48 protein-coding genes (1 of these 48 only partly in view) are annotated in these 57,671 nt (G+C 69.2%); 31 read left to right on the forward strand and 17 right to left on the reverse strand.

Annotated features, from left to right (window positions below):
- The 17 genes from ABD332_RS50290 to ABD332_RS50370 all read left to right on the forward strand — a co-directional run.
- Positions 1-1,065, forward strand: the 3' portion of a protein-coding gene (locus ABD332_RS50290) for an ABC transporter substrate-binding protein (RefSeq protein WP_344512533.1). It extends 99 nt beyond the left edge of the window; 1,065 of the gene's 1,164 nt are visible here — the last part of the coding sequence; the start codon falls outside the window, past its left edge; it ends in the stop codon at positions 1,063-1,065.
- Between the two features lie 30 nt (positions 1,066-1,095).
- Entirely contained in the window at positions 1,096-1,914 is an 819-nt protein-coding gene (locus tag ABD332_RS50295; protein ID WP_344512535.1) for a class I SAM-dependent methyltransferase, read from the forward strand.
- An 83-nt stretch (positions 1,915-1,997) separates the two neighbouring features.
- On the forward strand, positions 1,998-3,014 hold the full coding sequence (locus ABD332_RS50300; protein ID WP_344512537.1) for a branched-chain amino acid ABC transporter permease: 1,017 nt from the start codon (positions 1,998-2,000) through the stop codon (positions 3,012-3,014).
- The gene (locus tag ABD332_RS50305) at positions 3,011-4,012 is read left to right on the forward strand and encodes a branched-chain amino acid ABC transporter permease (protein ID WP_344512539.1); all 1,002 of its coding nucleotides are present in this window, start codon (positions 3,011-3,013) and stop codon (positions 4,010-4,012) included. The genes ABD332_RS50300 and ABD332_RS50305 overlap by 4 nt, the downstream gene beginning before the upstream one ends.
- Positions 4,009-5,538: an ATP-binding cassette domain-containing protein gene (locus ABD332_RS50310; RefSeq protein WP_344512541.1), complete on the forward strand. Its 1,530-nt coding sequence runs from the start codon at positions 4,009-4,011 to the stop codon at positions 5,536-5,538. The genes ABD332_RS50305 and ABD332_RS50310 overlap by 4 nt, the downstream gene beginning before the upstream one ends.
- Entirely contained in the window at positions 5,535-6,524 is a 990-nt protein-coding gene (locus ABD332_RS50315) for an SAM-dependent methyltransferase (RefSeq protein WP_344512543.1), read from the forward strand. The genes ABD332_RS50310 and ABD332_RS50315 overlap by 4 nt, the downstream gene beginning before the upstream one ends.
- A gap of 65 nt (positions 6,525-6,589) precedes the next feature.
- Positions 6,590-7,378, forward strand: a complete 789-nt coding sequence (locus ABD332_RS50320; protein WP_344512544.1) for a hypothetical protein — start codon at positions 6,590-6,592, stop codon at positions 7,376-7,378.
- A 727-nt stretch (positions 7,379-8,105) separates the two neighbouring features.
- On the forward strand, positions 8,106-8,678 hold the full coding sequence (locus ABD332_RS50325) for a hypothetical protein (protein ID WP_344512546.1): 573 nt from the start codon (positions 8,106-8,108) through the stop codon (positions 8,676-8,678).
- Positions 8,675-9,307, forward strand: a complete 633-nt coding sequence (locus ABD332_RS50330; RefSeq protein ID WP_344512547.1) for a hypothetical protein — start codon at positions 8,675-8,677, stop codon at positions 9,305-9,307. The genes ABD332_RS50325 and ABD332_RS50330 overlap by 4 nt, the downstream gene beginning before the upstream one ends.
- Complete coding sequence (locus tag ABD332_RS50335; RefSeq protein ID WP_344512549.1) at positions 9,304-10,428, forward strand: hypothetical protein; 1,125 nt, start codon at positions 9,304-9,306, stop codon at positions 10,426-10,428. The genes ABD332_RS50330 and ABD332_RS50335 overlap by 4 nt, the downstream gene beginning before the upstream one ends.
- Positions 10,425-11,405 carry an aminoglycoside phosphotransferase family protein gene (locus ABD332_RS50340; protein WP_344512551.1) on the forward strand — a complete coding sequence of 327 codons (981 nt, stop codon included), beginning with the start codon at positions 10,425-10,427 and terminating at the stop codon, positions 11,403-11,405. Before ABD332_RS50335 ends, ABD332_RS50340 begins: the two co-directional genes overlap by 4 nt.
- A 123-nt stretch (positions 11,406-11,528) precedes the next feature.
- Positions 11,529-12,419: a hypothetical protein gene (locus ABD332_RS50345; protein WP_344512553.1), complete on the forward strand. Its 891-nt coding sequence runs from the start codon at positions 11,529-11,531 to the stop codon at positions 12,417-12,419.
- 136 nt (positions 12,420-12,555) lie between these two features.
- The gene (locus ABD332_RS50350; RefSeq protein WP_344512554.1) at positions 12,556-13,542 is read left to right on the forward strand and encodes a hypothetical protein; all 987 of its coding nucleotides are present in this window, start codon (positions 12,556-12,558) and stop codon (positions 13,540-13,542) included.
- A complete protein-coding gene (locus ABD332_RS50355) occupies positions 13,539-14,486 on the forward strand; it encodes a histone-like nucleoid-structuring protein Lsr2 (protein WP_344512556.1) in 948 nt (315 codons plus the stop codon). Before ABD332_RS50350 ends, ABD332_RS50355 begins: the two co-directional genes overlap by 4 nt.
- A 249-nt stretch (positions 14,487-14,735) precedes the next feature.
- Positions 14,736-15,629, forward strand: coding sequence for an SAM-dependent methyltransferase (locus tag ABD332_RS50360; RefSeq protein WP_344512557.1), 894 nt, complete (start codon positions 14,736-14,738; stop codon positions 15,627-15,629).
- Positions 15,630-16,078: 449 nt separating this feature from the next.
- On the forward strand, positions 16,079-16,825 hold the full coding sequence (locus tag ABD332_RS50365; RefSeq protein ID WP_344512558.1) for a hypothetical protein: 747 nt from the start codon (positions 16,079-16,081) through the stop codon (positions 16,823-16,825).
- 286 nt (positions 16,826-17,111) lie between these two features.
- Positions 17,112-17,933, forward strand: coding sequence for a class I SAM-dependent methyltransferase (locus ABD332_RS50370; RefSeq protein WP_344512560.1), 822 nt, complete (start codon positions 17,112-17,114; stop codon positions 17,931-17,933).
- A gap of 245 nt (positions 17,934-18,178) precedes the next feature.
- Here the strand turns inward: ABD332_RS50370 and ABD332_RS50375 are convergent, their stop codons facing one another.
- The gene (locus ABD332_RS50375) at positions 18,179-18,913 is read right to left on the reverse strand and encodes an SDR family oxidoreductase (protein WP_344512562.1); all 735 of its coding nucleotides are present in this window, start codon (positions 18,911-18,913) and stop codon (positions 18,179-18,181) included.
- Positions 18,914-19,320: 407 nt separating this feature from the next.
- Between ABD332_RS50375 and ABD332_RS50380 the strand changes: the two genes are divergently transcribed.
- Positions 19,321-20,154: an MmyB family transcriptional regulator gene (locus tag ABD332_RS50380; protein WP_344512564.1), complete on the forward strand. Its 834-nt coding sequence runs from the start codon at positions 19,321-19,323 to the stop codon at positions 20,152-20,154.
- On the opposite strand, the gene ABD332_RS50385 is transcribed toward ABD332_RS50380, so the two are convergent.
- Positions 20,135-21,055: an MBL fold metallo-hydrolase gene (locus tag ABD332_RS50385; protein ID WP_344512566.1), complete on the reverse strand. Its 921-nt coding sequence runs from the start codon at positions 21,053-21,055 to the stop codon at positions 20,135-20,137. The genes ABD332_RS50380 and ABD332_RS50385 overlap by 20 nt on opposite strands.
- 247 nt (positions 21,056-21,302) lie before the next feature.
- On the opposite strand from ABD332_RS50385, the gene ABD332_RS50390 reads away from it, so the two are divergent.
- The 4 genes from ABD332_RS50390 to ABD332_RS50405 are packed head-to-tail and all read left to right on the forward strand — an operon-like array spanning position 21,303 to position 25,799.
- Positions 21,303-22,481 (forward strand): ABC transporter substrate-binding protein, encoded by a 1,179-nt coding sequence (locus tag ABD332_RS50390; RefSeq protein WP_344512568.1) that lies wholly within the window; start codon positions 21,303-21,305, stop codon positions 22,479-22,481.
- Positions 22,482-22,513: 32 nt separating this feature from the next.
- A complete protein-coding gene (locus ABD332_RS50395; protein WP_344512570.1) occupies positions 22,514-23,377 on the forward strand; it encodes a branched-chain amino acid ABC transporter permease in 864 nt (287 codons plus the stop codon).
- Positions 23,374-24,399: a branched-chain amino acid ABC transporter permease gene (locus tag ABD332_RS50400; protein WP_344512572.1), complete on the forward strand. Its 1,026-nt coding sequence runs from the start codon at positions 23,374-23,376 to the stop codon at positions 24,397-24,399. Before ABD332_RS50395 ends, ABD332_RS50400 begins: the two co-directional genes overlap by 4 nt.
- Positions 24,396-25,799 carry an ATP-binding cassette domain-containing protein gene (locus tag ABD332_RS50405; RefSeq protein ID WP_344512573.1) on the forward strand — a complete coding sequence of 468 codons (1,404 nt, stop codon included), beginning with the start codon at positions 24,396-24,398 and terminating at the stop codon, positions 25,797-25,799. The genes ABD332_RS50400 and ABD332_RS50405 overlap by 4 nt, the downstream gene beginning before the upstream one ends.
- Positions 25,800-26,045: 246 nt before the next feature.
- Here ABD332_RS50405 and ABD332_RS50410 read toward each other — a convergent pair whose 3' ends face one another.
- Positions 26,046-26,381, reverse strand: coding sequence for a helix-turn-helix transcriptional regulator (locus ABD332_RS50410; protein ID WP_344512575.1), 336 nt, complete (start codon positions 26,379-26,381; stop codon positions 26,046-26,048).
- 585 nt (positions 26,382-26,966) lie between these two features.
- Between ABD332_RS50410 and ABD332_RS50415 the strand changes: the two genes are divergently transcribed.
- Entirely contained in the window at positions 26,967-31,157 is a 4,191-nt protein-coding gene (locus ABD332_RS50415) for an NACHT domain-containing protein (RefSeq protein WP_344512577.1), read from the forward strand.
- 569 nt (positions 31,158-31,726) lie between these two features.
- On the opposite strand, the gene ABD332_RS50420 is transcribed toward ABD332_RS50415, so the two are convergent.
- The 14 genes from ABD332_RS50420 to ABD332_RS50485 form a co-directional block, all read right to left on the reverse strand.
- Entirely contained in the window at positions 31,727-32,833 is a 1,107-nt protein-coding gene (locus ABD332_RS50420) for a threonine aldolase family protein (protein WP_344512579.1), read from the reverse strand.
- Positions 32,830-33,612: an alpha/beta fold hydrolase gene (locus ABD332_RS50425; protein ID WP_344512581.1), complete on the reverse strand. Its 783-nt coding sequence runs from the start codon at positions 33,610-33,612 to the stop codon at positions 32,830-32,832. The genes ABD332_RS50420 and ABD332_RS50425 overlap by 4 nt, the downstream gene beginning before the upstream one ends.
- A 77-nt stretch (positions 33,613-33,689) precedes the next feature.
- Positions 33,690-35,489: a non-ribosomal peptide synthetase gene (locus tag ABD332_RS50430; RefSeq protein ID WP_344512582.1), complete on the reverse strand. Its 1,800-nt coding sequence runs from the start codon at positions 35,487-35,489 to the stop codon at positions 33,690-33,692.
- Complete coding sequence (locus ABD332_RS50435) at positions 35,486-36,739, reverse strand: cytochrome P450 (protein WP_344512584.1); 1,254 nt, start codon at positions 36,737-36,739, stop codon at positions 35,486-35,488. Before ABD332_RS50435 ends, ABD332_RS50430 begins: the two co-directional genes overlap by 4 nt.
- A 72-nt stretch (positions 36,740-36,811) precedes the next feature.
- Complete coding sequence (locus tag ABD332_RS50440) at positions 36,812-38,485, reverse strand: amidase (RefSeq protein ID WP_344512586.1); 1,674 nt, start codon at positions 38,483-38,485, stop codon at positions 36,812-36,814.
- A 59-nt stretch (positions 38,486-38,544) separates the two neighbouring features.
- Entirely contained in the window at positions 38,545-39,762 is a 1,218-nt protein-coding gene (locus ABD332_RS50445; RefSeq protein ID WP_344512587.1) for a pyridoxal-dependent decarboxylase, read from the reverse strand.
- Complete coding sequence (locus ABD332_RS50450; protein WP_344512589.1) at positions 39,759-40,343, reverse strand: MarR family winged helix-turn-helix transcriptional regulator; 585 nt, start codon at positions 40,341-40,343, stop codon at positions 39,759-39,761. The genes ABD332_RS50445 and ABD332_RS50450 overlap by 4 nt, the downstream gene beginning before the upstream one ends.
- An 850-nt stretch (positions 40,344-41,193) precedes the next feature.
- Complete coding sequence (locus ABD332_RS50455; RefSeq protein ID WP_344512591.1) at positions 41,194-41,421, reverse strand: hypothetical protein; 228 nt, start codon at positions 41,419-41,421, stop codon at positions 41,194-41,196.
- 298 nt (positions 41,422-41,719) lie between these two features.
- Positions 41,720-42,301, reverse strand: a complete 582-nt coding sequence (locus ABD332_RS50460) for an RNA polymerase sigma factor (RefSeq protein ID WP_344512593.1) — start codon at positions 42,299-42,301, stop codon at positions 41,720-41,722.
- Between the two features lie 414 nt (positions 42,302-42,715).
- Positions 42,716-43,933, reverse strand: coding sequence for a fumarylacetoacetase (gene fahA / locus ABD332_RS50465; RefSeq protein ID WP_344512595.1), 1,218 nt, complete (start codon positions 43,931-43,933; stop codon positions 42,716-42,718).
- Entirely contained in the window at positions 43,930-44,766 is an 837-nt protein-coding gene (locus ABD332_RS50470; RefSeq protein ID WP_344512597.1) for a hypothetical protein, read from the reverse strand. Before ABD332_RS50470 ends, fahA begins: the two co-directional genes overlap by 4 nt.
- An 8-nt stretch (positions 44,767-44,774) precedes the next feature.
- Positions 44,775-45,959, reverse strand: a complete 1,185-nt coding sequence (locus ABD332_RS50475) for a homogentisate 1,2-dioxygenase (RefSeq protein ID WP_344512599.1) — start codon at positions 45,957-45,959, stop codon at positions 44,775-44,777.
- Positions 45,934-47,577 (reverse strand): FAD-dependent monooxygenase, encoded by a 1,644-nt coding sequence (locus tag ABD332_RS50480; RefSeq protein ID WP_344512601.1) that lies wholly within the window; start codon positions 47,575-47,577, stop codon positions 45,934-45,936. The genes ABD332_RS50475 and ABD332_RS50480 overlap by 26 nt, the downstream gene beginning before the upstream one ends.
- A gap of 4 nt (positions 47,578-47,581) precedes the next feature.
- The gene (locus ABD332_RS50485) at positions 47,582-48,547 is read right to left on the reverse strand and encodes an MBL fold metallo-hydrolase (protein WP_344512603.1); all 966 of its coding nucleotides are present in this window, start codon (positions 48,545-48,547) and stop codon (positions 47,582-47,584) included.
- A gap of 103 nt (positions 48,548-48,650) precedes the next feature.
- Here ABD332_RS50485 and ABD332_RS50490 point away from each other — a divergent pair, with 103 nt between their 5' ends.
- From ABD332_RS50490 to ABD332_RS50525, 8 genes are all read left to right on the forward strand, one after another.
- Complete coding sequence (locus tag ABD332_RS50490) at positions 48,651-49,187, forward strand: MarR family winged helix-turn-helix transcriptional regulator (protein ID WP_344512605.1); 537 nt, start codon at positions 48,651-48,653, stop codon at positions 49,185-49,187.
- A 214-nt stretch (positions 49,188-49,401) separates the two neighbouring features.
- The gene (locus tag ABD332_RS50495; RefSeq protein WP_344512607.1) at positions 49,402-50,418 is read left to right on the forward strand and encodes a phenylacetaldoxime dehydratase family protein; all 1,017 of its coding nucleotides are present in this window, start codon (positions 49,402-49,404) and stop codon (positions 50,416-50,418) included.
- Complete coding sequence (locus tag ABD332_RS50500) at positions 50,411-51,457, forward strand: carbon-nitrogen hydrolase family protein (protein ID WP_344512609.1); 1,047 nt, start codon at positions 50,411-50,413, stop codon at positions 51,455-51,457. Before ABD332_RS50495 ends, ABD332_RS50500 begins: the two co-directional genes overlap by 8 nt.
- Complete coding sequence (locus ABD332_RS50505) at positions 51,454-52,698, forward strand: ABC transporter substrate-binding protein (protein ID WP_344512611.1); 1,245 nt, start codon at positions 51,454-51,456, stop codon at positions 52,696-52,698. The genes ABD332_RS50500 and ABD332_RS50505 overlap by 4 nt, the downstream gene beginning before the upstream one ends.
- Before the next feature lie 34 nt (positions 52,699-52,732).
- Positions 52,733-53,590: a branched-chain amino acid ABC transporter permease gene (locus ABD332_RS50510; RefSeq protein ID WP_344512612.1), complete on the forward strand. Its 858-nt coding sequence runs from the start codon at positions 52,733-52,735 to the stop codon at positions 53,588-53,590.
- Positions 53,577-55,307, forward strand: coding sequence for a branched-chain amino acid ABC transporter ATP-binding protein/permease (locus ABD332_RS50515; protein WP_344512614.1), 1,731 nt, complete (start codon positions 53,577-53,579; stop codon positions 55,305-55,307). Before ABD332_RS50510 ends, ABD332_RS50515 begins: the two co-directional genes overlap by 14 nt.
- Before the next feature lie 2 nt (positions 55,308-55,309).
- Positions 55,310-56,068: an ABC transporter ATP-binding protein gene (locus ABD332_RS50520; protein ID WP_344512615.1), complete on the forward strand. Its 759-nt coding sequence runs from the start codon at positions 55,310-55,312 to the stop codon at positions 56,066-56,068.
- 353 nt (positions 56,069-56,421) lie between these two features.
- On the forward strand, positions 56,422-56,934 hold the full coding sequence (locus ABD332_RS50525) for a hypothetical protein (protein ID WP_344512616.1): 513 nt from the start codon (positions 56,422-56,424) through the stop codon (positions 56,932-56,934).
- Positions 56,935-57,671: the final 737 nt, after the last annotated feature.

The following is a 57,671-nucleotide window of genomic DNA, read 5'->3' on the forward strand; positions in this document are numbered from 1 at the left end:
CTGGTGTGGCCGCAGACCGGCGTCTACAAGACCGTCGGTGACGACTTCGCCCGCGGCTGGCAGCTGTACCTGGATGCCCACGGCGGCAAGCTCGGCGGCCACGAGATCACGACCACAGTGGTTGACGAGGGCGACGGGAAGCAGGCCACCCGGACCGGGATCAAGAAGCTCATCGAGCAGGACAAGGTCGACGTGGTGGTCGGCACGATCAGCTCCGACGCCGTCCAGGAGGTCCAGCCCGCCGCGACTGCGGCGAAGATCCCGTTCCTGGCGACCGGCGGACGCCCGGACAACCTGCAGAATCTGGCCTTTACGTGGCACACCAGCTGGCAGAACCGCGACGCCGGCGCCGCCCTCGCCGACTACATCCGCACCACCGTCAAGGGCCCGGTGTATGCGATCGGCCCGGACTACAAGGGCGGCTGGGACCAGGTCGGCGGGTTCGTCGACCCGTTCGTCGCAGGCGGCGGTAAGCTCGCCAACCCCGACGGCAAGGCGACGTTCACCCCGTTCCCGGCCACGACGAACTACCTGCCCTACCTCAACGCCATCCCGGCGGACGCGAAGGCGGTGTTCGCGTTCTACGGCGGCGCGAACGCGATCGACTTCGTCAAGGCCTACGCCCAGGCGGGCCTGCAGGCGAAGGTGCCGCTGTACACGGGCGGGTTCACCGTCGAAGGTGCGGTCCTGACCGCCCAGGGCGCCGCGGCGGACGGGATCTACTCGTCGCTGAACTATGCCCCGGACCTGGACAACCCGGCGAACCGGGCGTTCGCGACCGCGTTCCAGTCGAAGTACGACGCCATCCCGGACCTGTACAACGTGACCGCCTACGACGCCGCACTGGTCCTCGATCGGGCCATCGCCGCCGCCGGAGCGAACCCGACCAGCGCATCGATCAACGCCACGATCGGCAAGCTCGGCCAGCTCGACAGCCCCCGCGGCCAGTGGCGCTTCGGCGAGCAGCATGCCCCGGTCCAGCCCTGGTACCTGCGGCAGGTCCGCCTCGACGGCCGGGGCCGCGCCAACGTCGTCGTGCAAACCCTCACCACCCTCGGCCAGTAGCCCCTCACCCACCCGACCTGGAGGACCCCCATGAGCACCGTCACGCGCGCCGCCGCCGGTGACGTATCGGCGTACACGTTCGCGAACGCGGACGAGCAGGGCCGGACCCAGCTGCAGATCCTCGCCGACATCCTCGACGAGCACTCCACCGGCATGCTGCTGCGCGCCGGCATCACCACGGGGTGGCGGTGCCTGGACGTCGGTCCGGGCGGCGGCACCATCACCACCTGGATGGCTGAGCAGGTCGGCCCGTCCGGGCACGTCACCGCCCTGGACCTCGATCCTCGCCACGTCACCGGCGGCGACAACATCACCATCCGGAAAGACGACGTGCGCACCGCCGACCTGCCGCCCGGCGAGTTCGACCTGATCCACGTCCGGCTGGTGCTGCTGCACCTGGCCGAACGCGACGCGGTCCTGGACCGGCTCGTCGCCGCGCTCAGGCCCGGCGGGGTGCTGGTCGTGTCGGACTGGGACGCCACCGACCGCAACATGCTCCTGCAGGCCCCCACCCCGCAGGCCGCCGAGGCATTCAACGCCTTCCAGGACGGTCTGCTGGCCGCCCTGGAAGCCAACGGCGCCGACACCGGCTGGGCCCGCCGGGTCCCCCTCGCGATGCGCGCGGCCGGCCTCGAGGTCGTGGACACGGTCGTGCACAACCGGCTCTGGGCCGGCGGCGGCGCCGGGAACCTGCTGCACGAGAGCAACTCCCACCAACTGCACGACGCGCTGCTGGCACGCGGGATGACCGTCGAGCAGCTGGCGGCGCTGCGCGAAGCCATGCGCGACCCGCAGACCCTCGCCTACTGCTACTGGATGTTCACGACCATCGGCCGCCGCCCCCACTAGCCCCGCCGGGACGGGGCGGCCACCACCAGCCCGAGTCCATCCGCAAACGCACCCACGCCCATCCAGCCGAAGGACGTTTCCGCATGCCTGCCCGCAGCATCACGAGCCTGCACCGATCCGCGCCCTACCTGGGCGCGGCGATGGCCGCCGTCCCGATCGCCGTCGGTGCGGCCGCGCTCGTGCGGTCCTGCCGGGCCGGGTGCCCGACGGCGGTCACGTACGGCGTGACCGGGCTGGACGGGGTGGCGTACGGGCTGGCGCTGTTCGTCGTCGCGGCCGGCCTCACGCTGATCTTCGGCGTGATGGACGTACTCAACCTGGCGCACGGCAGCCTCTACCTCGCCGGCGCCTACCTGACCTACCTGCTCAGCCACGGCAGCCTCACCGCGCTCGCGCTCGCGCTGGCCGCCGGTGCCCTCCTCGGCGCCGGCGGCGGCGCGGCCCTCGCCACCGCCCTGCGACCCCTGACCGGCCACGGGCACCTGCATCAGGCCCTCGCCAGCCTCGGCCTCGCCAATCTCGCCGCCGACGCCTACACCAGCATCTTCGGCGGCGCCCCGCTGCCGGTCAGCCCGCCGGAAGTCCTGGCCGGCAGCCTGCAGTTGGGGCGGCACGGCTACCCGGTCTATCGCCTGGTGTTCATCGCCGTCGCCGCGGCCATCGCCGCCGCCGTGTATCTGGTGGTCGCCCGCAGCCGGTACGGGGTGCTGCTGCGCGCGACGGTCGCCGATCCGGTCATGGCCGCCGCAACCGGGGCCAACACCCGCCGGGTGCAGACGACCGCGATGGCGGCCGGTGGCGTCCTGGCCGTCACCGGCGGGGTCCTCGCCGCACCCTTGATCGGCCCGGCGCCCGGCGTGGACACCACCGTGCTGGTGCTGTCCCTCATCGTCGTGGTCATCGGCGGCATCAGCACCGGCACCGGCCGGGATGTTGGCCGCGGCGGGTCGATTCCCGGCACCCTCGCCGCCGCGCTACTCGTCGGCCAGGTCCAAACCCTCGGTGTGCTCGCCGCCCCGACCGCGGCCCCGTTCGCGCTGTTCGCGGTCCTGCTGACCGTGCTGGTCGCCCGCAGCCGCACGGCGGGGCAGCCGGCATGACCACCACCCTGCCACCCCAGCCCCCAGCCGCCCAGGTCACCTCAACCATCGGCGCCCCCACGCCCCGTCGCCGCAGTACGCCGGTGATGGTGACGGCCGGGGTGCTTGCCGCGGTCGCGGTGCCGTTCCTCGCCGACGCCTACACCGTATCGATCGCCTCGACCGGCATCGTCCTGGCCGTCCTGGCGATGAGCACCCAGCTGCTGACCGGCGTCGCCGGGCTGCCGTCGCTCGGGCAGGCCGCCTACCTCGGCGTCGGCGCCTACACCGCCGCGCTCCTGACCGGCGCCGGGATCACCAACGGGCCGCTCCAGCTGGTGACCGCCGCCGCGGCCGGGGCAGCCGCCGCCGCGGTCACCGCCCCGCTGCTGCTACGCACCCGCGGCGTGCTGTTCCTCATGGCCTCCTTCGCCGTCGCCGAGCTGACCCGCACCATCGCCACCCAGTGGGCGACCGTGACCGGCGGCGACGACGGCCTGCACACCCCGCCGGTCACCGTCTGGCCCGGCGCACCGCCGCTGCACGGCGACGGCTACACCTACCTGTACCTGCTCGGCTGCTTCCTCATCCTCGCCGCTGCCGTCGGGCTGCTGCTGCGCAGCCGACTCGTCCTGACGCTGCGCGCCGCCGCCGACCACGAAACGCGGCTGGCCGCGCTCGGACACCACGTCCAGCGGCACCTGCTCGGCGGGTTCGTCGTCGCCGGAGCGCTCGCCGGGGCCGGTGGAGCCCTGCTGGTCGCCGCCCACGGCTACCTCTCTCCGGGCGACCTCGGCCTGGACATGTCGGCCATGGCCCTGCTGGCCGCCGCGATCGGGCTGGGCACGATGCGCGGCGCCGTCGCCGGGGCCGCGCTCGTCGTCGCCGTCCGCGACCTGCTCGGCACCCCCACCGGCGGCCACGCCACCGCGCTGCTGGGCCTCGCCTTCCTGCTTGTGGCCTACCAGCCGGCCATCACCGCCCGCCTGACGATCTGGAAACGGAGCCGGCGGTCATGACGACGAACATGCTGTCCCTCACCGGGGTCAGCCGCCGCTTCGGGGGACTGACCGCCCTGCACGAGCTCACCCTGAACGTGCCGGCCGGGGCCCGGCATGCCGTCATCGGCCCCAACGGCGCCGGGAAGTCCACCCTGCTCAACCTCATCGCTGGCACCGACCGCCCGACCACCGGCATGATCGTCGTCAACGGCCGCGACGTCACCGGCATGCCCGCCCGGCTCCGGGCCCGCCACGGCGTCGGCCGCACCTTCCAGCACCCCGCCATCTTCCCGCGTCTCCCGGTCGCGGCGAACCTCGCGTTGGCCGCGACGCCGAACCCGGACAACACCGCCGGGCGGCAGGAGGCCGAGCACATCACGGCCATCCTTGACACGGCCAGGCTCACCGGCCACGGCAGCGTGCCCGCCGGGCAGCTGTCCTACGGGCTCCAGCGGCGGCTCGAGCTGGCGATGGCCCTGGCCCGCCGCCCGCGGCTGCTGCTGCTCGACGAGCCCTCCGCCGGCCTCGACCCCGGCGAGATCGCTCAGCTGACCACCCTGCTCACCAACCTCGGCGCCGACACCACCGTCCTGCTGGTCGACCACCACCTCGACCTGGTCTGGTCCGTCGCCCAGACCGTCACCGTGCTGCACCATGGCCGCCACCTCGCCACCGGCACCCCCGAGCAGGTTCGCGCCGACCCGGCCGTCAGCGACGCATACCTCAATCCGGGCGGCCACACCACGGCCGCCGACCGGGCAGCGCCGCGCGCCGCACGTGGTGCTGTCCTGCTGCGGGTGCGGCAAGTACACGCCGCCTACCGTGGCGCGCCGGTCATCGACGGCATCGACCTCGACGTGCACGACGGCGAGGCGGTCGCCGTCCTCGGCCGCAACGGTGCCGGCAAGACCACGCTGCTCAACACGATCGCCGGGCTGCATCCCGCGCAGAGCCCAACCCGCATCGAGTGGAACGGCCGCCCCCTGGCCATCAACCTGGCGCACCTGCCGGCCCGCGCCGGGATCGCACTCGTGCCGCAAGGCCGACGCATCTTCACCGGCCTCACCGTCCGTGAACACCTCACATTCGCCTCGACCACCACCCTGCGCGCCCGACGCCGCAGCACCGCGGCAACCGGCCAGCGGTGGACCGTGGCGGGTGTGCTCGACCTGCTGCCCGCCCTGGCTGCACGGCTGCATCACCCGGCACAGCGGCTCTCCGGCGGCGAACAGCAGATGCTCGCCCTCGCCCGCGCGCTGCTGACCCAACCTCGGCTGCTCATCCTCGACGAACCCACCGAGGGCCTCGCCCCAGCAGTGACAGCCCAGCTCACCGACGCCCTCGCCGGCCTGCTCAGCGACGGCCTGGCCATCCTGATTGCTGAGCAGAACCTCGCCGCGGTCACCGCACTCGCCGACCGGTTTGTCGTGCTCGACCACGGCCGTCTCGCCATGACCGCCACCGCCAGCGACCTCACCGAGGACGACCCTCGCCAGCGCCTGCATACCCTGCTCGGCATTCAACCGGCCGGGAGCAACCCATGACCGTGGTGCAGCACACGTCGGTCCTGGGGGGTGGCCGCGCCGACCTGCTCCGGCCACACGGCACGGGTCGGGACTGGACGATCGATCAGGCCGCCGCGCAGTCCTATGCCCACGCCATCGCCGTCGACCTGGCTTGGTCCGCTCCGGAGGACGTGGCGGTGAGCCGGGTGATGAACGCGCTGCTCGACGGGCACCTGAACTTCGCCGCCGACCGTGCCCTCGCCGCACAGCTCGCCACGATCGTGCCGGGTCTGCGGCGGGTCATGCACCGTGCCCGCGCGTTCCGCCGGCGGGCCCTGCACACCGCGGTGCGCAGCGGCTGCACGCAGCTGCTCGACCTCGGCGCCGGCTTTCCCGCCGGCGATGAGCTGGCATGGCCGGGGACTGTGGTGCAGGTAGACCGTGACCCGGTCGTGGTCGCCGACCTGAACCGCGCCACCAGCCGGGGCAGGGCTGTGCTCGCGGCCGACCTCCTCGCTGTGGATCCGCTGCTCGACCTGATCGCCGAGCGCGGACTGCTGCGACTGGACGCGCCGGTCACGGTGTTGCTCACCATGATCCTGCACCACCTCGAGGACGTCGCCGCCCGACAGCTGCTGACCTGCCTGACGCGGCGGCTTCCCACTGGCAGCCGCCTCATCGTGTCCGTCCTGACCAGCGACCCCCTCACCGACCCGCAACGCGCGGCCCTCACCACCCGCCGCACCGTCACCCTGCCGCTGTACCTGCGCACCGCCGAGCGCACCGCCGCCATCCTCGCCGCCGCTGACGTGCCGGTCCGCTCCGCCACCGGCCGCAGCGGCCTGCTCACCGCCGCCATCACCCTGTCCGGCCCAGCCGACCTCGACGCTTCGACCGCCGTGAGGAACCTGCAGTACCCCAGCCGCCGCACACCCCGGCGCCTCCAACACAACGTCACCCGCCAACTGGCCGGTGACGCGCCGCAAACCGAATCCAGCGTTGAACAGAGCGGACGAGTCCAGTGAACGACCACCCACGTTCCAGCCCTATAGCGTCGCTGCTGGCAGTGCCGGTGCCGGCGCTGCGATCCTTGACCAGGCTGGGCCAGGGCCACCTGGCCGCAGGAGAGCCGGTGCTGACCGCCGCGTTACTGCGCGCCGGGCTGCTCGACGTCGACCCGGACACGGCCCCACCGGACGTCGACCTCGCCGACGCCGGCGTCGTCTACGCCGAAGCCCTCACCTCACGCAGCACCCCGAACCCGACCGCGCTGCGGTGGGCCCGCTACGCGCACCGGGCCAGCGCGTCGACGCGCGGCGCAGACAACGACCAGTCCGTCCACGCCGCCGCCGTGCTCGCCGATGTCCTCGCCGCGTATCGCCTCGACACCGCAGCGATCGGTGTGCGACGCCGGCTGGTTGCCGTGTTGACCGGCCGGGACGGGGCGCTCGCCGCGACGACCATCACCGCCTGCGTGCGGCTCGCCGTCACCGAACACGCCGCCGGGTACTGCCAGGCCGGGATCACCCGCCTGACGGGTGCCTGGCAACGCTGGTCCGCCAGGTACGGGACCGCCGACCTGCACAGCGTGGCCATGCGGCTCGACCTCGCCGCGATGCTGGCCGCCTGTGGCCGCGCCAAGGAGGCCGCCCACACGTCCCGGCAGGCGTTCGCCGCGTTCGCCGCGACCGGCGGCAGCACGGGCGGCGGCACGCCAGCGCTGTCCGAGCTGCCGCACCCACCCGTGGCCGGGCCGCCCACAGGTGGGAACCACGCGACGGTGTGCGCTCGGCGCCGCCGCCGGCCCAGCCGCACCGACAGTCTGCGCCGCACCCGCAGCGCCGCATGGAGCTTCGCCTGCCCGGAGCTGCTGCCATGACCCGACCTCCGATGCCGCCGTCCCCGTGGCGTGTCATCGCATCCGCATGCTGCACCTGGTGGAGGCAGCCACCCGGTCACCGCCGCAGCATGCCCGCCGGGGAGACCGTGACCACGTCGGGCAGGTCACGGTCTCCCCGGCCAACCACCACCCTCCCCACCCTTGTCGCCGGGCGCGGTGCTGCTCGCGGCGACGGCGATCACCCGCGCCGCCGCCCCACCACCGGCTCCGGCTCCGACCTCACTCACCGCCGCCGGCGAGCCGGGTCTGCTCACGTTCGCTCCGCGAAAGCAGCTGCTGAGCTCGGTGACCTCTGCTGGTTCCTGACCACGCTCACTGACACGACTTCGGAGGAGGTTCGCATGGCTGCCGCAGATACTGCCGAACGAACGACCGGCACGGACCGCTCGGCGGAACCGGTGAGGCCGGGCCGCTGGCGGACGCCCGCGGTGCGCGCCGACATGGTCCGCCGACACGTCGTCAGGCGGGAGCCGATGCGCGAGACAGCCGTCGCCCTTGGCAGCGTCTACAGCACCGTGAACAAGGACCTCACCCACCAGGGCGCCCAGAATCGCGGCCGCGGCGGGCCGACTGGCAGGCGACAAGCGCCGTCGTCCCCGACAACGGCTCGCAGCCGCCGCCTGCGGTCGGACGGCGATCGAGCACCGCAGTCGCAGGCGGATCGCCGCCGTCCGCGAGGCGGCGTCGGCGACGCAGGGGCCGTGTCATGACCGGCCGGGACAGGCAATGGCGGATCCCGACCGGACACCCGCTGCCGGCGACCCCCGGCGCGTGGCGTGCGGGGCTGCGGGATCTGGCCAGCCGATGGCCGACCAACGAACAGCAGATCCGCACCGACCGCGCACGGCAGGCATTGCAGGCGTGGGGACAGCAGTTCGAACCGGCCGACGCCTCACCCGCAGCTCGTGCGCAAGCGGACGAGGCGTTCCTGCGGGCGGTCGCGCACCTGCTGGATCCATTACAGGGCAGACCGGTACCCCCGCTCGGACTCGACCGCGCACACTTCCAGGGCATCGCCCGGCAGATCCGCGGTGAGAAAGTGGCACAGCGTCGACGACGCGTCCACCGCTGCCGGACCGTCCTCGCCACCGCCGTCGTGGTCGGTGTCGCCGCCATGCTCAGCCAGCCGCTGCCCGATGGTGCACCCCTGCTCGGACTGCTGCCCCCCGCCCAGGTCGCGGTGCGGCATCCCGCGGTCGCCGGCGGGTTCCGGCCGGGCCGCGACGCGGGCGATCCGGGCGACGTGGACGACACCGGCCTGGGCGGGCGGGCGTCGTGAGCGCTGCCTTGCGGGTCATGTCGGTGCTGCCGGGGCCGTTCGGGGCGTCAGCGTGCGCGGACAGCCTCCGCGACCAACTGCCTGCTACCCGGTTCGTCTCCCGGTGGCTCGCCCCGGACGTCACCTCGGTCAACCAGCTGATCCTGGACCTCGCGCTGCTGATCCAGGACGTGGTGGAACACGGCGGCGCGGCGGACATGCTCGACGACCGCACCGGCGTCGCGGTGTGGCATCCCACCAACCGGCCGCTACCGGAGCTGGCATCACTGCGCCGTTCCAGCGTCGACGGCGCCTACGCCGAACGATGGGCGACGCTCGAACACATCCTGCGCAGCGCCGTCCCAGCTGCAGCAGCACCCGGCGGCCAACTGCTGCTGTTCGCGGTCGCCGCCGGGCCCGGCCGTGCCGGAATCGCGCGGGCCGCAGCGTTGCTCGGTGCCCGCCATCTCGACCTGAACACCGCCGAGGAGCCTGCGACCACCGTGGCGTTCGGTGCGGCCGGGCGGTGGCTGCTCGCCCGGCACGGCTGGACCACCACCGGCTTCGGCCGGCTCCCGGACGGCACACCGTGGTGGCCGATGCACCGCCCCCCGAACCCCACCTCTACGAACTTGGGAAGCGTCGGATGACCCAGCGAACACCCAGAACTGCGGCATCCGGTCATCGTGCCGCGACCGGCGCCGCCAGCCAGACAGCCGACGCGGCACGCCCGCAGGCCACGAGCACGCAGAGGGGGCCGTGGCCGCCCCAGCGGCTCGCAGCGCTGCTGACCGTTGTGCTGCTGACCGCCGCGGGCGGGGCGGCGCCCGTGCTGCGTCCGGCGCAGGCCGGACCCGTCGTACGCCCGGACACTGTCGTGCGGGACCCCCGCGCCTGGCTGTTGTTGCTCGCTGGACGGCTCCAACTGATCGCGGCCAGCGCCGCCGACCCTGTGGGGTTCGGTTCGGGTAGCTACCTGCACGTGCAGCGGAGCGTCCCGGCCGGCCACGGCACGCTCGTCGTGGACTCCCTGCGCTGGGTCACGCCGGACGGTGGCGGCATCGTTGCGCAGACACAGGCGACCGTGCCCACAAAGCCACGCGCCAGCCCAGCGCCCGACGCGCAGACCGACGAGCTTCCGGGCCGGTGGCCCGTCCCGATAGTGAACCGCTACGAGGCCGGTGCGCTGGTGTCACCGGTCGGCAATCCCGTTCCGGCCGACGCTGATCTGTTGGCGAACCGAATCGCCGTGCGCACCGCCGCCATGCTGCCTCCCGACACACAGGACGAGCTGGACGAGCGGGGCAGGCAGGACGCCTTGGTGGTGGCGGTGCTTGCCGACCTTGCCGGCGTCCGCTCCCTCGGTCTGTCGCAGCGGGCCGCGGTGTTGCAGGTCCTCGCCGGTCTGCCGACGCTCACCACGACCGACACCGACGCAGCCGGTGGTAGCGGTGCTGTCGCGTTCCGCGTCGCGGCGGGTCCCGCTGCGGTGACAGTGGTTGTCGATGCTGTCAGTGGGCGGCTGCTGCGCTACCAGACCGGCACCGGCACGGACCGGGTCGTTCTCCGGTTCGACACGAGCCGCTGCGGGTGCGCACTCCCGGAGACCGGCTGGTCGAGGGTCCCATCGTTCTGGCCGCCGGTCCTCTCCCAGCCCGCTGACACCGCCGCCCTGGGACGTCCAGCACCGCAGCCGCAGTGCCCGGCAGGCAGCTCGCGGGTGATGTTCCTCCCGGCACAGGTGACGGCGTCGACGGAGGCGCTCCGGTGAGCACCATGCTCAAGGCGCCCGAGCGTCTCGACCTCGTCGATGAGGCGCTGCTGGGGACCATGCTCGGCGCGTACGCCGGCACGGTGCGGCAGGATACCGCCAAGGTCTTGGGCGGTGTGCACGACGGGGCGCACGGCAGCGTCACCCGCCGTTACTGGCTCACCGATGGCGGCACCGTCGTGTTCAAACGCAGCCACGCCTGCCGGTCGGGGGACGGGGCCGCCAGCAGCGCCGACGAAGCAGCGGTCCTCGCCGCGATCGGAAGCACCGACCTGCCAGCAGCTCGCGTCCTCGCCGCCGCACGCGTCGGCGGCTGGGCGGGGATGCTGCTGCACGACCTCGGACCGGCCGACGCTGTCCGGCCGGTCACCGTCGACGACACCGCCACGCTCGCCGCCTGGGTCCACCAGACCGAAGTGCAGGTCCCACCGTCGGACCTGCCGGTCATCGACAGCACCTCCCTCGCCGATCTGGTGACCCGGCAGATCCCGGAACTTCTGGCCCGGCACGCGGCAATGGCGGGCGTCGCCGCCGAGGTGATCCGCGACGTGCTGCCCGCAGTGCGGCGGGTGGCTGAGGTGCGGTGCGGCAGCGCCGACCGGCAGCCGCGCGGCCTGTGCCACGGGCAGCTGCACCCGGCCCGGGTCCACCGCACCGCCGCTGGGCGGGCAGTGCTGGGCTGGTCCCGTGCCTACCACGGCCCGGTCCTGCTGGACCTCGCCGCCCTGCACCACGCCAGCCCGGCCAGTGGTGACTGGGCCACGGTCCTGCACGACTACGTCCGCAGCGGCGGCAGCGACGCCGTCTACGACAACTGCGACGGCCTGGACAGCGGCCGGTGGGCGTCGGGCTGGCACCACCTGCGCCGGGCCGCCGTCACCCTCACCGACCTCGACACCGTCGGCGAGCCGCTCAGCCCCGCCGTCGCGGTTCAGCTCCTGAGCAGGTTGCGGCAGGCCCAGCGATGCCTCACCTGACCCGCCACCTGCTGCGGCGGTGACCACACACGTGACCAGAACCCGGTTACGCACCTCCTGACGTCGTGTAACCAGCGCCCTTTTCCAGCCACGATCCGTAATCCACGAGGAGCACCCGACAGCATGTCCGACTTTCTCCGGTTCCGCCGCAGGACGCTGCAGACGCCGGTCCACCACTTCGTCCACCCCGACACTGGCCGGCGGATCGCCGTGATCGGCACGATGCATATGGGGGAACCCGGCTACTTCGCCGGGCTGCGCACCGTCATCGACGAGTTGGAGGCCGACGGCGCGGTCGTGCAGTGCGAAGCCTCGTCCCTGCTGCTTCCCGACGAGCAGACCGAGCAGACGCTGACCGACGACGAACGCACCGTCCTCGCCATGCGGGAACGCAAGGTGGAACTGGAACTGCGGCGGGTGACCGAGCTGGGCTGGGTCCGGCAACTCGACGCGTTTGGCTACCCGGACCGCTGGCAGAAAGTCGACCTCAGCGCCCTGGAGATCATGCGGCGGATCGGGACGGAGGTGATGCTGCGCGGCGAGGTGCGCGGGATCAAGATGTTCGACCGGCCCGACAACGACCCGCGCAGCATCGAACAGTTCCGGCTCCTACTGCACCTGATGTTCACTGGGTTGCGGTTCACCGTCTGGAGCAGCGCTCGACGCGCCGCCCGGTCCGGCACACCCGCCTCCGGCGTCGACGCCGTGCTGATCGACCAGCGCGACGCGCTCGCCCTGGAAGCCCTGTGGGGCACCGAGCAGGACACCGTACTGATCTGGGGCTGCGCCCACCTGCCCGGCATCGAGGCGGGCATCACCTCGGCCGGGTTCGTCCGGGACGGCGCGACCCAGTGGCACACCGCCGCGGTCCTGCCCACCGTGCGCAGCATCATGTCTCGGCTCAGAGCCCTACCGCGCACCGCCGGCACCGCTGGCGCTGTCGATGCAACGGTGCCGGACACCGCTGCCGTCGAGCACGACGTCACGCCAGCGGAGACCTCACCGAGGCCGTGACCGGTGTGCCGCGATGGCTGGGTCCGATCGCCCCGGCTGACCCAGTCACCGGGTTGGTCACCGAGCCGGCCGCTGCTCGCCGGGCATGCCCGCATCCGCTCGTCGCCTGTTGTCACGTCATCCAGATGGAGGTGCCATGGTGGCCGACCCCCCGTCGCGTGCGGTGCCTGGTCTGCCGGCCGGGAGCCGGGTCCTGGTGCTGCCCGGCGAAGCGCCATTCGCCGAACGGTACGCGACCCTCATGGCGAGCAGGGTCGTTGACGCCGCATACGCGCAGGACCACACCCAGCTGTTCGTCGGTGTCTGCGGGGCGTGCACGATGTGCACAACCTACGCAAGTACTGTCATGGTCGCCGCGTCCCGGGCCATGATCAGCACCACCCGGTTCGTCCCCGCCACCGCAGCACCGGCGCTCGACCCCGGCTCGGGCGCGGCAGCGGCACCGCCGTCGGCCCGGTACGGATTTGGCCAGGAACTCGTGGTCGGTAGCTACGCCGACGCGGTGCAGGCCAGCAAACGTGCGGCGGCAGAGGTCGGCGCCGGCGACGGGAACGTCCCCGGCCCGTACGGCAACCACGGCCATTACGCCCTCGCCGTGTACACGGTCGGCATCCTCGACGGTCTGCCGGAACCGCCGGACACGATCTGGCTGCCGCACGACGACGGGATCGGTGTCGCCGTCGACGCGGCGCTGCGTCTGCTCGGCTGGCCCACAACCCTCATCGCCGTCACCGCAGGGCCGGCAGACGCTGCTACAACTGCCGTACCGACGGACAGGATCCCGGCTGCCCGCACCAGCGACGACGACCACGGAGCGGGCGGCCGGAGCCCGTGGCCGCTGTCGCCCCTGCAGCCGCGTCTCGGCAGCCGCACCGGCGCCAACCACACCGTCACGGTCGAGGCGGGCCAGACCGAGCGTGCCCGGCGGCTGCTCAGCGCGGCCGGGATCTTCGCGAAGGATGCGGGTGCGCTCGGCGTCGCCGGTCTCCTGTACGCCCGCCACACCGGCGGCACCGCTGCGGGTATCGGGGCCGGACGCCACGTCGCCCTTGTCGATCCTTCCGGCCGCGCCGACGACCCTCGACCCGAAGCCACTGCTGCGGGAGAGGACCGGCCGTCGTGAGGCAGCCCAGACATGTGGAGCTTCGTGCCGGCGACGTCGACGACGTCATGCGCAGCGGCGGCAGGCACCGCACGTCGGAGAGCCCGACCGAGCTCGTTGATCAAGCGGGGGCGCTGCTGGAGGCATACGACTTCGCCGGCGCGTACCAGCTCCTCGTTGAGGTCCGGTCCAGGATCGAGCATCGCGTTGCGGTTGACCCTGTTGACGCCGTAGACGCGGTCCGGATGCTCGCCGACGCGATGCTGGCCCTCGGTCAGGTCGACGACGCCGCCGAAGTGATCGCCGACCTCGGTACGTGGTCCGGTCTCGGCCCGTACCAGGCTGCGATGCTCGCCGTCACCCGGGCGCGGCTGCTGACCGCGCAACACCGCCTGAAGGAGGCCGCGGCCTGCTACCAGGACGTCGTCCAGCAACAACCGCGGCCGCTGGACCCGGCGCGGTGGCCCGCGCTGCTGGCGATGGCAGGCGCTGCCGCGGTCACCGCTACCAAACCCCGACACGAACGGCACCCACCCATGGCGACACGCACCTCGTACACCCTTCTCGACGACCTCGACGGGAGCCCAGGAGACGAGACCGTCTCGTTCGAACTGGACGGCACCGCCTACACGATCGACCTGTCCGCGGCGCACGCCGCAGACTTCCGGGCAGCGCTCACCCCATTCGTTCGGGCCGCGAACCTCGCCGCGCAGCAGCAACCTCGCGGTGCCGGGCCGGGGTCGGCGCGGCGGGCCCGCCCGCGGCAGAGCGCCGGCCGTCTGGGGATAAGCCCGGTGGGTCGGCTGAGCAACGCCGCCGCCCAGCGCCGGGCGGCCAACACCGCCATCCGGGTCTGGGCCCGCGCCGCCGGTTACGAGGTGCGCGACCTCGGCCGGATCAACAAGACGATCGTCGAGGCATACCACCGGGCCACTGCGGGCCAGAGTTCGTCACGACAGCGCTGATCACAGACCGACAGCTGCCACCGGTCCTGCCTGGCCTCGATCCGGTCGGCCGCCGCCGGCGCGAACGGGGCTGCAGGTGCCACCGACCCAAGTCGGGCGCCTGATGGCGGGCCGGTGTGGTGGGCGCTGCACCGGCGCTTCCTGCCCTCACGTCCTGCCGATGGCCCGCATCCGCTGCGCGGTCGTACCGGCGCGGGTTTCACCGTTGACCGCCCACACCCAGACCACTACCGACCAGGAAACGTCATCATGCCTACCTCCCAGCAGCCGGGCACGCCCGGCGAGCCGGTCCCGCCCACACCGCCCGGCGACGGGCCTCAGGCCCAGCTCGACATGTCGGTGATGCATCCGGCCCGGCGCTACAACTATTGGCTCGGCGGGAAGGACCACTTCGCCCCCGATCGGGCATCGGGTGATGCGATCGCCGCGGCGCACCCTGTGGTCAAGGCCGCGGCGCTGGCAAACCGGGCGTTTCTCGGCCGGGCGGTGCGGTACGTGGCCGGGCAGGGCGTGCGCCAGTTCCTGGACATCGGCACCGGCCTGCCCGCACCGGGCAACGCCCATGAGGTCGCCCAGGCCGTCGACCCGGCCTGCCGGATCGTGTACGTCGACAACGACCCGCTCGTGCTGGTCCACGCCAGAGCGCTGCTGACCAGCACCATCCCGGACACCGTCGACTATCTGGACGCAGACCTCGCCGACCCCGCGGCGATCCTCGACTACCTGCGCGCCGGCACCATCCTCGACCTGACCGAGCCGGTCGGGCTTCTGCTCGTGGCCGTGCTGCACTTCCTGCCCGACGACCTCGACCCGCACCGCATCGTCGGCGCGCTGCTCCACGCGCTCGCCCCGGGCAGCCTCCTGGTCCTCAGCCACGGGACCGCCGACTTCCTCACCACCGAGCAACGCGCCGCGCTACCGGCCCTGGCCCCGGGCTACCACCCCCGCAGCCGCACCGAGATCACCGCGTTCACCGCCGGCCTAGAACCGGTCGACCCCAGACTCGTCGGTGTCGCCGACTGGCGCCCCGACACCACCCCGCACGCCGATCCGGACGCCACCCCGAACGTCGAGACCGGTGTGCGGCTCGGTGTGGAGCAACTCGGCGTCTACGGCGTCGTCGCTCGCAAACCCGCCGGATAGCGCCCGATCAGCCGGATGAAACCCCAGCTGCCGGTCGACCGCCGCGGTCGTCCCGAGGCTGTGCGCGCTGCCGAAGCTGCTTCTTTCCCTACGAGCATCTTCCATTGGAGTCGAGCAACATGACCAGTCGCGGTACCCGCCCGGACGGCGGACCCGCCGCCACACCGCCGTCCATACGTCCAGCTTGGCACCCCGGCGGGCGGGCGCCCACCGGGTGGCGGACCCGGATCACAGCCGCAGCCGCAGCGCTCACCGCTGCCCTGTCCATCGGCGGGGCCAGCGATGCCGGTCGTCCGCAGGGAAATCCGGATCGTCCGGTGACCCTGGCGCAGCTGCGGCCACGCCCGGCGTTCTGCCCCGACCCGGCATCACAGTCCGGTACGACGCCCATCGGCATCAGGTTGCTGCCCGCGCCGGCCGCGAATCCGCTCGCACCAGCCGTCACACAAGTGTGGGCTGGTCCGTCGCCGTGGAAGTTGGACGGCCGCCGGGTCATGATGCCGCCCGGCCGATACAAGTACTTCGCCACCCGGCTGGTGCGGCAGGCTGACTTCTGGCAGCGCGACCCCGGCTCCTCAGCGTGGTATCAGCCGTTGGAACAGACCGACGTCGCCACGTGGGAGTCGGCCGGCATGCCGACCTTCGGGTTGTGGCAACGCTCGTGGGGTGTGCCCGACTGGCAGCCGCGGGAACCCTACCCGTTCGTCCGGCCCGCCGTCGTGCCGCTGAAGGATCCGCCGGATCCGGCCGACCCAGGGTATGACCTGTGGCTGGCGGTCTCGGCGTGGTCGACTGACCCCGCCACCCTGGCCGGGCAGATGGCGATGTGGAGTCCCGGCGACCGGCGGGCGACCTACGTCCTGGCAGCGATCGCGGTGCGGTACCGGCACATCCTGCCGACCATGGCCCAACACCGGGCCGCGCTTGCGGTGCTATGCAACACCCCCGGCCTGCGGCTCGACGGGCCGACGGTCGACCAGGCCGGCCGCCCCGGGATCGCAGTACACGCCGAACATGACTACGGGCACGGCACCGTAGACCACGGCACCCTCATCCTCGACGCCCACACCTGGCGACCACAGTCCTGGGGCCACGTCACCACCATCGACGGCGTCGTCAGACAGTCCCCGCACGACCGCATCGAATTACTCCTGGACGCCGGATACCGCACCGTCATCACTGAACCAGCCCGCTGAACCGAGCGGCACCGGAATGGCAGTGTCCTGCCGGCCCGCGCTCAGCAGCACCAGGCGCAGCCCTCCGAACGGCACCGACCGCGGCACACGCGCCATTGCGTCGTCCCGGTGGTACATCGGCATCCGGCCCGATAGTTGTCTAACGCACCTATGTCGATCGAAGTCAATTTTTGTGAGAATTACCGCCTTGGCAGATAGAAGAAACGTGGGAAGGAGGCGTTGACGTGAGGTCACCCCGACCTGCGTTGGTGTCCAAGTCGGGCCGGTTTTGCCTGTTCGGTGTATCGTGACCCGATTCTCCGATTCCTTGCGAGACGCCCGTCAAAGCACGTACATGTTCAATAACGAAAATTCTGAGGCTGCACGCCAACTAACACTGCTTAGCGCGATACTCGACGAGCACTCGACGCGTGTTCTTGGGCGAGTCGGTGTGAGGGACGGGATGGTTGCCCTGGACCTCGGATCGGGTGCCGGGACAATCCCGCTGTGGCTGGCGAAGCAGGGCGTCCACGTTGTTGCCGTCGATCATGATCCGCGACACATCCCGTCGCATGACCTTATCGAGGTCCGAGCGGGCGACTTTCGTCGCCTGACGCTTGGTGAAGCGCGTTACGACCTCATTCACGCCCGTTTACTCCTCATGCACCTGCCTGAACCTGAAAAGGTCGTGCGTGCGCTCGTGGCAGCCCTCAAGCCCGCTGGCATGCTGGTGTTGTCCGACTGGGATTGTCGTCGAGTTGACGACATGCTCGTGGAGCCGACCGCTCAGGTCGCAGATGCGTTCGCCGCCTTCCAGGCGGCTCTAATCGGGATTGGCGAGGCCAATGGTGGTTCGGCTGCTTGGGCGGCTCGGGCCCCGGAGGCGATGCGGGCTGCCGGTCTCGTGGAGATCGAAGGTGAGGTATACAACAGGCTGTGGCGAGGCGGTGAGCCGGGATGCCTCCTGCATGCGAGTAACAGCCGGCAGTTAGAGGGCGCATTGCGGGCGCGCGGCGTTACTACGGACCAACTTGCCGTCTTACGCGATGCCATGGCCCACGGCGACACTCTGGCGTGGAGCTATCCAATGGTGACGACCCAAGGAAGGCGACCGCACAACGGCGCGTAGTCCAATCCTCGGTTGTCGAGGGTGACATGCGTGGCCAGGATTGCTCGGTTCTCGCCGGCTTCACCAAGATGTTGTCCAAGGTGTGATCGGCTGATGTGAAACGGCAACCTGCGCCGCTTGCGATCAACAGGCGCCGGCTTCCCGAACTCGAACTGTGCGGCACTCGGGCCTCGAATGCCGCGCAGTTCGAGTTGGGGACCTTCCCTGGAGCCAGGCTTTCGATGGCTTGTGGGCCGGGGCTAGAGCTAGTGCCCCATGCCGATGCCGCCGTCGACTGCGATGACCTGCCCCGTCACGTAGCCCGAGTACTCACCCGCCAACCAGCTCACCGCGGCCGCAACTTCTTCCGGCCGACCAATGCGCGGCACCGGGATCTCCGAGATCATCTTGGTGACGCGGTCGCTGCCGAGCGTGCGGCTCACCATGGCGGTGTCGGTCAGGCCCGGTGCAATGACGTTCGCGGTGATGCCGTGAGCACCGTGCTCGCGTGCCAGCGAGCGGGCAACCCCGATAAGTCCCGCCTTCGAAGCCGCATAGTTGGTTTGCCCCGCCGCCCCCCGTAGTCCGGCCGCGGAGCCGATGAAGATGATCCGGCCCCACCTGCGAAGCATCATCTGCTTCAGGGTCCGCTGTGCTGCAAGCATCGGCCCGATGAGGTTTGTGCTGAGCACCTTCTCGAGGGCTTCTGGCGACATTCGCATCAGCAACTGGTCGGCGGTTACGCCGGCGCTGCAGACGAGCACTTCCACCGGACCGTGGGCCGGCGCCAGCTCCACCTCTCTGATCGCCTCGTCGATCGATGTCGCGTCCGTTGTGTCGCATTTGACGGCCAGGAGACCTGGTGGTGGCTCTGACGTGTTGAAGGTCACAGCGACGTTATGCCCGTCGGCGGTCAGTCGGCGCGCAATCGCCAGGCCAATACCAGAACTCCCTCCCGTGATCAAGACCGTACGTGGAGTGAGTGTTGCGTCGGAACTCAAATGCCGCCTCCTGTACAGGTGCCCGATACCGCCGATTTAACCGATTTCGGCGCACGATTTTGGTCGCTTCGTGACGATTGATGCGGCCCCGATGACGCTGTGAGCGAGCCTTGGCCTAGGGTGCCCGGACTTCGGCCGGAAGCCAAGAACCCGATGCTTCCTGAAGGGCGAATACCGGAACTGGCAGTTCCGGAGTTCTCCGATCGTGCTTTCTGGACGCCCGGGTGTACAGATTGTTATTGACAAGGCGGAATGTGGCGGATAGAAACTGTTCCTTCGGGTGAGTGATCTTCGCGTTCCGTGTCGACGTGACGCTTCGCAGGTGAGAGGCATGGTGACGGGGCCATCCAGAGGCCGTGGCGACGGGCAGGCTGAGCCTGTCGTAGTGAAGAAATGGTGAAGGAACTGTGAACGGCACAGTGGACACGGCAGAGCTGGCGCCTGGGGAGCAACTGCGCCAACTACTGCCGCAATGGCGGCGAAGAATCAGACCAAAAGACATTCCAGGGCTGCTGTATGGAAATGCGTCGCCGACGAAGAAATTCCTGAGTCAGGAAAACGTTGCACACCTGACCGGCGTCTCGGTCCGATGGTATGCGGACCTGGAGCGAGGCAGAGCGGCGGCGTACTCAGAGGAGTTCATCAAGCGGCTCGCGCTGGCGCTCCGGCTCAGCAGGGAAGAGCGCGCAGTGCTGTACATGCTGGTGCTCGGCCGGGAGCCGGATCCCCCGCGTGCGATTCCGGTTGGCGAACAGTTCGCCGCGCTACGGACGATCGTCGACGCCCAACCGTGGCCAGCCTACGTATCAGATGACGCCTGGGACGTCCTGTTCTGCAACGAGCACATGGCGCGGTGGTTTCCGCACCTGGACTACGAGCCGAACATCATGGCCTGGCCGTTCCTGTACCCAGAAAGCAAGCTGCAGCTCGTCAACCAGCTCGAGGTCTGGTATCCGCCCATGCTGGCGCAGCTACGCGCGGCTATTGCCCGGCACCCGGACAACGAGCGCCTGCAGGAGGTGATCCGCCAGATCCTGGAGCAGAACGCGGACGCACGTCGCATCTGGGACGAGGACGCCGAGGTGCACCTGCACCCGGACGGCGATCGGCGCCTGATGCACGTGCCCGACTTCGACGGACCCGAGCTGGTCGAGATCGTCGCAATGACCGCCCTGCGCGCCGTCGGGTTCCGCGTGATGATGCTGATTCCGGTCGATCGGGTCAATCGTGCGACGCCATGAGCTGCCGGGCCGGCGCGTCGAAGAACGCGACAGCCATGCGCTCCAGGATCTCCGGCGGTGGAACCGGCGGAGCGCCCAGATGGCGATAGGCGGCCGCGGTGGTAGCGACGAGACGTTCGGGCAGCGCAAGGTGCTCGTGCGGCCCGAGTGGCAGCTCGGCGGCGGTCTGCCAGTACGGCAAGCCGCGCTGGAAGCCGTCGGCGATGCCGCGGTTGATGTGCTCCAGGTACCCGCGGAACGCCGTGACACCCTCCGGCCCGACGACCGGGCCGTGGCCGGGAACGATGCGGGTCGCGCCGGTCTCGAGGATGCGATCGCAGGCGGCTATCCAGTTCTCCAGGGGGCCAGCCCACATCACCGGATGGTCGGCGAAGAGGATGTCGCCGGCCAGCACGACGCCAGCGTCAGCGACGTGCACGATGACGTCACCCTCAGAATGAGCCGGGCCCACCTCCAGCAGTTCCACCGCACGTCCGCCGACATCGAGATCCAGACTGCCGGTGAACGACCTCGTCGGCACCGTGACCGTGATGTCGCTGAAGTCGAAGGCGCTGAAGTGCAGCCGGGTGTAGCGGCCAGCCGCCGTCGACTGACGCTCGTCGCTCAGCAGCGCCTTCATCAGCGCCGGCGGAAAGTCGTGAGGCATCGATTCGGCTGTTGCGGCCGAAGCGATGACCTCGGCATCGGGGAAGAGTTCGTTGCCCCAGCAGTGATCGCCGTTGGCGTGGGTGTTGACAACGGCGGCAACCGGGGGAATGCCGACGTCGTCCATCGCGGCAATGAGAGCGCGTGTCATCGGCAACGTGTACTGCGTGTCGACCAGGAGGCTGCTGCCGTTACCTACCACAATCCCGGCATTGCTGTGGCCCCAGCCGTTATCGGAATGCAGGTAGGCATACACGCCTGACCCTAAATCCACCAATGACGCACATCCCCCGACCGATTGCATGACGGCATCGTCCCAGCGAGTCGGGAAAAAGACATCGGCCAATCAGCTGATTCTCGCAAGGGCCACTGGCGGCCACTGATTCATGCACGCGCCATGCAGGATTCGGATCATTGTCAAACGCAACAGGTTCAAACGTAAGCCAACGACAGCACATTCAACGGGGAGGACGACGATGCGCTTGCATCGCACAGTTCGGCATGTGGTCGTGTCAACGGCGGCGGCGGCAATTCTGACACTCGCAGGCTGCTCAGGCTCCAGCTTGGGCGGCGAAGACAAGGCAGGCGGCAACGACGAACTGGTCGTGGGTGTCGTCGTGCCCCAGTCCGGTCCGTACCAACCCATCGGCGTGGACATGCTGAAAGGGTGGAACGCCTACGTCGACGCCCACGGCAGCAAGATCGGTGGACACCCCATCCGGTTCGTGGTCGCCGACGAAGGCGACGGCGGCCCCACTGCCCGCGCCGCAGCGGACAAACTCATCACCTCCGACAAGGTCGACGTGATCGTCGGCGTCGCCAACGCCGACGCCGTGATCAACGTTGCCGGACCCGCGACGGCGGCGAAGATCCCCTTCGTCGGCGTCGGCGGCAGGCCGAGCACCCTGCAAGACGTCTCCTACACCTGGCACACGTCGTTCCAGTCCACCGACTACGGCACAGCGGCAGGACCGTACGTCAAGGCAACAGTCGACGGACCCGTATACGTCATCGGGCCCGACTACCAGGGCGGCAAGGATCAGATCGGCGGATTCGTAGCGGCATACACCGCCGCAGGCGGCAAACTGGCGAACCCAGGTGAACAGCCGACCTACACGCCCTGGCCCGGCGACGGCAACTTCGGCCCCTGGCTCGCCAAGATCAAAGACTCCGGTGCGAAAGCCGTGTACGCGTTCTACGCCGGCGCACCAGCGATCGCCTTCGTCAAGCAATACAGCCAATTCGGTGTCGGCCTCCCGCTGTACGGGCCGGCGTTCCTGACCGAAGGCGCCGCCCTGACGGCAGCAGGAACAGCCGCCACCGGCATCACGACGATCGCCAACTACGACCCGACACTGCCCAACACCGCCAACGCCGCCTTCGTCCAGGCGTACAAAGCCAAGAACAACGGCGCCGCACCCAACGTCTTCGTCGAAACCATGTACGCCGCCGGCGAACTCCTCGACAAAGCCATCGCCGCAGCCGGTGCAACCGCCACCTCCGACGCCATCAACACCGCGATCGGCAAGGTCGGTGAGGTCACCAGCCCCCGCGGCCGCTGGACGATGAACCCGACCACCCACACACCGATCCAGGTCTGGTGCGTCCGCCGGGTCGAGGCAGCCGGCACGAGCGTGGCCAACACTGTCGTCAAAGCCGACCTCGCCACCGTCGGCGGCTGACCGGACATGACGTCGAGGCGACAGGCCATCACATGACCGGCGATATCATCATCATTCTGGACGGCGTCGCATTCGGGCTGCTGCTCTACTGCGTCGCCGCCGGTCTCAGCCTGTCCCTCGGCGTTGCCGGAGTCTTCCAACTCGGCCACGGCGCCCTGTACCTCGCAGGCACCTGTCTCGCCTGGTGGCTCGCTGCCGAAGGCACCTGGACCGGGATGCTCCTCGCCCTGACCGTCGGCCTTGTGACCGGCGCCGCGGCCGGCGGTGCCCTCGCCGAACTCCTCAGGCACCTGCGCGGCCACCTGGACCAGGGCCTGGCCACCATCGGCATCGGACTGATCCTGGTCGACCTACTGACCACCGGATACGGCGCACAACCACGAGCCGTGGAAGCGCCCCCCGGCCTCGCCGGATCGGTCACCCTGCTCGGACGGTCGTACCCCGCCTACCGGCTGGCGCTCATCGCCGTCGCCGCGCTCCTCGCTCTGGCGCTTTACCTCCTGGTCGAGCGCAGCCGCACCGGCGTGCTGGTCCGTGCGATCGCCGCCGACGCCGAGTACGTCGCCACCCTCGGGGTCGAACCACGCCGAATCCAAGCCGTCGTCATGGCCGCCGGCAGCGCCGTGGCGGTCGGCGCCGGCGTCCTCGGTGCGCCCGTACTGGGACCCTCACCAGGTCTCGACGCGACGATGCTCACCCTGTCACTCATCATCGTCGTCGCCGGCGGCCTGGGCTCCACCCTCGGCACACTCTTCGCCGCCCTCGCTGTCGGGCAGATCCAGACCACCGCCTCCGCAGCCTGGCCAGCCGCCGCGCCGTTTCTGCTGTTCGTACTGCTCATCCTCGGCCTGGCATGGCGGACCCGGAGCACGCTCCTACGGAGACGGGTCACATGACCACCTCAGCGGCCCTGCCAGCGACCAGAACGCCGAACCAAGGTCACCGACGTCGCCGAACCCGACAGGCAACCGTCCCCGCCCTTGGCGTCGCGGCGGTCGCCGCCCCTTGGATTCTGGACGCCTACACCATTTCGCTCGCCTCGTATGCACTCGTCCTCGGCTTGCTGGCGAGCTCGGCCTACCTGTTGACCGTCGTCGCCGGCCTGCCGACACTCGGACAGGGCGCCTACCTCATCATCGGCGGATACACCGCCGCCGCCGTCAGCCGCACCCTCACCAGTAACGGCCCAGCCCAACTCTTCGCCGCAGCGCTTGGCGGCGCGCTCGCCGCCGCAGCCGTCGGTGTTATTGCCACCCGAACCCGCGGCACGACGTTCCTCATTGTCACGCTCGCGGTCGGCACGCTGGCACAGACGATCGCGAGCCGCGCCGTGCCGATCACCGCCGGCGACGCCGGACAAACCGTCGCACCAATCACGGTGGTACCCGGCACGCCGCCCGTCACCGTCACCGGATACCTCTACCTGTACGCCCTCACGTGCACCCTCATCATCAGCGCAGCCCTGGCCCTGCTGCTACGCACCCGATTCGGGCTGGCCCTGCGCGCAGCCGCCGACAACGAAGCACGCACCCGAGCCAACGGTCATCCAGTCGGCGCCCACCTCTGGCTCGCCTACACCCTCGCAGGAGCAGTCGCCGGCACCGCCGGCGCGCTCCTCGTCACCACCCGACACACCATCGCCCCGATCGACGGCGGATTCATCGTCTCCGCGCTCGCCCTCCTCGCAGCCCTCATCGGCACGCGAACACAAACCGGCGCCATGCTCGGAGCCGCCATCGTCATCGCCGTCCGGGATCTCATCGCACCCATCGCCTTCGCCGGACACGCCGCTGCGCTGCTCGGGATCTTCTTTCTCGCCGCAGCCTGCATCCGAAACCTCACCAACCCGCTTGCCGCAGAGCTGGACGGGATGCTGCCCAACCGCCTGCGAAACCGGCCGAACGGAAGGCAGTCATGAGCGGCATCGTCGTCGAAGTCCAGGGCTTGACCCACCGCTACGGCCCCAACGTCATACTCGACGACGTCGACCTCACAGTCGATAGCGCCACCCGGCACGCCATCATCGGCGCCAACGGCGCCGGCAAAACCACACTCCTCGGCCTCATCACCGGCACGGCCCGGCCGAGCCAGGGCCGCATCCTCTACGACGGCGTCGACGTCACCAGGCTGCCGCTGCACCGACGCGCACAGCACGGAATGACGCGCACCTGGCAACACCCGGCCATCATCGAATCGCTCACCGCCATCGACAACGTCGCGCTGGCTATCCGACGCACGAGGCTCCGTAACGCCCGCACCGCAGCAGCCGAACTGCTGCACAACGCCGGGCTACACGACGCAGCGACCCTCGCCGGTCACCTTCCGTACGGACAGCGGCGGCTCCTCGAACTGATCACCGCCCTCGCACCACGTCCGCGGCTGCTCATCCTCGACGAACCAAGCGCAGGACTTGACCAACACGAAACCGCTCAACTCCTGAACCGGCTGCTCGGCGTCGCCGACACCACGACCATCCTCATGACCGACCACAGCCGCGCACTCGTCACCACCACGGCCACCGCGGTCACCGTGCTGGACCACGGCAAACCCATCCTCGACGGCACACCCACAGCTGTCTTCGCGGATGCCCGCATGCATCAGCGCACCGCCTCGCCTGCCGACCATGCCCACAGACGCCCATCGGTCCCCGCGTCTGCCAGTCGAGGACCAACTGCACTGCTCATCGCCGACCTCAACGCCGGATACCAGGGCCACCACGTGCTTCGCGACATCGACTTGTCCGTCCAGCCGGGCGAAGTCGTCGCGATCGTCGGCCGAGACGGAGCCGGGCGCAGCACGCTCATCAGGGCACTGACAGGTGTCCTTCCTGTGTATCCACCAACCCGAATCACCATGACCGGGCTCGACATCACCACCCTCACACCCGCACGCCGAGCGGCGGCCGGGCTCGGCACCGTCCCGCAACAACGGCCACCAGCTCCGCACCTGAGCGTCAGCGACCAACTCCGGACCGCCGGCGCATCCGTCGACCAACTCCCGCACGCCGTGCTCAGGCTGGCGCCCTGGCTCCCACACCGCCTCCGCCAACCGGTCGACTCACTCTCTGGCGGCGAACGCCAGGTCCTCGCAATCGCCTGCGCGCTCGCCAAGAACCCGAAGGTCCTGCTCCTTGATGAAGCCACCGAAGGCCTGGCTGCCGACCTCGTTGTCAAGCTGCAGCAGCTGATCCGTGAACTGGCGACACAACACGTTGCGGTGCTGCTGACCGACAGCCTCAGCGGTCCTCACAGCAATGCCGCCGACCGCGTGCACCTGTTGAACAACGGATCGCTGACAGCGCCTGCGACATGGACGTAACGCCACCTACGGGTGCTCGGGTGGTTGCCGTGACGGTTCGGAACTGCGCACTGCGCGCAACGACCCGTCAATCTTCGTCTCGGTTCGCGAGGCCGGCCGAGAAGAACGCCGCCGGCGCCGCCGTTCGAGTGGACGGACCCGCCGTTCCTAGGATGTCCGTCCAACCGCTGGCAGGTACGGCCCGACACCAGTCTTGAGAGCCCCAGAATGGTCGTCGCGGGCCTGCTACAGAGCGTGCGTGGCTTCCTACCTGAAGTAGGGATTCGGTGCGAGGCCGAGGTCGTCAACAGTGATACCCAATGCTTCCGCAAGCAGATGGCGGCTGTACGGATCCGGCGTGTGGTTGCCGTTCTCCCATCGCGAGATCTGCCGACGGTCAACGCCGCACCTGCGGTAGCGATTCGCGACCAACCGCATCCGACCAACCAGATCCGCCTGCGAGTACCCACGCAGATTCCGGTAGTGGAAGATCCGCTGTCCAGGCGTCATCGCCCGGACCTCCTCAGCCGTCGGCAAACGCTCGGGTAGCTGACCGCCTGTCACGCCACCATCCACCGAATCCGGCGCTTCGTGCACTGCCATGAGACGCACCCCCGCTCTGCTTTCTGTTACGCACGCGACTCGGCGTACGTTTGTTGCCCTTCGTCGCGACTTCCTGCGCCCTTTGTCTCCGGGCGGGTGGCCGGCGTCGCGAACGGCGCACCACCGGCATCGTTGATGCTGGTGGGGTAGACATCATGCTCAGCAGGGATCATGCGACATCTACGTGCATGTGCACCATGAACAGATCTGTTCATGAACGGTGGAGTACCGGCACCCGTAGTGCCGACCGCTCGACGAGCCTGCTCGGTAGGCCATGATCATGATCAATAGAGTCGAGCCTAGATTACGGGCCGCGAGCAGGGCGCAGTCTGTGCTGCTGGTGTCGCCGATCGTGCGGATGGCCCGTCCGCCGCGACTCCCGCCGCCGTGACTGCGCAGGTTCATCCGCCCGGTGCTGGCCTTGGTCGTACGGCTACGACGACTATGGACAAGCCGTTCGGGACCTTCATCCGCGACGCGCGAGCCGACAGCCGGTGGACGAGACGGCCAAGCGCTCAGAGGCCAGTACAGTAGTCGCTTCAGACCGTATCCAGCGCTCCAAGTCGTGGCGAACTGCGAGACCTCGTGACCCAGCTCCCTGAGATCAACTGGCATCAAATCCGTGGCAAAGCACCGTCTGGGTCGCGTCGTGATGGGTTTGAGGAGCTCGGCAACCAACTGATGATCTACGGCGGTTTGGTCACGTGGCCGGCCGGCACCACGTTCGCGACGTTTGGCAATCCCGACGGAGGTCGGGAAGGGCGAGGGCAGCTGCCCGGTGGTGCGACCTGGGGATGGCAGACGAAGTACCTGTTCACGCTCGACGACGACGCGTTCACGCAGATCGACAAGTCCGTCCGCCGAGTCCTCACGACCGAATCCACCCTGGAGCGGTACTACGTGCTCCTGCCGTACAACAGGCCCGGCGGCGATACCGCCAAGGCCAAAAGTGCGTGGACCAAATGGAATGAGCACGTCACGAAGTGGAAAGCCGCAGCCGCAGCGGCCGGCATGACCGTGACGTTCGAGTACCTCGGCGAAACCCAGCTCAACGAGTGCCTGCTCCAGTCGTCACAGGCCGGGCGGCTGCGCTACTGGTTCGATCTGGACGTATTCTCCGGGGATCGGTTCCGCGAGATCGCAGCTCGGGCCGAAGCCGACGCAGGGGGCCGATACACCCCCGAGCTGAACGTCGAGCTACCGATCGCCGCCGTCTTCGACGGCCTCGCCCGCACCCGGGCGTTCGAACACGAGATCCGAAGCGCGCTGGCCGCCCTCCGCAAGGCCCGAAGCATCTACGGTCTGTCGACACCAGAAGAACGTCCAGACCTGTTCGAGTCAGCGACCGCCGTCCTGGATGAGCGCCTCGACCACCTCGACGAACTATTGGCCGACGCTGCGGTGCAAGCCCGCCTGCCGCACGGGGTGTTGCCCGACCCCACCCCGGCCATCGAGTCCATCCATAAGCCCTTGGAGAACGTCGCCGACCTCCTTCGACAGCGCGGTCGCTACTACATCGGCAACGCAGGCAGCCTGCACAGCCAGATCGCGGCGATTCGTTCAGCTGTCGCCCGGTTGCGCGAGGTGCGCGCCAGCCGAGCATGGCGCAGTTTCGCCACGACCGCGATCCTGGTGACCGGCACAGGCGGCGCGGGCAAGACCCACTTGCTGTGTGACCTCGCCAGGACCCGAGCCGCGAACGGCCTGCCAACGATCATCGCGCTCGGTGAGCACTTCGAACATGGTCCCATCGAAGCTGACCTGGGCAGGATCATCGGTTTCCACAGTCCGGCCGGCCACCTGCTGACGACGTTCGACGCCGCCTGCCAGGCCGCCGGCGAAGTCGGCCTGGTCATCATCGATGGGCTGAACGAACCAACGGACCGGGCACTGTGGAACAGATACCTGTCTTCCTTCCTCAACGAGGTCGCCAAGTACCGGCACATCCGGCTCGTCCTGTCCTGCCGCACCGAGTTTCTCGCCGACACCCTGTCAGATGTGTTGCAGGGCCGGCTTCCTGCGTTCCAGCACACCGGATTCGAGGAAGTTCCTCGCGACGCGATCCGGCAGTTCCTCGACTGGTACGGAATCGAGCGGCCCTCGTTCCCGCTGATGGACCCGGAGTTCACCAACCCGCTGTTCCTCAAACTCCTCTGCACGGCACTGCAGGCCCGCGGCGAGCACCGCTTCCCCCGCACCGGCATCGGAACGTCGTGGATCTACGACAGCTTCCTCGACGCGATGGACATCCGGCTCTCGGCCGCGGAGCGCTGCGACTACGACCGCAGCAGGGGACTCGTCCGGCGCGCCGTCGAGCAGATCGCCGCCGCCATGCACACCCGAGGGCGCAGGCTACCCAGGGCAGACGTGGACCGGATCACGTCATCGCTGCTCCCGCACGGCAAGTGGAGCCAAAGCCTGCTCAACGGGCTGTTGAAGGAGGCGATCCTGGCGGACCTCTCGATCGACGGCACCGACTACATCCGATTCGGGTACGAACGGCTCGGCGACATCGCCCTGGCGAAGCTCATCGCAGCGAACGACCTTGATGAGGTGAAGGGCGACGTGAGCCGGCTGGCCGAGCGGTGGTGGACACACGCCGGTGTGCTGCAGGCCCTGGCCGCGGTCCTCCCCGAAGCGTGCGGCGTCGAACTGGTCGACCTCCTGCAGATCCCACCCGGCGACTACCACCACGGCGCGCACACCGACTTCCTACTCAGTATCGGCTGGCGCAAGCCCGACGCGGTCAGTGATCGCACGGTGGAGATCCTCGTGGAGCTCCAGCGCAACCCGGACTTCACCGACCACGCCAACAACGCGGTCGTGCAAATCGCCACCGTCCCGGGCCATCCACTCAACGCCGAGTGGCTCCACCGCCAACTCGCTGGACTCACCCTCCCTGAACGGGATGTGACCTGGTCGTACTTTTGCGACCGCCAGGACGAGATCGACGGTCATCTCCCCGGCCTGATCGACTGGGCTTGGTCCGACGCCAGCTGCGGGGCCAACGACGAGACCCGCCACCTCGCGGCACTCACCCTGTCCTGGGCGTTGTCCTGCTCACATCGGCCCACGCGAGACAACGCCACGAAGGCGATCATCGCGCTGCTAGAACCGGCACCACACCTGTACCAGCCGATCCTGCATCGGCTCGCCGGCAACGGCGACGACTACATCGAGGAAAGGCTGCTGGCCGTCGGCTGCGGCATCGCCCAACGCACCCGCAACCCAGCCACCGCGATCGGCATCGCCGAGGCGGTACTGAACTCCACCCTTGGCCGTGAGTACTGGCCGCAGAACTACCTCAGCCGTGACTACGCACGCCGGGTCATCGACGCCGCACTGGAACACGGCTGGCAACCGGGTATCGAGGACCTCGCCACGCGTGTCCACCCGCCCTACACGTCCGACTGGATCGCGCCGAAGCGGTCGAAGGCCGAGATCAAGGAACTGGCCGGTCCGCCCGACTTTCGGTACAGTGCCGTCCACCATCCCGTGATGTCCGACTTCAACGACTTCCGCAAGTACGTCGTCGACTCCCTGGTACACAGCTTCAAGAAGGACCGCGGCGTTAGTGCGGATCACCTCGGCATGATCCTGTTCGAGCACGCGCTCCAACTCGGATGGACACCGGAACGCTTCGGTGCCATTGACCGCAGCCTTCCCCGCGCCACCTCACCGGACGGCAAGAAGCATGAGGGATACGCACAGAAGTACATCTGGATAGCGTTCAGACAACTCGTCGGGCGGACGACCGATCGGTACGAACTCGACCCGCGCCGCCGCGACGACCGACGAACCCGATACGAAACGCCGCTGGATGGCCGCGGCCACGACATCGATCCGACGATGCTGCAACGCCGAACGGAGAACCGGGTCTACGCGGACACCCCAGCCACCTGGTACGCACCCGTCGACGTCACGTTCCCCGACCACCTCGATCCCGACTGGGCAATTAACGACGAGCACATCCCACCGGTCGACCGTCTGCTCGTCTGCACGGACGAGGTGGGCACAACGTGGCTCGTTCTGGAAGGCGACTATCTGTGGTCGCAGCCGCAGCACCCAGAGGACGCAGCCGCGGGAACACCGCACCACACGATGTGGGCCCAAGTCCGCTCGTACCTCGTCGACGCCGCGGACGCTGACGCCTGGGCGCGATGGGCCCGAGGCCAAGATTGGAACGGCCGATGGATGCCCGAATCGGGTAGCCCGACCGGCCGACTGCTCGCCGATCACCCGTACAAGTCAGACTGGCCCAGCCTGAACGGACACGACGGCACCCACGACGGGCAATCGCCCCTGCCGGGGACCCTCGTCGTTGCCACGACCCGATACGGCGGTGTCGGCGACTGGGACCAGTCGGCGAGCAAGCACCTGTACACGTTCCTGCCGTCGACCGCGTTCTGCTTGGCGCTGAGCCTGGAGCGTGTCGGCGATTTCCAGTGGGGAAGGGCGGGCACGTTGGCGGCGGAGAGCTTCGCAGCTCGCGGCGTGGGTCCCGACAGCGTCCACGTGACCGCCGAGGCGCTCGGCCCGGCGCTTGCCGCGAACCAGCAATGTCTGCTGTGGACAGTCCTAGCGGCAAAGGAAACCACCAGCCCCGATCACCAACGGCTGGCTGATGGAACGCCGGTCGATCGCACCTACTCGGCGACATACCTCTTCGACGGCACCAGCATTCGCCGGCTTGACGCTACCGGCCGCACCATGTGCGCGGGCGGAGACACCTCACACGAATCTCCCTGGAGCCTGCCCGACGACATTCCGCTGTGAGGCGCGACGCCGATGGCCATCCCGCGGGCACGCCGCTCCGCTAGGGCTGCACAGGCATCAGGTGGGAGAGACGGCGCGAACGCTGACTTCACCGAAGACCTCGACGGGCTGCGGCGCTGCGGTGCGTGCGGGACCGTGCGGATTGGAGTCCTCGATCTGCAGGACGGCAGCGGACAACGTGATCCGACGGCGACACGTGTGAGCGGAAATGTCGCGCCTGAGAGGCGGTGCACCTTGCCACGACTGCAAGCTTCGCATCCAGGCCCCGACCACGCGTTCGTGCGAGGGCAGGCACCGTGGTGGGCCCGGTCGTTGGCGAGGAACCGACCGGGCCTCGGCTTTGGCGCCCCGATCGCCTGCAATGCCAGAGCGGTGCCGTGAGGTTGGCAGGCCCCCTGGTCGACGTCGAGCAGAATTGTGGACGAGAAGTTCTGCTGTGGGTCAGCGACCGCGTCGCGTCGCCGTGTCCTAAATCGAGACGATGGTGGGCTCGCGGACATGAACACGGAGTTGCTCGCAGCATCGTGGCCGGCGAGTACGGCCGGGCGTTGCTCAGCGCGAGCCGATTGTTACGGCATCGGTTGACTGGGGCGCCGCTGACTGCGGTCCGCCTCAGTGGTCCCACGTCCGAGGAGACCAGTGAGGACGTGGATGGCGTGCCGTAGGTGCTGCTCGGTGACGTCGAGGTGGGTGACGAGACGGACCCGGCGGGGCGCGATGGCGACGCTCAGGACTCCTTGTTCGGCGGCTGCGGCGACGAGTCCGGCTGCGGTCCATCCAGTGCCTTCCAGGTCGAGCACGACCATGTTGCTGTGCACGCGGTCGGGCTGGACCACGCCGGTTGAGGCGAGCGCCGCGGCGAGGTCGTGCGCGCGGCGGTGGTCCTCGCCGAGGCGACCCAGGTGATGTTTGAGGGCGTGCAGGCCTGCGGCGGCGATGACGCCGGCTTGGCGCATGGCGCCGCCAGCGCGTTGCCGGAGTCGCCGAGCTTCGTCGACCAGCCGGGTGGAGCCGACCATGACGGAGCCGACGGGGGCGCCGAGCCCCTTGGACAGGCAGACCGACAGGGTGTCGAAGAGTCCGCCGTAGACATGCAGCGGCATGCCGGTGGCGATGTGGGCGTGCCACAGTCTGGCGCCGTCGCAGTGTAGTGCGACGCCGGTGCTGTCGGCGAGCTCGCGCAGGGCAATAAGCCGCTGCAGCGGGTGGACGAGGCCTCCAGGCAGGTTTGCGGTCTGCTCGACGACGACCGCGAACGTCCGGTTGGCAAACGACCCGCCCGGGTGGATCATGCCGGCGACCGTGTCGACGTCGATGAGGCCATCGTCGGTGGTCCAGGTGCGGGTGGATATCCCGCCGTGCGCGGCGGCTGCGCCTGCCTCGTAGGTGACGAAGTGGGCGTCGGCGGCACAGAGCACCTCGCCGCCGCGCGGGACGAGGGCTTGGACGGCGACCTGGTTGCCCATGGTGCCGCTGGGCAGGAACAGGCCCGCTTCATGGCCGAGCATGCCGGCGACGCGTTCCTCCAGGTCACGGACGGTGGGGTCTTCGCGGTAGACGTCGTCGCCGACGTCCGCCCGGGCCATCGCAGTGCGCATGCCGCGGGTCGGCTTCGTGACGGTGTCGCTGCGTAGGTCCGCGACGATGTCGATGCCAGCTTGCCGGGTGGTGCTCATGTGGACACCCGGACGCCCACGGCGCGGTCGGCGAGGTCGGTGACGGCGCCGGCCACCTGGTGGGGTCGTTCGAGCGGGAGGTCGTGCCCGCCGTCGACCCACCGTTCGGTGACGGTGCGTCCGGCGCTGTCGAGGGTGTGGCGCAATGCCCGGCGCCGCACGGCTGCGGCGGCGGGGTCGCTGGTCCGTGCGAGTACCGCCGTGACGGGGACGTCAACGCGGGCGAGGAGGTCGGCGGGTCGCTGCGACCACAGGCTGTGGGCGAGTGGGCCTTCATGTTCAGCGGGCAGGCGGAGCCGGACTCGACGTGGGTCGACCGAGTCGGGTTGGTAGTTGGCGAGCAGGGCTGGGACGGCTGCGCCCGGTAGGTTGACGCCGTGCGCCCAGGCGGCCAGCATCGCCTCGGTGGGAGCGATACGCCGGTCGAGGCGCATCACTGGTTGGGCGTCCCACCAGCTGCGGCCGAACAGCGTCTGCGGGTCGTAGAGCCCTCCGTCGACACAGCACAGCGCGCCGACCAGGTCGGGTCGGTCGGCGGCGAGCCGGAGTCCGACGGCGGCGCCGAGGCTGTGCCCGGCAACGACACACCGGTGCAGCCCGGCGGCGTCGAGGACAGCGGCGGCGTCCCGGGCCAGGTCCTCGACGCTGTGCCGGCCGGCGGGAATGGTGGACAGACCGTGTCCGCGCTGGTCCCAGCGCACCACCCGCCGCCCGTGCAGGAGTTCGGCGACGAGGTCGAACCAGCGGTGGGTACTGGCCATCCCGTGCAGGAGCACCACGGCGGGTTCCTGCCCTGGAGTGTCCCGGACTGCGAGGTGTACACCGGGCGCGACGGGTAGCGAGGTGATCGGGTCTGCTAGCCGTGTGTCGATGACGCACCTCCGATGGCCGGGATGGGGTTGAGGGGGCCGGTCGTCGCGTCGATTGCGGCGGCGAGGTCCGCCGGTGTGCGGTTCGCGGCGACAGTTAGGTAGGGCACTTCACGGCCCAAGGTCTCGGAGAGCGCGACACACAGCTGCGCGACGAGCAGCGAGTGCCCACCGGCATCGACGAAGTCGGTGTCGGCCCCCACCGGCAGGTCCAAAACATCGGCGACGACCTGGAGCACCAGGCGCAGTGTGTCGTTTGCAGCCAGGTCGGCGTCTGCCGAGGCAGTGGATGGGGCGGACGTGCGCGCCGCGGCGGCCCAGGCGGTCAGCATGTCGCGGTCGAGCTTGCCGTTGCTGGTCAGCGGCAGCGCCGACACCACGATCCCCGTGCTCGGCACGGCGAATGTGGCCAGATGCGTCCGGGCGTGCGCCAGCACCAGGCCCGGCAGCTGATCCGGTTCGGATGTCGGGCCAGCTGGCTGCCCACCAAGGGCGCTGGCGTCGTTGGCGACGATGAACGCGACGAGCTGGTCGGCGACGGCTGTGACGGCGCATGAGCGGACCGCTGGGTGCTCGGCGATGACGTGTTCGATCTCGCCGAGCTCGATCCGGTGCCCGCGGATCTTGATCTGGTCGTCGGAGCGCCCGATGTAGGTGAGCGCGCCGTCGGGGCGGCAGGTGACGTGGTCGCCGGTGTGGTACCAGCGGCGGCCGTGTTCGTCGGTGGTGAATCGGGCCGCGGTCGCTGCGGGGTTGCTGGCGTAGCCGCGGGCGACGCCGATCCCGCCGATCAGCAGCTCGCCGACCATGCCGGGTGTGACGTCGTGGCCGCGTTCGTCGACGACCCGGGTGGTGACGTTGGGCAGCGTGGTGCCGATGTGGATGTCGGCGCCGGGTGTACAGGCGGCGACGGTCGCGGCGACCGTGGCCTCGGTCGGGCCGTACCCGTTGAACACCTGACGGTGCGGGCCGGCCCAGCGGGCGACGAGCGCTGGATGGCACGGCTCACCCACCGACACGACCGTTCGCAGCGCGGGCAGGTCTGCTGTGGGGAGCGCGTCGAGCACGGAGGGCGTGAGCGTGACGACGTTGACGGCGTGCCGGCGCAGCAGGTCGGCCAGTGCCGGACCGCCGCTCCTGACCGCTGGTGGGGCGAGGGCGAGGGTGCCGCCGGCGGTGAGGGTCAGCAGGATCTCGCACATCGCCGCGTCCCAGGCCCAGTTGGCGAACTGCAGCACGGTGGTGCCGGGGCCGACCTGGAAGATCCGGGCGAGTTCGGCGGTCATGTTGAGCACGCCGGGGTGTTCGATGAGGACACCTTTCGGGGTGCCGGTCGACCCGGAGGTGAACACGGCGTAGCACAGCGGCCCGTGCACCGTCGGCAGGAGCACCGCGGCGGGCGGCTGATGGATCTCCAGGACCCGCAACCCGTACCAGGGGTCGAGGACCAGCTGCACGGCACAGGCGGCGGTCATGTGCTGCAGGCGCTGCTCGGGCCAGTCCGGGTCCAGGTAGAGCGTTGCGGCGCCGGCCCGCAGGACGCCGAGGATCTGGACCAGGCCGTCGACCGACCGGGGATAGCAGACGCCGACGACCTGCTCGGTGGTGACGTCGAGCCAGGCCAGGTCGCGGGCCACGGCGTCGGCGCGGTCGGTCAGTTCGCGGTAGGTGAGGGTGGTGCCGGCGTCGTCGACGACCGCGACCGACTGCGGGGCGCGCTGTGCCTGCTGCCAGATCTGGTGGTGGACGGTGCCGGGCATCGGCGGGAGCGGTGGCGATGCGTTCATCGGCGGGGTCCTGTCTGCGCGGTGGTGAGGGTGATCGGCAGGCTGGCGAGGCCTCGGAGGTTGGCGTTGCGCCGCCAGTGACGCCCTGACAGCGGGTTCAGCTGCGCGTACCGGGCGGTCAGCTGCTCGAGCACGAGGACGACCTCCTGCCGGGCCAGCGACGCACCGACGCAGTGGTGCGGACCGTTGCCGAAGGTGACCGGCCGGACCCCGGCACGATCCAGGCGCAGCTCGTCAGGCGCCGGGAACGCGGTGGGGTCGCGGTTGGCGGCGGCCAGCATGAGCGCGACGCTCGCGCCGGCCGGCAGGACATCGCCGGTGGACAACGCGACCGGTTCCAGAACCCGCCGGGCGGTGTACTGGGTCGGCGCATACAGCCGGCCGAGTTCCTCGACAACGTCGCCGATGCGGCCCGGAGTGCCGTTGACGAGGGACCAGAGATCCGCGTCGTCGGCGAGCGCCATCACCGCTGCGGAGATCAGGTTGGTGGTCGTCTCGTTCCCTGCGGTCACCAGCATCATCACGTTGGCGATCAGCTCGTCGCGGCTCAGCGCGCCGTCGTGCATCGCGGCGATGAGCGCGTCGATCATCGCGTCCCCGGGCTGCCGCTCCCGCATGCTGACCAGCTGCTGCAGATGGTCGATGAGCTCGGCAACCGAGCGCAGCACGGTGTCGCGGTCGCGGGTGGGCACATGACCGGGTGCGGCGACGACATCACCCCAGGCCAGTGACCACCGGCGGATCGTGGCGGTGTCCACGTCATCGGCGATGCCGAGCAGCTGGCGGGTGATGTCGATCGGCACCCGGGCCGCGATCGCAGGCACCACGTCGATCAGCTCCAGACCGGTGAGGTCGTCGAAGGCGCCGGTGACGGCCTGCTCGATCAGGTGCGCGAGGCCGGTGCGAACGTGGCGGACCTGGAGGGGCTCGCTCACGGTCCGGCGGAGCCGCTGGTGCTGGGCACCGTCGACGAACGACACGTGCAGGTCAAGCGCTTCGAACGCGGCCTGCAGCCCGGCGCGGGGGAATCGGGACAGGGCGCCGGTGTGGTCCATCCGCACGGTCGCCGCCGGGTGGGCGAGGATCAGCTGGACGTCGGCGTGCCGGGACACCAGCCACGTGTGGGCAACCGGGTCGAACAGCACCGGCTCCTCGGTCACGAGCCGCGCGTAGAACATGGTGGGATCGGCGATGATCTCCGGCCGGTGCAGGTGGAACAGGCCGAGCTGGCTGCTGGCGATGCCTGACAATGGTGTCCTCCGAGGGGCGAGTTCGCGTGACCAGGTCGGCATGACCAGGTCGGCATGACCAGGTCGGCGTGGTCAGTGGCGGGGCAGGTCGGCAACCCAGGGCCGGCGCCGTTCGATGGCGTAGGCCAGATTGAGCAGCGCGGCATCGCGGCCGCGGCGGCCGATGAGCTGCATACCGACGGGGAAGTGCCCGTGCTGCCCGGCGGGGATGGAGATCGCCGGATGGCCGGAGAAGTTGGCCAGGTAGGTCAGGCACCAGCCGATCTGCGGGTCGACCGGCACGCCGTGGATATCGGCCGGGCCGAGGGTGCCGCCGTCGGCGGCGTTGGGCACAGCGAGCGCGGCCAGGGTGGGGGAGAGGATCGCGTCGTAGCCGGCCAGGGTCCGCTCGAACGCGTCGTGGACGGCGATGCGCAGGAAGTCGCCGTGCCGGTATTCGGCGGCGCTGGTGGCCTCGCCGCGGCGGATCATCGCAACGAGCTGCGGCGCGAGCTGTTCGGCGACGTCATCGGCGAGCAGGTCGACGCCGACGCCTTCGACCAGGAACAGGTCGCGGCCGTGGGCGTAGAGCACCGACTGCTGCATGAGCCACAGGTCGGCCAGGTCGCGCTGGGTTGCCGTCCGCCCGGCACCGGAGTGCAGCGCGTGCACCTGGAGCCGGTCAAGACCCAGGGAGACGACGTCGACGCGAGCACCGGCGGCGCGGATCGTGCCGAGCGCGTTGTCGACGGTCTGCCGGACCCGCGGATCGAGCGGGAACACGTCGAGGTCCGGGCAGTACGCGATCCGGGCGCCACGGGCCCGGCCGGTCAGGGAGCGGAGGTACTGCTCGGTGTCCAGGAGACTGAACGCGTCCCGCGGGCTGGGCCCGGCCATGACCTGCATGAGCAGCGCGGTGTCGGTGACGGTCCGGGCGATCGGGCCCGGGGTGAGCATCGGGGTGTGCGGCAGCGGCGGCGCGTCCTGCGGAATGTGCCCTTGGCTGGGCTTGAACCCCACGACGCCGCAGAGCGCGGCGGGGATCCGGACGCTGCCGCCGGCGTCGGATCCCTGCGCCAGTGGCACCAGGTGCGCGGCGACCGCGGCGGCCGAGCCGCCGCTGGACCCGCCGGCGTTGTAGTTCAGGTCCCACGGCGTTGACGTCGGCCCGTAGGCGAGGCTGTCGGTGGTGCCCTTGTGCCCGAACTCGGCGGTGGCGGTCTTGCCGACCACGATCGCGCCCGCGTCGGTGAGCCGCTGCACGTAGACGCTGGTGAACGGCGGCACGAACCCGAGATCACGAAGCGGTTTGGACCCGAACGAGTTCGGCATGTCGGCGACGTAGTCGAAGAGGTCCTTGATTCCGACCAGGAGCCCTTCCAGGGGGCGGTGCGTGCCGTGGCGGTACCGCTGGTCGGCGATGGTCGCGGCGGCGAGGACCTGCTCGGGCGGGACGAGGTAGACGAACGCGTTGATTGCCGGGTTGACCCGGGCGATCCGGGCCAGGTGTGCCTGGGTGAGCTCAACGGCGCTGACCTTCCGCCGGCGCAACCATTCCAGCTGCACCGTCGCGGGCAGGAAGCATAGGTCCTCGCCAGCGGGCGGCTGCCCGGTGTAGGCCAGTGGCGGGTCGATCGGTGGTGGCCCGGCGTGCGCTGCCGGACCGGACAGCCTGAGCAGCCCGGGTGTCGGACCGAACAGTCCGGTTGGGACGGTCAGCGCGGCAGCGCCCCCGGCAGCGAGGAGCCGGCGTCTGGACATGAGCATGTGGACATCCCCCATAGGTTGTTCCGGCGTACTGGGACGGCCGCGACGGGCGCAGCTGGTCAGGTGGTGGCGGGAGTCCCCGTCGTGCTGCGGAGGTCAGCCCTGCCCGGCCGGTTGACTGGCCGGGTTGTCGCGTCCGTGCGTGTTGGCTGGTCCCGGGCGAGTTCGGTGAGGAACTGGTCGATGTGGGCCTCGGTACGGCCGGGCATGCACACGATCCGGGCCCAGTCACCGTCGACGGGCAGTGACCAGCGCTGCCGCAGCGACGGCGACGGTGGGCGCAGCAGCACGGTCAACGCATCCGGATGAGCCCACGCCGGCCACCCGGCCTCCTGGAGCCGACGCAACGTGTATCGGGCCAGGGCGCGGGCCCGGCGGGCGCGCAACGCGTGGCCGTCGACGCCGGCGACGTGGATGGCGTGCCACAGCTGCACCACGGCAGCCTCGCCATCGGCGCCGATCGCCGGCCCGCGGGCAGGGAACTCGGTACCGACCCCTACCCGCAGTGCGTCGGCGTGCGCGTCGTCTGGGGCGCCGGGCCGGGTCCGATACAACGCGATGGCCGAAGGTTGCGGCGTCCCGAGAAACCGGCCGCCGAGCACGACGCTGTCAGCGCCGTCGGCGCAGTCGAAGGCCGGGCGGGCCGCCACGTCACGATCCAGCAGCGCTCGATGCCAGCCGGCGATGAGGGAGTCGACGTGGATGTGCACCGCGGCGCGGTGAGTTGCGGTCGCCGCCCGAACCTCGACGACGTCATCGACGGCTTCGGTTGCCGGGGTGCCGACGGATGCCACGACCAGCGCCGGGGCGGTGGCGTTGCGGCGTAGCGTCGAGGTCAGGTGCAGCAGGTTCATCGCGCCGTCGGCGCCGTAGCGGACGACCTGGACCGGCAGGCCGAGCAGCGTGGCGGCATGCCGGACATGGTCGTGACCAGTCTGGGTCAGGTACACCACGAGACCTGGATGTGTCGCGCGGACCTGCGCCAGCACGTGCGCCGTCGCGGCGGACATTCCGGCGTGCACGGTGCCGGTCCAGCTTCGCGATGGTGCACGCACGAGGTCAGCCACGACCGACACGATGTGCTGGGCCAGGCGTTGCAGCAGGAGGGTCTGCGACGTTTCGGGGCCGGGCGCCTCGAGATCGTGGTGCAGCAGCGGGTCCAGCGCGGTGAAGTCGATATCGGCCGCGACTGACTGGCCCAACGACGTCTGGACAGCGGCGTCGTAGCTGGCGAGGAGATCTCGCAGCGGGCCGGTCAGCACTGGCCGGCCGGTCATCTCGGCCGCTCCCGCTGGCGTCCGGTCGCGACGACGGCGGGATCGGCACGCCCAGTCACGCCGACGGCGCGATTGGGCGAGACAGCCGGTCTGTCATTGGCGACGTTGTCGTGTTCGCCGGCGATCAACGCGTGAACGGATGCGATCACCTGGTGCAGGTCCGCGGCCATCGTCGACCGGCCCAGTAGTACCGTCTCGGCCGCAGCCGCTGCCCGCTGGAGGCGCTGCAGCACCGCTCGTCCCTCTGCGGTGATGCCGAGCTGGACGATCCGCTTGTCCACGGCTTGCCGACGGGTGAGCAGGCCGCGCGCCTCCAGCCTGCTGACGATCCCGTTGAGGGTTGCCTTCGCCATACCTGCACGGCGGCCGACATCCAGGGTCTTGGCGCCCGGATCATCATCGATCAACTGCAGGACGGTGTAGTCGGACAGGCTCAGCCCGGCCGGGCCGAGCACGGTGTGTTCCAGGTGCCGGCTCGCCACTTTGCTGATCTGCCACAACGCGACCGTTACCGGCACTGTCCCGTCGTCGGATGCGACGGTCACGACGGCGTCGCGACTCGATGGCGACAACGTCTTCATCGGCGGCCGCCCGCAACCGGCCACCCAAACCGCCAGAAGCGACGGCGCGGCCGCCGGTGCTTGCCCCGCCGGGCATCGGCACCGGGAGCCTTCGGCTCAGCCGCGTTGCGACCTGGCGTGTCGTCCGCCGGTGCAGCCGGGCCGGTCGTCTTGTCGTCCATGGTTCCCCCGCGGGTCGAACGGACCTCAACCGGGACTGCGTCAGCACGCAGCCAGCCGGTTCTGCCAGGCGCGATACGCCGCAGGCGAACGACGGCGATCACCTGCTCGACCCTGCCGGGGGAATTGCAGGACGTGAACGTGCCAGCCGGTGCCAACGGGTACCACCGGGCACGCCTCCGCCGTGGCACACAGGGGGCGGCGACACACTCGTGACTGCTCAGGCGGTGACGCTCCAGGGGCGGCGGCCAACCGCAACGGGCCCAGCGTCAATCACGACGATGTCGTGATCCAGGTCAAGGCGCCGGCATGACGAGTGCTGCCGCTCCCGGCAGCGACAGCGGGCGGTCGTGACCCGCGGCCGACTCGATCACGCAACAGCCGCTGGCGGCTGACGAGGAAGAGACCGAAATCCGGGGAGATCCGGTTGAGTCGGCTGGCGAAACGTTGATGTCAAGTGGCGTCGAACGTGACGCGACCCGGCTGTGGTCCGTCGTCGGCCTTGCCGGGTCGGCGCTCGGTACGGCAACGGCCGAACGCATGCAGAACCGTGCGAGTCGGTGCGGGCGTACACCGCGCGCATCGCGGCGGCCAGCAGGGTGCGCTCATGTGGCTGGTGACGTGACCTTGGCAGGGGCGAACGCTGACACAGCCCGCTGGTCAGGCGGCAGCGACTGTGCCGCAGCGGCGGCTATGGGCGTGGCGCGGCCACCGTCCTGGGCACGAACTGCACCGCACATCGCCGGCAGTAGAAGCGCTGCAACCAGGCGTTGCGCTGCAGCGACCACTTCGGGAGCTTCGCTCGCTGATCCTTGTACAGCGCGATGCTGAGCACTACGGCTCCGCCGAGCGCGCCGATCAGCACTGCGAACAGCAACAGCAAGCCGGGAACCGGCGCCGTCGCGAGGTCGGCCGTCATCAGGAGGCCGAGCTTCAATCCGACGACGAACCGGTACTTCGCCTACGCACCAGGTTGGGTCCCGGATCCCGGCAACTTTCGGCGCTCGATGTGGTCGGCGATCGGCTTGCCCAATGGACCGGCAAGCTGGGACGAGTTGTTACGCGGCGGAACCGAGATTCGCCGGGCCAGCGGCGTCCAGCTCGGCCTGGGGATGTCCCAGGAGCTCGATTCCAACATGGTCGGGTGGTCCCTGTTGTGCTCGTACGATCGGCGTCGAGGGCTTCGCGCAGCCGGTCGGTGGCGCCTGGGCCGCTGGTCATCGTCGGTCCTCCATCATCTTCGTCAGCGCGGCTATGGCCCGGGCGGTGTGCGATTTGACTGCGCCGACCGAGATTCCCATCGCGGTGGCGATCTCGGCCTCCCGCAGACCGAGCCAGTGGCGCAAGACCAGCGCCTGTCGTTGACGGGCGGGCAGTTGACGCACCGCATCCATAAGGACCCGCTGGTCGTCGCGGACCAATGCGATGCTCTCCGCCGACGCGACGGCGATCGGGTCGGTGCCCGGGTCGATGTGTTTGCGGGCCGCCTGCAGGTGGCGAAGCCGCATCCTGGTGAGGTTGCAGACGACCGAGCGCAGATAGGCCGGTGCCGCGTCGGGGTCGCGCAGGCAGTGCCATCGGCGGTACAGCTGGTAGTACGCCTCGGCGACGATGTTCTCGGCGTCGTCCGCGCCAAGCTGTGCGGCCAGGCGGAGCAGCCGGGCGTAGTGCAGCTCGAACAGTAGGGCGAGGACCGCTTCTCGGTCCGGGTCGAACGGGTCCGTTGCAGTGGTGCCCCAATCAGGCCGAGGCCGGAGTGTGGTCTCGGCGCCGGACGGTCGCTGGCGCAGTTCGGTCATGGCTGGCTTGTTCAGGGCGTTATGGACGAGTCACGTAAGCGGGCAGCGTGAGGCGGTCGAGGCGGCAGATGGTCAATGCCCATTCATGCTCCCGAGTACGGCTCGCCGAGCCAGATAACCGCCGGCGGAGTGGATGGATGAGCTGCCCGGGGTACGAAGTGGGCCCGGCTGCTGACCGCACATCTCGGCGAGAGCGGTCGTGTCTACGGATTGTTCGCCGACCGTACGGCTGGGCTCAGCGCGGCTCCGACCTTCTTGGCAAGCAGGGCGGTTTCGAATCCCACCTGTCCGAGGTCGGCGCCGGGGTATATGAGGACGGCGACGTGGGCTCAGGGCGGCGACGCGCATTCCGGTCCCGAGGAATCGCGGCCGCCACGCGAGGAGTGTCGTGTCGGTGGGCTGTTCGTCAGTTGATCATGCGCTCACACTGGAGACAATCCGACCGCGGACCTCGCCGAAGCCGATCGTGCGGCCATGCGGTCCCGGTGCGTTCGCGGTGAGGGTCACCTCATCGCCGTCGAGGAGGAAAGTTCGCTGTGTGCCGTCGGGTAGGGTCAGCGGCTCCGTGCCGCCCCAGGACAGTTCGATGAGTGAACCCCGTTGATTGGTGGCCGAGCCGCTGACGGTACCGGAGGCGTACAGGTCGCCTGTGCGCAGTGAGGCGCCACCCGCGGTCATGTGCGCGAGCATCTGGGCGGGGGTCCAGTACATCGCGGCGTACGGTGGCCGGGAGATCAGCTGCCCGTTGAGGCGGACCTCCAGCGTGATGTCCAGAGCCCACGGCTCAACATCGCGCAGGTAGGGCAGAGGTGCTGGGTCGCGCGGCGGTGGCTGGACCCGCGCGTGCTGCAGTGCGTCGAGGGGGACGATCCAGGGGGATATGGAGGTGGCGAAGGATTTGCCCAGGAACGGGCCGAGAGGCACGTACTCCCAGGATTGGATGTCCCGGGCTGACCAGTCGTTGACTAGGCACACGCCGAATACGTGGGTGGCGAAGTCGGTCACCGGTACTGGCGCGCCGAGTTTGGACGGGGTACCGACGAGGAACCCGACCTCGGCCTCGATGTCCAGCCGCTGGGATGGGCCGAAGGCGGGTTCCGACGCGGCGAGTGCCTTGCGCTGGCCGCATGGCCGCACTACGTCGGTGCCCGAGACCACGATGGTTCCGGCCCGTCCGTGGTATCCGATGGGCAGGTGCTTCCAGTTCGGGGTCAGCGGGGCTGAGTCGGGTCGGAAGATGCGGCCGAGGTTCTCCGCGTGATGCTGGGAGGCGTAGAAGTCGACGTAGTCGGCGACGCTGACGGGCAGGTGCAGCTGCACGTTGTCTCTGCGGATGAGGTGCGGCAGTACTGCGGCTCGGTGAGCGGGCGAGACGAGCCAGTCCGTGATGCGCTGGCGTACTTCGGACCACGTCGTCGGGCCCTGTGCCATGAACCTGTTGAGGGTCTGCTCGGCGAAGATGTCGGCGACGTGCAGTCGAAGGTCGGCGGCGAGGGCGGCGATGTCGAGGACGTACGGGCCGATAGCGACGCCTATCCGCCGATCGTGGCCGTGCGGCGCGGTGGAGAAGATGCCGTAGGGCAGGTTGTGAATGCCGAAGGTGGTGTCGGCAGGAAGGTCCAGCCAGGTCACGAAGGTCGCTCCGGGGCGTTGGCAACTTGAACGGAGTCATGGGCTGTCAGCAGACCGAGTGCGGCCAGGTCCTCAAGCGGCTCGAGGATGCTGCACGTGCCGTAGGAGAGGAACCGCCGGCGTGTGGCGCGGATGTGCCCGCTATCCAGCTGCCGCGTGCGGTAGGCGATGACATCGGCCGTGCGTTCGGCGAGCACGGCGATGACGTCTGCGCGGCTGGCGCCATCGATGGCCGCATCGGTGGCCAGCAGCAGGTTGAGGAAGCCGTGGTGCTCCAGCTTGGTGCCCGCTGCCGTGTGTCGGATTGCGTGGTGTAGACCGGCGGTGCATTTGAAGGGCAGGTCGCGTGCGACGCAGCCGATGATCGCTTCGGCGAGCTGGGTCTCGGTCGGGAAGGCGGCGGCGACCGTGCCGCCGGTTCGGAGCTTGGCGGCGCAGCCGGAGCCGGCCAGATTGTCGAGCATCTTGGGTTGAGCGGGACCCCAAGGAACCTCGATGAATCCACGCGTTCCGGATGGGATGGAGCCTACGGCCTGTCGCGCAGCCGCCGCGTCCCCAACTCCGGAGACCTCGACCGCTGCCAGCCGCCCGTCTGCTACCTGTCGTATCGCCTTATCGACCGCATCGGGGCCACCGGTGACGACCACACTGACCGCGATCGAACCGTCCAGTTCGGACAGTCTGGTGTCCGGGCAGATGAACGGACCGACGAGGTCTGCGTACCAAGATGCCTGGTGTCGGTGGTGGGCCGGCGCCGCTTCGGCCATGGTTGCGTTGCCGGGCGGGAACAACGCCGCGTCGTCGAAGAGACCGCCGAACAACGTGCGTGTCATGCCGGCCCTCATCCCGACCAGGTCCACGCGTACCCGGGATCTTCGCAGGCGCGGCTGGCCTCGCCGAGTCCCAGCGGCCGGAAGGTGTCGACCATGACGGCCAGCTCGTCGAAGAACTCGACGCCGATGCTGCGCTCGTAGGCACCAGGCTGGGGGCCGTGGGAGTGCCCGCCGGGGTGCAGGGACACTGATCCCTGCCCGATACCGGAGCCTTTGCGAGCCTCGTAGTCGCCGCCGCAGTAGAACATCACCTCGTCACTGTCCACGTTGGAGTGGTAGTAGGGCACGGGGATTGACAACGGGTGGTAATCGACCTTGCGGGGTACGAAGTTGCAGACCACGAAGTTGACGCCCTCGAAGACCTGGTGTGCGGGTGGGGGTTGGTGTACCCGTCCGGTGATGGGTTCGAAGTCCGCAATGTTGAAGGTGTACGGGTACAGGCAGCCGTCCCAGCCGACGACGTCGAACGGGTGGTGCGGGTACACGAATCTGGTACCAACGATGCCATCCGGCCCGCGGTGTTTGACCAGGACCTCGATGTCGCTGCCGTCGGCAAGCAGCGGTTCGGTCGGGCCATGCAGGTCGCGTTCGCAGAAGGGGGCGTGCTCCAGCAGTTGGCCGAACCTCGACAGGTAGCGCCTGGCCGGGATGATGTGGCTGTTCGCCTCGACGCAGTATGCGTGTAGCGCGGCGCCGCCGGCCGGTACCCACCGGTGGGTGGTGGCTCTGGGCAGAATGACGTAGTCGCCCGCTCGGGCGGGGAGCGCGCCGAAGACGGTTTCCACCGTGGCTTCGCCGGATTCGATGTATACCAGCTCGTCGCCCAGCGCGTTGCGGTAGAGCGGCGAGGGCTCACCTGCGACGACGTATGAGATCCTCACATCGGCGTTGCCCAGCACCAGCCGTCGTCCGGTCACCGGGTCATGGCGTTTCCACTCCTCGCCAGGGAAGAGGTTGTGCAGTCTCAGGTGCCGCGGCCGCAGGGGGTGGTTCGTCAGCAATCGGAGGTCGGGCAACTCCCACGGGGCCGCCTCCACGATCGCGGACGGGATGTTGCGGTGGTACAGCAGCGACGAGTCGGAAGAGAAACCTTCCTCACCCATCAGCTCCTCGTAGTACAGGCCGCCGTCCGGGCGGCGGTGCTGGGTGTGCCGCTTCGGCGGGACGTCACCGAGCAACCGGTAGTGCGCCATCGTCTTCCTCCTGTTTCATCGCGTCGGCCGACGAACCCAGCGCCCGCCGCAGCGCCGACGTCACGGACTCGGGCCGAGGATCAGTGAGTACCGCGGCGATGTGGGCGTCCGGCCGGATGATCCACAGCTCGCCGGGCCGGGCGGCGAGGGCGTGCCTGAGTGCTCCGGTGCCGTCGACGTCGGTGAGGCGCAGCAGCCGTACCGACACGGGCGTGGCCCGGTGTGCCGCCGCTTGCACGGCTTCGCTACGGACGCCCTCGGCGGCAAGCAGCAGGAAGCCGTCGCGGGCGAGCCGTCGCAGCTGGGTGCGCTTGCCAGCAAGTGAGATCGGGGCGTCGGGTACCAGAATGCCAGGGCCGGCGGTGGGTACCGCGCTACGCGGTGGTCGACCGGTGAATGGCCGGGTCGGGTCTGGGGTCGTCAGTGGAGAACCGACGTACCAGAACGGCTCGGCGAGCCGCCCGGAGTCGACTTCGGCGCGAGCGGCCGGGTCGGTAGCCGCGGATTCCAACGTAGACAAACGGCGTTGGTGCTCGGCCTCGTTTCCGGGTACCAGGAAGCGCATGGTGGCGCTGGTGACCTCGAGGTTCTCGCGTGCCGCTGCGTGTCGTTCTGTGTGGTAGCTGTCAAGCAGTTCGGCGCCGGCCCAGCCGTGCAGAACAAAGGCGAGCTTCCAGGCAGCGTTCTCGGCGTCCTGTACGCCGGAATTCAGGCCGCGGGCGCCGAATGGAGAGACCAGGTGGGCGAGGTCCCCGGCAAGTAGGACGCGGCCGACGCGCATCCGGTCGACGATGCGGGAGTGGAACCGGTAGACCGAGCGCCATACCACCTCGTAGGGTCGGTCGCCGATGATGGCGCGGATTCTGGCGTCGCGGGCGCCGGCGTCCATTTCGGACTGATCATCATAGTCGGCGGGTACCTGCCAGTCGATGCGGAAGGTGTTGTCGGGGCACGGGTGGATGAGGACCTGTCGGCCGGGGTTCCAGGGCGGGTCGAAGTAGAAGCGCCGCTCGTTGGCCCAGCCGGGCAGGTCGGTGCGGATGTCGCAGATGAGGAACCGGTCGTCGAAGGAGTGCCCGTCGAAGGAGATGCCCAGCAGCCGCCGGATGTCGTCTCCGCGGGCGCCTGCGCATGCCAGCAGGTAGGCGGCGGTCAGCGTTCGCGGACCACACGTGATGGTTACGCCGTCTGGGTCCTGGGTGATGCCGGTGACTCTGTGGTCCCAGCGTACGTCGATCAGCGGCTCGGCGGCGATGTACTCGTCGAGGATCTGTTCGGTGCGGGCCTGGGAGATGTTGACGAACGGCGGGAACGTCGAACGGTCGGCGTCGGTGAAGGTGTGGTTGAACAGTTCGCGGTCGCGGTAGAAGGTGCGCGCGGTGGTCCAGGTGAGTCCTTCATCGGCGATGCGTCGACCAGCTCCCACCGCCTCCCAGACGTCGAGGACGTCGCGTTGCTGGACGATCGCCTTGGAGCCGACGGGGTCGCGGTGTGGCCGTTGGTCGAGCAGGACCACGGGTACCCCCCAGCGGGCCAGCAGCAGTGCCGCGGTCTGCCCGACCGGGCCGTTGCCCAGCACCGCGACCGTGGCGTTCATCGTGGTGTCGATCGTGGTCATCGGCTCAGCCCTGCACCTGGTTCCAGATCTTGCGGTCGCGTTCGGTGGTCCAGATGTGCGGGAACACGACGCCGGAGAGTTCGTCCCAGACCCGGGACACGTTGAACGGCAGGCAATGTTCGAAGATCGGCCATCCGCCGTAGCGGTCGACGAGGGCCGCGTGCGTCATCCGGAACGCCTCGTTGAGCGTGCCGCCGCGCTGGCGCACGGCGCCGACCTCGCGGAGCATCACCTCAAGGAAGTGGCGGGTCTGGTTGATCGCGGCGTTTACCGCGACGGATCCGTGCGCGACCGCGCCCCGGCCGCCGATGAGCGTCTCGGCGCCAAGCTTGCCAACCTGGTCGAGGGTGCTGGTGGACCAGTCCTTGTGGAACGCGTCGCCGGTGTAGAGGGCGGCCTGTGCCTCGACGAGGTCGCCGGCGAAGAGGATCTTCTTATCGGGTAGCCAGGCGACGATGTCGCCCTCGGTGTGGCCGCGGCCGCAGTACTGCAGCACCAGGTCGCCGCGGCCGCCGCCCAGGTCGATGGTGCACCGGTCGGAGAACGTGACGGTCGGCCAGGTTAGGCCGGGGATCGAGTCGGGTTCCTTGAATAGCCGGGGCATACGGCCGAACTCGGACTCCCAGTCCTGCTGTCCCCGCTCGGCGATCAGGGTGCGGGTGTTGTCGTTCGAGATGATCACCTCGGCGTTGAAGGCGCTCGCACCGAGCACGCGGACCGCGTGGTAGTGCGACAGCACCAGGTATCGGACCGGCTTGTCGGTGTACTCGCGTAGCTTGGCCAGCCACGCGCCGGCGGCCACCGGGGTGGCCATGGCGTCAAAGCAGACCAGGAAGTCCTCGCCCTCGATGGCCCCGACGTTCGGGTCGCCCTCGGCGGTCAGCGCGTAGACCCCGTCGGCGAGAACCTCCAGGGTCTGTTGCTTCTCGCCGAGGTCGGCCGACGAGGCGAACGCCCGCTGCGTCGTCATGACACACCTCCAAATTAGTCAAACCTTGTACTAGTTGGCGGGCATGCTACAGCCTGGCCCCGTGGGTTGGGAAGCCCTCCAGCCGGGTCGTAGCCTTGTCGGCATGACCGCCGAGCCCGCGCCACGAGACCTGGATTTCCTGTCGTTCGTCGACTTCGCGGTCACGCAGAGCAGCCAGCAACTGCCCGGAATCGACCCGGCGGCGATGCGCATTGTGCTGACCCTGCACCGCGTCACCAGCGCGCTGGTCTACGACCTGGAGTCCTCCGTACACCGCCCGCGCGGCTTCAGCTGGCCCGGCTTCCGGGTGCTCTTCGTGCTCTGGCTCGCCGCGCCGGCCGAGGCCAAACAGGTCGCCAAGCTGTCGGGAATGAGTCGGGCTGCCGTCTCCGCCCTGGTCAACACCCTGGAACGGGACGGCCTGGTATCCCGCCGCCAAGCCGATCACGACGGCCGCGCGGTCCAGCTCAGCCTGACCGAAGCCGGCCAGGCGGCGATCATCGACGCGTTCCAGGCGCACAACGAACGGGAACAGGCCTGGGCGGGCCTCCTCACCGACGCCGAACGCGCCACCCTGGTCGACCTGCTGGAGAAGCTCATGCACGGGGCCGCCACCATCGCCGCCAAGCGTCGGCGATGAGCCCCGGCCGCGCCGTACGCTGACCTCGGCGTGCACTAGTTCGCGCACAGCCGCCTCGGTGTGCGCGGACAGCCACCTCGATGTGCGCACACAGACCACAGCCGCCGACTCGCTACGCCTAGCGTCCCCACTCACAGGGACGCGATGACTCCGGGTCGGCGCGCGGCGATAGACGCGTCGAGCCGGAGCCGCACGACGACGGCGAGGTTCCCCCATGCGTCGACCAGAAGGACACCAGCCGAGCTACCCGGCGTTTACCGTCCGGTTCCCGGATGCGGCTGATTCGATCGTATTTGCTCAGATTGGAGTACAAGGTGCGAGCGGCGTCGACATCGCCGCCGCCGAGATTGACATGTTGCTGTCCAGCGCGCACGGGCCACGCCACGTCGACCGGGTACGGCCCGTGGCGCTGCCCGGGCGTGAGGCTCGTATCGCGCTGGCGTACTGGGACAGCGAGGCACGATTTCGGGACTGGTGCGACTCGGCACCGGTACGCGACTGGTGGCATACCCTCCCCAGTGACGGCCCGCTGGGTTACTGGCGAGAGACCGCCGTCATCCCGGTGCGCCGTTTCGAGAGCCTGCACTCGGGGGAGTGGCACGACAACGGCGTCTCCCATTTCACCCCCATCGAGGTCGTCGAATTCCACGACTACTGGGGCGGCATGCGCGACCGCATCCGGGATTCGCATGACCATCCGCTGGATCCTGAGGCGCCGCAGTTCACGCCTCGGGGCCTCACGAGCCTGGGCCGGCGGGTGCGGTTCAGCAACCCCGACAACCTGTGCCTGATCCGCACCGCGCAGGACTGGTCGCGCTGCCGCGACGAGGAGCGAGAGACCTACACCCGGCTGGTGGCCCCGACGCTGCACGTAGGCGCGCAATACATCGCCACCCATCCGGACAGCGGATGTGTGGCGGCACAGCTCGTCGAAGAGGTCGACGACACGTGGTCGCGGGCGTACGAGAAGACCTCCGTGATCGCCTGGTGGGTCTCGCTGGGCCACCTGGAGGAGTGGACCGTGAACCACCCCACCCACCAGGCGATCTATTCCGCCTTCCACCAGATGCTGCAGCGGCACAACTTCCAGCTCGACCTGCGGTTGTGGCACGAGGTGTGCGTCCTGCCCGCCGGGGCTGCCGAATTCGAATACGTCAATTGTCCCGAGGACACCGGACTGCTCGCCAGTCTGCTGCTGACAACTACTTCTGAAGGTGTACTCAATGCCTGAACTCCCTGCGGTTCGCGTCGCGGCCGTCCAAGCCGAGCCGGTATGGCTCGACCTGGACGGGTCCGTCGACAAGACCGTTGCCCTGATTGAACAGGCCGCGGCGGGCGGCGCACGCCTGGTTGCCTTCCCCGAACTGTTCATCCCCGGCTACCCCTGGTGGGCGTGGCTCGACGCACCCGCCTGGGGCATGCAGTTCGTCGCCAAGTACCACGAGAACTCTCTCGTTGTCGGCTCGGCCCACGCTAAGCGCATCCAGCAGGCGGCAGCCGACAACCGCATCCACGTCATCGCCGGAGTCAGCGAGCGCGACGCGGGAAGCCTCTACATTGGACAGATGCTCATCGACGACGCCGGTGAGCTGCTGGCCGCGCGTCGCAAGCTGAAGCCCACACACGTGGAGCGCACGATCTTCGGCGAGGGCGACGGCAGCGACATCGCCGTCCACGACACCAATATCGGCCGACTTGGCGGGCTGTGCTGCTGGGAGCACGTGCAGCCGCTGTCGAAGTACGCGATGTACAGCCAGAACGAGCAGATCCACGTCGCGGCGTGGCCCGGGTTCCACCTGTACCGCAACATGGCCTATGCGCTGGGTCCCGAGGCCAACCTGGCGGCGAGTCAGGTGTACGCCCTGGAGGGCGGATGCTTCGTCCTGGCCGCCAGCTCCATGATCAGCGAGGCCGGCATCAAGCTGTTCTGCGACAAGCCCGACCACGAGGCCCTGCTGGGAAGCGGCGGCGGCTTCGCCCGCATCTTCGGACCCGACGGCCGACCGCTGGCCGAACCGCTCCCCGAAGACCAGGAGGGCATCCTCTACGCCGACCTCGACATGGGCGACATCTCCCGGGCGAAGTCGGCTGCCGACCCGTCCGGCCACTACGCACGTCCCGACGTGCTGCGCTTGGTCTTCAACCGCAGGCCGGCGCCGCGTGTCTTCGAACCGGGCAGCCATGCGGTCACCCGGACCGCCTCGGGAGACGGCACCAGCCTATTCATGCTCATGCCGGACCTTAAGGCGGACATGGAGGTGGCGGAATGATGCGCACGAATCGCACCGGCGTGCTCGCCGCCGCCTTCCTCGCCGCGGTCCCGCTGCTGCTCTCTGCCGCAGCGTGCGAGCGGCGCGACACCCCGGGCGCGACGCCGTCCTCGACGGCGGCGGTGTGCCCGGAAGGGCTGTCACCGAACGTGGCGACCGGTGCTCCGATTGAGATCGGCAACCTCAGCTCGCTCACCGGCCCCGGCACGTTCCCCGAGGCGTCGAAGGCGGCAAAGGCGGTGTTCGACCGGCTGAACTTCTGCGGCGGAGTCGGCGGCCGGCCGGTGCACTTCACCGTCGAAGACGACCAAGGCGACCCGGCCATCGCCGCGCAAGCGGCCCGGCGTCTGGTCGAGCAGCAGAAGGTCGTGGCTATGGTGGGCAGCGCGAGCCTGCTCGACTGCGCAGTCAACGCCACCTACTACACCGAGCGCGGCATCGACGCCGTCCAGGGTACGGGCGTGGATCCGGTGTGCTTCAACTCGCCGAACATCTCCCCGGTCAACACCGGACCGTTCACCGGTGTGACCGTCGCGCTGTACTACGCCAGCAACGTGCTGAAGAAGCAGAAGGTGTGCCGGGTCCGACTCTTCGACATCCCAGGCTTCGCCCCTGCATTCGACGCGGCCGCCGCCCGCTGGGAAACGATCACCGGAACCAGGCTCACCTACTCCGGTGCCATCGGTAAGGTCACCGACGACCCGACGCCGTTGCTGCTGCGCGCCAAGCAAGTCGGCTGCCAGGCGGTGGTCGTCGATGGCATCGAGTCGCACGCGATCGCCGTGGGCAAAGCGATCAGGGCCAACGGTCTGAACGACATCACCTGGATCGGCCTGACGTCCTACTACACCGACAACGTCGGCAAGCAGCTCGGACCTACCGGTAACGGACTGCTAGCGAACTCGGAGTTCGAGCCGTACAACGCCGACTCCCCGGCGCTGTCCGACGTGCGCGGCCTGATGCAGAAGAACGGCATTGCCATGACGTCATTCGCCGAGGGTGGCTACCTCGCCGCCACGATCTTCCAGAGTGTGTTGCTGAGTATCAAAGGCGACGTCACCCGGGAGAGCGTCAGCGCGGCGCTGGCCAAGCTCGACAAGTACGACACCCCACTGATCGGATCGCCGTACTCCTTCGGCACCGGCAAGACCCACGCGCCCAACCAGTCGAGCAAGTTCGTCGTGCTCAAGGACGGCGCGTGGACCGTCGCGCAAAACGATTGGGTCACCCTACCCAGCTAGCAATCTGGCTACCTGAAATACCTAGGAGCGGCAAGTGCTTCAACTCATCGTGGCGGGGCTCGCCCCGGGCACGGCGTACGCGATCATCGGCTGCTGCGTCGTGCTGTCGTTCAACACCACCGGGGTGCTCAACCTCTCGCAGGCGGTCTTCGGCGCCTTCGGCGCCTATACGGCCGCGGTCTGCTACGACTACGGGCTGACTGCCGCTTCCGCGGCGGGCCTGGGGCTGCTGGTCGGCTCTGGGCTCGCCGTGCTCGTCGGGCTGCTGGTGACATGGTTATTCCTGGAGCGCAGCCTCGCCGTGCGGGCAACGGCGATGATCGCGGTGACCGTGGGCCTGCTCACGTTGGGGCTGCGCCTCTTCGGCGACATTCCCCGCTCGGTGGCGCCGGTCGTACCAGCCGACACGGTCACCGTCGGCGACATCTCCATCGGGTACGGCACGATTGCGGTCTTTGCGGTAGGTGTGGCCCTCGTCGTCACGGCGATGCTGGTCCTGAACCGCACCCGGCTTGGCGCCATGCTTCGCGCCGTCTCCTCGCGTCCGACGACAGCGGAGTTGCTCGGGGTACCGGTCCGGGCGCTCTCCGTCGGCATGTGGGGAGTTACCGGGGCGTTGGCGACTCTCGCCATGCTGCTCATCGCACCGGCCCGCTCGCAGGACTTCCGCACGCTCGGCATGCTCATCCTGCCCGCGTTGGCGGCAGCACTGGTGGGCGCATTTCGCAGCCTCCCCGCCACCCTTGTCGGAGGGTTGGCGCTGGGCGTCATTGAGTCGGTCTCGGTGCAGTGGTCGACGATCTCGGAGTACAAGGCCGTGCTGCCGTTCTGCTTCGTGATCGTTGCCCTGCTGTGGTCACAGCGGAAACAGGTGTGGGATGAAGCGCGCTGATGTTCGTGTGGTTACGCCCGTCCTGCTGGGACTCGTGGCGGTGTCGGCGATCGGGCTGGCAGCGCCCGACTACTGGGTCTTCCTTTCGACCAGCGCGGCAATCAATGCGCTGATCGCGCTGAGCGTCGGTGTGGTGTACGGCCGCGCCGGCATGGTCGCCCTGTGTCCCATGGCATTCGCCGGCATCGGCGCGTGGACAACGGGCTGGCTGAATCTTCACATGGAACTGCCATTTCTGCTCGAAATGCTGCTCGGGGCGCTGGCCGCGGTGCCGGTCGGCGTCGCAATCGGTCTGCCGGCCCTACGGCTACGAGGGATCAACCTTGCCGTCGCTACCCTCGCCTTCGGTGGCGCCGTCGCCGTGGTGGTCTTCGACAGGGGGTTTCCAGGCGCAAACGACCAACGGCCCGTGGTACGCCCCGACGTCGCGCACTCCACGACCGGGTATTTCTTCTTGAGCGTCTCGGTACTCGCCGTCGCGGGACTTCTGCTGGCCCGTGCCAATCGTGGCCGAGTCGGGGCAGGTTGGATGGTCGTGCGCGACAGCGAGCGAGCGACCGCCGCCCTCGGGCACAGCGTGGTCACCACCAAGCTGCTCGCATTCGCTGTCAGCGCGTTTCTTGCCGGCCTGGGCGGAGCGTTGCTCTCCGGGCAGCTCGGCATTCTGAGCGGGGTGAGTTTCCTTCCCTATGCATCGATGGTGGTCTTCACCGCTGCGGTGGCCTTCGGAGCCGTCCATCTGGAGGGTGCCGTCCTGGCTGGGGTGGCGGCCGTAATCCTGCCAGAGATCCTTCGCCAGCTGGCACTGCCCCAGGACATCGCTGCCGGCCTGTTTGCGGTAGCGGCGATACAGGCTCTCGCGGGCGGGGAGGGTGGAATTGCCGGCGGACTCCGCGCGAAGTTCAGCCGCAACACCACCACGGCCCTGGTGACGGCCGTACCGACGCGAGATGCCGGGGCGCCGACACCAGCGCCGCAGCGCGCCAGACAGGCGACGTCCGAGCTTCGGGTCCGTGGTGTCGGGGTCACCTACGGCACGGTGCGGGCCCTCGATGGCGTCGATCTCCTCGTGCGAGCCGGCACCGTGCATGGTTTGATCGGGCCCAACGGAGCCGGCAAATCCACCTTGATCGACGTGATATCTGGCTTTGTCGTATCCACCAACGGAGAGATCCATCTCGAAGGGAAGCCAGTCACTGGCCTGTCAGCGCACAAGCGGGCTCGGCGCGGCATCCGGCGTTCCTTCCAGCAGGGACGAGTCAGCCCATCGCTCACCATCTTCCAGTACCTCGCGCTGTCCAGCCGTGGCACGGTCGACCATCGGCTGATCGGTGAGCTGCTCGACGCCTTCGGATGTCCGCCCCAGTCCACCACGATCGGGACGCTCGATGTCGGCACACGCCGGCTGGTCGAGGTAGCCGCGACACTTGTGAGCAGACCGCGGGTGGCGCTCCTCGACGAACCGGCGGCAGGGCTCGCGGCGGAGGAGTCGGCTCGTCTCGGCAGCGTTATCGCCGAGCTGCCCGAGCGCTTTGGCTGCTCGGTGCTGCTCGTCGAGCACGACATCGAGATGGTCTCGGCGTGCTGTGACGAGATAACCGCGCTCGACTTCGGGCGCGTCATCGCTTCCGGATCCCCGCAAGCGGTGTTGCGCGATCCGGCCGTGATGCGCGCGTACCTGAGCGGTGCGGCAGATGCCGCGGAAATGGTGATCTGAGAATGCTGGAGATTCGTGGGCTGACCGTGAGCAGGGGAGCCGGGGACATCCTGCGAAACGTGGACCTGCAAGCCCACCCCGGTAAGCTGACTGTCCTATTGGGGCCTAACGGCGCCGGTAAGACGACGCTGCTCGATGCCGTATCCGGCCTTGTGCGCCACCGGGCCGGGAATCTGCTCGTTAACGGCACCGAGCTGAGTAGGGTGGCCCGGGTGGGTCGCGCCCGTATGGGCATTCGCCACGTCGAGCAGGGCCGTAGCGTTTTTCCCGAGCTCACGGTGCGAGAAAATCTCGCCGTGGCGGCGCCGGAACGCAGCCATCGCCAGGTGGTGGAGCTCTTTCCCGAACTGGCGGCGCGCATGGACGTCCACGCCGGCCTTCTCTCCGGGGGCGAGCAACAGATGCTGGTCATCGCGCGAGCATTGCTGCGTACGAGGTCGGGGCGCCGGCGCACGGAAGAGCCGGGGGTGCTCCTCATCGACGAGATGAGCATGGGCCTCGCGCCGGTCATCGTGGCCAGACTACTGCGGACGGTGCGGGCCCTTACCCAGCTCGGAATGACGCTTCTGCTCGTCGAACAGTTCGCTCACCTGGTGCTGCCGATCGCAGACGCGGCGTATGTACTCGACCGCGGCAGTGTCACTTTCGCGGGTACGCCCGGGCAGTTGCAGGCCAACCCCGGACTGCTCCACGCGGCGTACCTCGGCGGGTCGGAGACCCCACCGCCCGCAACGGGGGGACCTGGCAGAGACGCCCGGTGATTCTGTCTGCCGTTGCTGTGGCGAGGTTGACGCGATGCCAGGCCAGGTGTCAATCGTCGGATTCGTGGAGGAGGCCGTCAAGCGGCTTCGGGTCTCTTGGCCTTGGCAATCATCGCTCGTAGTAGACGAGTGACGCCGTCGCAGGCGGACGTGTCTGCGTGTGGTGTGCGAGAAGCCCACGATCCAGGTAGAGCGATTTGGTTCTCCGGGGTAGACGTGGGTGGTTGCTGGGCGACGATTTAGGTCTATGCGGGATGGAAGCTCGTGTGGGCACAGCAGGGGTTGGGCGGACTTCAGGTCAACCACGACCACCGAAGTTGGGACACCTGCCGTGCGAGCTACCATCGCCCGGCGTGGTCGGCCTTGGCGAGGCCGACCACGCCGGGCCCTACTCGATCCGGCCCGCCGTGTCGGTGTACTCCCGCTACACCCGACTGTATGTACTCCCTCGTCAGGTCACCGGTCTTGTCCACGACCAGCAACCCGTCCGGCTCGCCGAAACGTTCCACCAGCGTGGCACCGCCGCGTCCCAAACCGCGGTGCGCAGTAACCGCTGCATCGGATCCGCCTGCTCAGCCAGAACCCAGCAGGTCTTCGACTCGACCTCCGACAAGCAGCTGGACACGATCGCTGCCGCCGTCCGCCGCGGTTCCACCCGCGCGAACCGGCCCAGCATCTCGTCCAGTGCCGCCTGCCAGCCGGCAGGGCCTGTCCTGCCGCCACCGCACGATCTTCAGTTGACTCCGCAGGCCATTGATGATCACGCGGTTGCTGTCGACGACGCGGCAAAACTTCGGCCGCCGTTGACAGTCGCCGCCCTGACGCAGTCCCGATCAGCTCGGGCCAGCGTGGGCTGCCGATCGTGACGGCCGGACATGATGACCATGGGCCGACCCGACTTCATAGCATCGCTGCCACGCGAACGCCGGCGTGGTCACATCACCCCGCTCCTCATCGGAATTCGCCATTCTTGCGCGAGCCAAGTCGGAGTTCATGCCAGTCACTTCGAGCCGTATCGGGCAGATCGTGTCGGCCCCGCGATTACTAACTTCAGTGTGCGCGTCGAAGCCTTCGGCGTTCTCCTCCACCTGCAGCAGGAGGCCCACGACGCCAGGCTGACCGCAAGATGGACCTCACGCGAGGCCTTGCTGCGCCACGTCGAGCCGGACGCAGCCGTGATACTCGCTCCAGCTCTACGCAACGGCCATCACCAGGATCAGCCGGACTCCTACCGATGCCACATCTGGTTCGTCCAACACTCGAACCGATCGGCACGTGCCGTCTCACTTTTCGATGTAACAGCGGCGCCTCTGGCAGCCCTGCCAGAGGCAGCCAGCCCCGATCAGCCACGAAGACTCGTCCGCGTGGTCCTGGACGGGATGCCGCTCGAAGCCAGTTGGTTGCGGCCCAGGCACCCGATCACGGAGTGCGACTGACCTGGTAGGCCTCCGTGGGACGCATCTGCGAGCGGGTCCTCGTCGACAACCTCGACCCGCCTCGACAGTCTGGTGCACATCGGCGTGCACGAGGTGTCCTGGAAGAGACGTCACCACGACCTGATCCTGATCACCGATCACGTCGGCGCCAGGATCAGCTCAGCGCG

The organism is Dactylosporangium maewongense (assembly GCF_039531485.1).
Taxonomy (GTDB): domain Bacteria; phylum Actinomycetota; class Actinomycetes; order Mycobacteriales; family Micromonosporaceae; genus Dactylosporangium; species Dactylosporangium maewongense.

Coding starts and splice junctions, on each gene's coding strand:
- ABD332_RS50460 (WP_344512593.1), bottom strand. CDS start 42,301: ATGACCGAACTGCGCCAGCGACCGTCCGGCGCCGAGACCACACTCCGG.
- ABD332_RS50395 (WP_344512570.1), top strand. CDS start 22,514: ATGACCGGCGATATCATCATCATTCTGGACGGCGTCGCATTCGGGCTG.
- ABD332_RS50505 (WP_344512611.1), top strand. CDS start 51,454: ATGATGCGCACGAATCGCACCGGCGTGCTCGCCGCCGCCTTCCTCGCC.
- ABD332_RS50405 (WP_344512573.1), top strand. CDS start 24,396: ATGAGCGGCATCGTCGTCGAAGTCCAGGGCTTGACCCACCGCTACGGC.
- ABD332_RS50490 (WP_344512605.1), top strand. CDS start 48,651: ATGACCGCCGAGCCCGCGCCACGAGACCTGGATTTCCTGTCGTTCGTC.
- ABD332_RS50400 (WP_344512572.1), top strand. CDS start 23,374: ATGACCACCTCAGCGGCCCTGCCAGCGACCAGAACGCCGAACCAAGGT.
- ABD332_RS50360 (WP_344512557.1), top strand. CDS start 14,736: ATGCCTACCTCCCAGCAGCCGGGCACGCCCGGCGAGCCGGTCCCGCCC.
- ABD332_RS50500 (WP_344512609.1), top strand. CDS start 50,411: ATGCCTGAACTCCCTGCGGTTCGCGTCGCGGCCGTCCAAGCCGAGCCG.
- ABD332_RS50335 (WP_344512549.1), top strand. CDS start 9,304: ATGACCCAGCGAACACCCAGAACTGCGGCATCCGGTCATCGTGCCGCG.
- ABD332_RS50470 (WP_344512597.1), bottom strand. CDS start 44,766: ATGACACGCACGTTGTTCGGCGGTCTCTTCGACGACGCGGCGTTGTTC.
- ABD332_RS50410 (WP_344512575.1), bottom strand. CDS start 26,381: ATGGCAGTGCACGAAGCGCCGGATTCGGTGGATGGTGGCGTGACAGGC.
- ABD332_RS50485 (WP_344512603.1), bottom strand. CDS start 48,547: ATGACGACGCAGCGGGCGTTCGCCTCGTCGGCCGACCTCGGCGAGAAG.
- ABD332_RS50315 (WP_344512543.1), top strand. CDS start 5,535: ATGACCGTGGTGCAGCACACGTCGGTCCTGGGGGGTGGCCGCGCCGAC.
- ABD332_RS50520 (WP_344512615.1), top strand. CDS start 55,310: ATGCTGGAGATTCGTGGGCTGACCGTGAGCAGGGGAGCCGGGGACATC.
- ABD332_RS50350 (WP_344512554.1), top strand. CDS start 12,556: ATGGTGGCCGACCCCCCGTCGCGTGCGGTGCCTGGTCTGCCGGCCGGG.
- ABD332_RS50515 (WP_344512614.1), top strand. CDS start 53,577: ATGAAGCGCGCTGATGTTCGTGTGGTTACGCCCGTCCTGCTGGGACTC.
- ABD332_RS50305 (WP_344512539.1), top strand. CDS start 3,011: ATGACCACCACCCTGCCACCCCAGCCCCCAGCCGCCCAGGTCACCTCA.
- ABD332_RS50345 (WP_344512553.1), top strand. CDS start 11,529: ATGTCCGACTTTCTCCGGTTCCGCCGCAGGACGCTGCAGACGCCGGTC.
- ABD332_RS50450 (WP_344512589.1), bottom strand. CDS start 40,343: ATGAAGACGTTGTCGCCATCGAGTCGCGACGCCGTCGTGACCGTCGCA.
- ABD332_RS50295 (WP_344512535.1), top strand. CDS start 1,096: ATGAGCACCGTCACGCGCGCCGCCGCCGGTGACGTATCGGCGTACACG.
- ABD332_RS50440 (WP_344512586.1), bottom strand. CDS start 38,485: ATGCTCATGTCCAGACGCCGGCTCCTCGCTGCCGGGGGCGCTGCCGCG.
- ABD332_RS50475 (WP_344512599.1), bottom strand. CDS start 45,959: ATGGCGCACTACCGGTTGCTCGGTGACGTCCCGCCGAAGCGGCACACC.
- ABD332_RS50480 (WP_344512601.1), bottom strand. CDS start 47,577: ATGACCACGATCGACACCACGATGAACGCCACGGTCGCGGTGCTGGGC.
- ABD332_RS50310 (WP_344512541.1), top strand. CDS start 4,009: ATGACGACGAACATGCTGTCCCTCACCGGGGTCAGCCGCCGCTTCGGG.
- ABD332_RS50430 (WP_344512582.1), bottom strand. CDS start 35,489: ATGAACGCATCGCCACCGCTCCCGCCGATGCCCGGCACCGTCCACCAC.
- ABD332_RS50325 (WP_344512546.1), top strand. CDS start 8,106: ATGACCGGCCGGGACAGGCAATGGCGGATCCCGACCGGACACCCGCTG.
- ABD332_RS50445 (WP_344512587.1), bottom strand. CDS start 39,762: ATGACCGGCCGGCCAGTGCTGACCGGCCCGCTGCGAGATCTCCTCGCC.
- ABD332_RS50420 (WP_344512579.1), bottom strand. CDS start 32,833: ATGAGCACCACCCGGCAAGCTGGCATCGACATCGTCGCGGACCTACGC.
- ABD332_RS50455 (WP_344512591.1), bottom strand. CDS start 41,421: ATGACGGCCGACCTCGCGACGGCGCCGGTTCCCGGCTTGCTGTTGCTG.
- ABD332_RS50300 (WP_344512537.1), top strand. CDS start 1,998: ATGCCTGCCCGCAGCATCACGAGCCTGCACCGATCCGCGCCCTACCTG.
- ABD332_RS50495 (WP_344512607.1), top strand. CDS start 49,402: ATGCGTCGACCAGAAGGACACCAGCCGAGCTACCCGGCGTTTACCGTC.